Raw genomic sequence first — 57,671 nt, 5'->3', positions numbered from 1 at the left:
CATTTTGATTAAACAATTTAAACATAAGCTCTAACTTTTTCTCTTCATCCACCTCTAATAGTTCCGTAGAGCGTTTGATATATCGCTTTGCTGCATCTACACGTTCTTTTACGATTAACTCCGTTTCTCCGTAAATAAATAAGAAGGCTTCCCGATTGGTTCTGCCCCATTCTAAAAACTGCAGTTCTTTTAACTTTTGATTTAAAATTCGTTCATACAAAGGACTGGTACATTCTTTAATTTTCTTCTCAATATATCGCTGTTGTTCAGTTGTTTGACATGGGAAGTTTAAAAAAACGAGTTTTATGGACTGTTTGTATGCTTGATAAAAATACGCATGTGAGAAAATGACAAATGCTTGTTCATCGCTATTCTTAGAGAACATATCATCACCTTCCACTTGAAGAATTTCTAAAAACTCCTCATTTTTCAGTTCAAATATGCCATCCTCTGTCATGTCTACAATTTGCATAATATCCGCAATACTTTTCTTTACCTTTGGTGGTGCTTCTTTCTTTTTTCTAGATAAAAAACCTAACAGTTTTGGATTTTTCTTTTTCGAAGCGTCTTTCTTTGGCTTTTCTTTCTTCTTTTTTTCTACCTTTGGTTCTACTTTTGGTTCTACCTTTGGTTTTTCTTCTTTCTTTTTGTTGGGTACCACTCTCACAATTTCTTTTGGTTCAGAAATTGATTCTTTTACATTTTTTTCGTTAAATCGAAATGCATTTTTCTTTGGTCTCTCTAGTTGTTTTGGCTCTTCTTTCTCTACATCTTTTTCGCTGAATAACGCCATATGTGATCCCTCCCTTATTGATCGTTATCAATGGCGCAATATGCACCTTTCCTTCTTAGCAATGTAATAATCAATACTTCATACATTCGTTTTTGAGGATTCGTACTTGGTCGCCAAATCATGATAATTGCAATAGCTACCATGAAAAGAATAAATGGTAACTGAAAGGACTCATGTACGAAGTTCCTAAGAATCATTGTTACAACTAATAAACCAATTAATAAAAAGAAATCTATTAAATAAAGCACTTTATTAATCCGTAATTCTGTACTGATTTCCTTCGGAATCCGATAGCTTCTCATCGGGATTCCCTCCTTTTCGACAATAAAAAATAAGCGTACGATTACGCTTATTTTTTATCTGTATTGTTTTTATTTTTGTTCACAATATCTCTCCAACTTTTACTCGTGTTTTGCCCCATCTGATAAAAACGCTTTGTATTCTGTACCGTTTCCGAATTATGAATGCGTTCTTGCACTCCTCTTACCTTTTGTTTCACCGATGATGTCGTATGTTTAACTTTTTCGGTTGTATATTGTCCTAATGTCCGTGTTTCTTGACCTCTACTTGCTGCTACTTCTTTATCACTTTCATAAGGAATAATTGGACTACTATGTGTCACCGTTACGATGTCGGCTGATGCCGGGCTTCCTCCACTTGGTACTGATTTTGGTGTTTCTATTGGTGCCGGGCTTCCTCCACTTGGTACTGATCTTGGTGTTTCTATTGGTGCCGGGCTACTTCCGCTTGGTACTGATCTTGGTGTTTCTATTGGTGCCGGGCTTCCTCCACTTGGTACTGATCTTGGTGTTTCTATTGGTGCCGGGCTTCCTCCACTTGGTACTGATCTTGGTGTTTCTAYTGGTGCTGGGCTACTTCCACTTGGTACTGATCTTGGCGTTTCCACTGGTGCCGGGCTACTTCCGCTTGGTACTGATCTTGGTGTTTCCACTGGTGCTGGGCTACTTCCGCTTGATGCTGGTCTTGGTGTTTCTATTGGTGCTGGGCTTCCTCCACTTGGTACTGATCTTAGTGTTTCTACTGGTGCCGGGCTTCCTCCGCTTGATGCTGGTCTTGGTGTTTCTATTGGTGCCGGGCTTCCTCCGCTTGTTCCTTGTCTTACGCTTCCTGGTGTTTGACTTCCTTCACTTGTTCCTTGTCTTACTGTTCCTGGTGTTTGACCTCCTTTACTTGCTCCTTGTCTTACTGTTCCTGGTGTTTGACCTCCTTCACTCGCTCCTTGTCTTACTGTTCCCGGTGTTTGACTTCCTTCATTTGCTCCCCCTGGGTTTTCATACCCTCCTTTTTTCATGTCTTCTTGAATAGATGGCGTACCACCATTCTTTTTATCTTTTTCCTTATTTAAGTTACCTTTTTCTTTTTCATTCTTTGCTAAATCATTACCATTTGCTTTTTTCTGATCCGCTTTTTTCATTTGATCTTGCAAGGACTCTTTATTTTCAGACTCATTCCCTTTTTTCAAACCGCTTATAAGCCCTGCCACGCCACCTGTTGCCATTGCTGCCGCACTTGCTGTTTTAGCTGCTGCAACACCCGTTCCTTCTGCTGCACCTTTCGCTCCTTTTCCAATCATATTTCCGAGACTCTTCATAGGTTTTGAATTTGCAAGACTGCCAATTCCTTTGCCAAGTGCGAAACCACCTACTAACATACCCCAACTGCTCTTTAATCCAATATCTATACCGAATAACCTTTCTACGGCTGCTGGACCATCTAGAACAGCCATACTAAATGCGGCTAAAGCAATCAGATACGGTACACCATTTAATTTGTCATGAAGAAAAGCTGTTCCTATTAGGTATAGCTTCAAAGATAGGAATATCATAATCGTTGCTATAAATATATTGAGGATATTAGATAATACAGCTTTTAACTTTTGACCATTCGCAACATCGGCTGGTGCTAATATATTTGCTAACAAATAGTTAAAAGACAATTCATAAAATAATCTAGCTAATTTAATACTTACTAACAACAAAGTTAATCCTGTTATCAGTAAAGTAAAGAATATGTTCCAAAAATTCCAATGCCAGCGATAATACTTTTCTGGAAAGAAATCAAACCATCCATCTTTTAATTCGGCTAAAGATGCGACTCCTAACGCATCCATAACTCTTTTATTCTGCAAAATTTTCTGACCATCATCCGATAAATTTTTATCCTTTGTGAACGCAAAATCTTTATCTATTTTTTCAGTAATATCTATCTGTCTAATATTTTTTTCAGGAATATTGTTTTTCGGATTCATATCCTCTTTCTTTTTCCATCCATTTTGATCTATTACTGCAACATCCGTTATATTCTTCTTAATAATTTCATCACTTAAAGAACCCTTTTGTTCAGATTTTACAACCGCTATGGCATCATCGGTAAACTTATCAACCTTTGTCATACCAGTACTTAATAAACAAAGTACACTCAATGTTATGAAAATATTGATGATAATTTGAGAACGATTCATTTGTTTGTTCATAATAAACATGTAGCCAATATATAAAAACGAAATGGCTAAAAGAACAACAAACAATGGATATAACATATCAACAAAATTTTGTATTTCCGGTGAATTAAAGAATCCTTTAATCCCCAGTATGGCATCTGTCACACCTTCTAAAGCATCTACAACTAAAGATAAACCTACAATTAGGAACCATCCTAACCAACGCAATACATAGTTCACTATGTCTCCTACTTGAAGATAATCCGAAAACGATTCTAAAACCTTTAAAATCTCTTCATCTTTCACGATTTACCCTCCTCTCATTCTTGCTATTGTCCCAATACTTCTTTTGCTGTCCAATTCACCCTTTCATTCAGTCTGTCGATACGAATAATCAATTTTCCTTTTTGTTCCCGATCTACTGAAAGGAAAAGAACCGCATCTTCTAGACCAAGAATGACCTCATTTTCTTCTGTTACAAATGGCGAGTAACTATCTAAAATCAACTGCATTTTATCCGTGATTGTTGGTACATACATTCCCTCTTCCTCCTTTATGTTTGGAATCAAAAAAGCACTCAATTATTTGAGTGCTTTTCTAACTTGTCACTTGTTCTTTTTCTTCTAAATTACGCAAGATTCGATTTATCTTGTTTTCGACTGCTTGATAAACACTTTTGTCGATATGGTCATTGTGAGCTAACATTTGAAATTCACTGTAAAACTCGCCCATTTCTTGATTTTTAACTTCATCTAATGATTTGCCTAACTGCGCTAAAAAGAACTTATCGACCAGTTTTAAAACCGCTAAATCAGATTCGAAAAATTCGTTAACCGTTTTTTCTTTCCAATTTTCAATGGAGAGGGAATCAAACGGATTATCTTCCTGCTGAAATGCCTCTTCCGGAATCTCTTCATCAATTCCCATCATTGTTGGCTCTTCTACTGGCTGCGGTGTCTCTATTTGGGAAGAAACTTCTTGTTCTTGTACTTGTTCTGGTTCTGACGTTTTTTCCTCAATTTGTTCTGCTTTTCTCTCTCCTAGAAAATCTACAATAAGTGATTTTGGATTTACATCATCATGTAGAGAATCAATATCTATATCTAAAATAGATTTATCTGTATCGAACTCTACTCCTAAGTACTCCCATCTGTATTTTAGGGCTGTTTCCCCCGTATTATAAATCGGGCGAGGTCTGATCCGTTTTCTGTTATTATCCTGACGTTTTATGACACGAATAACGGCACTTTCTCCTTCTTTAAAATTCATAAGTTCATTTGCTGTTAACAGTGGTCGTTGATCTAGACTTTCCGTTTTATTTTTATCAGTAGAAAGACCTTTTCCGCTTCGGGAAGATAGATTAATCGTCTGATTCCCTAGTTTTTTAGACACTTTCTCGGCGGTTTCTTGATCGTTAGTTAGAATGTAAATTGTATTCCCACAGTTTCCATCAATCGTATCTGCATCCTCACCATACTTATTTTTCAATTGTGCATATGCCTGGATTACAAGGTTAAAGCGAACATTTCTACCAAGACAAACCGTGATAATATTTGCCATTCCTTCAATACTCGGCATATTTCCAAACTCATCTAAGCAAAAAATCACTTCACGGTGACATTTCCCTCCACGAGCGAGGGATGCACCCTTTGCCAATATAAAATAAAGCTGCCTTACAAAAATAGAAGCAATCACATGATTTGAAGAATCAAAGTCTGGTGTAATCATAAAAATAGCGACTGGTTTATCGAAATAGTCCACTGTTATTACTTGTATATCTTCATTTTCTTCTACTACTTTAAATTCTGTATCACCTGTCTTTTCATCTATTTTCAGAATAGAAATAGATGTTTTCTTTTTCTTATTTCCTTTTTCATTAAATTGAATGGTATCCCCAACTTTTATTACTTTCTTAAAATCTAATGCAAAACGTCCCGTAATATCTGATTTGGTAGACTCCTTTGAGCCATCCGGAAATACAATTTCTATTCGTTTTCTAGGTGTCACTTTTCCTTTTATTGTTTTTCCAAAACCTACACGTTTTAAATCCACACTATTTTTTGCGGTCATTTTAGCGATTTCATCAAATGTAAAAATAGATAACCCGTTCATTGTTTGTGTAAAAATACCACCTCTAGCTTGCCCTTTTGAGAAATTAGAAGTTGCATATTGCATTTTCGCAACACTGTCTGATGGTAAATTCTCAAAATATAAATCTAAAGCATTTTTCGGCGGTTCCTCTGGATCTATAATTATTTCTTTCGAACCAAGTTCCGATAGCATGTTAGCTACTGCATACATCGTTATTTTTTCTTCTGTTCCTTCTGCAATACATTTATCTGTTATGGCTAAAATCATGGCGTTACATAAGCTCATAGCGCAATCTTGCCAAAAAGGATCTTTAACACCTGGTTTATAATACAAAGTGTGTGAGAGTGTTTTACATAGTGCTTGCGCTGTTGAATAATCTCCATCTTTATAAGCATCTTTGACAAGCTGCAATAAGTTATAACTCATAGAATCAAGTGGAGTTAATAAATTCAAAACTTCAATGTGATACCCTCGTTCTTCCAGCGTTTCTTTTGATGCGCTGAACAATTCCCCCTTTGGATCGTTAAAAATTAAAGATGGCTTATGTTCCGCTCTAGAATAGACATCAATTGTAGGAAATACAAAGGTTTCTCCTTTACCAGAGCGTGTTGTACCAATGATTAAATTGTTTACCGGGCTATCATCAATAAATACCTTGTCACCTAATCGGGAGATAACAACACCACCGCCACCTTTAAATGTTTCCTCTCGATCTGGTACAGCTCGGTACTGCTTTTTCAGCTCTTCAACTGTTGTAAAACGACTAGATTCTTTCTCATGATTATTTAAGTTTTTAAAGGAAGATTTCAATTTGTACACTGTTCTTGCAATGGTTCCAATCACTACAAGGAAAACAAGCATGTAGTAAATCGGATGTTCTGCAATTGGCATCTGAAAAAGAAATCCTACCTCCATATGAAATGGTTTGGGATGTAATAAATCACTAAATGTTGTTTCTATCAGCTCTAAAGTTAAGTTTAATAAAAAATTAGCGATTAAAAACATTCCAACAAACAAAAAAGTACTCAATGGAATGAGTACTTCTTTTTCAGCTAATTTATATTTGATTGATATCTTTTCACTATACATATCAAAGCATCACCTCTGTTCAATCCAGCTTCAAATTAAAAAGGTACTCTTTTTATGAGTACCTTTTTGCAATATCAATTGCTTTTTCTTTATTTACTCGCTACCATCTTTTCATTTTGTTTCAAAACTGGCTTTTCTTGATTCGTTGGTTTTTCCGGCTCTGTCGGTTTCTCTGAATTTGTTGGTTTTTCCGGTTCTGTTGGCTTCTCTGGATTTGTTGGTTTTTCCGGCTCTGGTGGCTTTGGTTTTTCTGTCCCTGTATTTTCCGTATTGCCATTCTCACCCTCCGTTATAATTGGTGGGTTTACAATTGTATCTAGTTTCTTCTCTGGTGGAAGAATATCACCTATACTCGCTACTGAAGAATCAATATTTAGATCACCAAATGCAAAATGATCTCCATTCACGGTGACTTGTGGCTTATTATCTGTAATAGCTGCAATCACATTATCTTTTGTTGTATCTTGAAGTGTTTTATCTGTTGTTTCTTTATCAAAGAGTGCTAGAACACGAGAAGTGGTGTCATCCCCATTTTGAAGATTACTTACAATAGATTTTTCTTTAAAATTAATTTTTGATTTATCCAGCTCTTCGAGTACATAAGCAACTTCATTATCCTTACTTTGAATTGCATTCTCTGTAATTGCTTCAAAATCTTGTTTATTCAGATCTTCTTTCTTTTCCTCCGGCTTATTCTTATCTACTTTTTTTGTAATAGCTGATTTACTTTTTGATGATTCCTTACTTCCAAACCAACTGCAACCTGTCGTACTTAATATCAATGAACCACCAAGAAAAACAATTCCCATTTTTTTGTACAGATTCTCATAATTTAAAGGCATGTTATTCTCTCCCCCTTAGATGTTCTGTAGATCTTTATCAATTTTTTCAATCTTAATTTTCTTTTCCTCTTCACTTATCGTAGATTGTTGAATATCACGTTTCTCTAATTCTTTGACCTCTTTCATTACGTTTTTATTTCCTTGCGTTTTAGCGAAAGAATAGCAATCTTCATATTTTTTTAGATTTACAAAAGCTTCAACAATGAGTTTTTCACGTCTACCGTCCATATTGACTTTACCTTTAAGTTTGATTACCTCCTCATATTTCTTATTAAGTGCTGCCTTTTCAAAGTCGATTACATCATTTTTGACATCAATTTCATTGATTTTATTCATGTTGTCTATCCCAATAAAATAAACAACCACACTTTCTGCAAATTTCGGCTCATATTGTAATGCTTTATTTGCCTTTCCGTTTAATAAATAAGTAAATAAAACTGCCTTCTGACTATCTTTATCTAATTCTGTGTAATTGACCTTATCGAAGTATTTAACGGCTTCTCCATACTGCTGAATGGCTGCCTGTTGTAACCCTTTTACTACATATTGTTCCGAGCCAGCATTTGCACTCGAAACTGGTTCGGAAGAGAATAACTTAAAGGCAAATACAGCACCAGCTCCAATTAACACCACGCTTCCTATGACACTCGCAATAATCTTGAATCCTTTTCTATTTTCCTTTCCAGGCTTTACTAGTGTTTTTACTTCATGCGCTGGACTATAAGAGGGTTCTTCCTTCCTTTCTGATGATTCTTCTTGATATTCATATTCTTCATGAAAAGGAGAATCATTGATTTCTCTTTCTAATGTTTCTAACAGCTCCTTCTTTTGTTCCTCTTGTTCCGGATGTAATTGCATCACATTCATTTTTTTAGAAATGTGATCAAAAATGTGATTTGCATATCTCGAACCAAGTGATAATGTACCGTTATAAATTTCATTAGAATGACCATCTAACAAATCGAAATCAATATGTTCTTGTCGCCCAGCCTCTCTATAAACTCGTTCTAATCGTTTCGTTAAGATATAAGCTTCATGAAACGAATATTGCTTACCCGACTCAATTTCTGTTCCATTGCTACTCTTAAAAATGACAAACATGGCTTCTCCTTTCTTCCATTCACTTTAAATTCCATGAAAAAAGGCAACAAAAAAAGCCATACTGTTTGCATAGCCTCCTCATTGCCTTAATTATATTTTTTCACTATTTCATCCAAAGAAACGGGAATAAGATTTGACCAAATTTCACATTGCTATTTACGCTCTCTGCTAAGTATTGGCATCCCATTACAATAACGAGTCCGGCTGCCCCACCAAGAAACCACCAAATACATTTATGTCTTCCTCGTTCACCGCCCCAAATTAATAGATAAGCGCCCCAGCAAAATACAATCGCTGTACTAACCATTGCCCCTCTTTGCATCCATGCAATAAATGAATTCCCTGTATTAATTAGACCGTCCATCGCATCACCTAACACTAACATTTGAGATAATGTTTCCAACATTGACATATACATTCACTCCCTTTTCATTTTTAAGTGCTTATACGTTACTAAGCTGACTTGATTCATTCGCCTTGCTGTCTTCTTTCACTCCTGTAGTTGTTGCCTTATAAGCTTGTAAAGCTTTCATTACTAAATCTTGATTTTCTTCAATGTATTTCTGATGATGTAAATGAAGCCAATGGTTATAATCCTGACCATTGGCTCTTAATAGGTTTGCTACCATATCTTTTTCTTTTTTTAATTCCCTTTGTGTAATCGCCACTATATCACCACCTTTCAATGTTTATGTGATTACTTCTGATATTGCTCTTTGCAATTTTGGACAAAATAGGTAACTTCTTTTTCAAGTTCGGACTCTTTAAACTTAGAAAAATCAATATCTTTTTTCAGTTTTCCTTTTTCATAATAAGCGAGAGAATCCCTTCGTTGTGATAAGCCCCAATCATGAGGATTACTTGAACCTGGAATGTCCTCACGATTTTCATTCAACCCTCTTACTTGAATTTTTTCCTTTTCAGCTATATTCTTTACAAGAAAAATCCAATCATTACTATGTCTCATATTAGAATTCAACATAACAAAACCTGTGCCATCCTCACTCATGAACTTTTTCATTTCTAACGGACTAAGATCCATTACTTCCCCTTTTCCCGAACTAAAGACAAATGTTGAACCAATACCAATTGCAATTAACAGTCCAACAATAGCGGAAATGATCCACCCTTTACGACTCATGCATGTTCCTCCCTATGTCATATTTTTATAAGCGATTTTGAAGTGTGATGAGACACATTTTAACTTCAACATCTGTCTTTATTTTATAACATTTAAAGGAAAGTGGGATAGAAAATGGAAATATCATTTATGGCTGGAATGACGAACCCCGTATTGGCATGCGTATAGAGACTAATCCCGACCTAGTTTCTATATGCCCAATACCGCACTACGTATTTTGGCATGAACGTAGAACCTTATGTATCTACTGTTGTGATGTTCCTCGCTTCTTCAGAATGTCAAAATGGGATATTCCTCACGAATACTGACACAAACAGATCTTTGATACAATGCATTTCCCAGTGGTCACAGATGAGTTTTACGATCTTACTCACCCAACGATAAACGTATACCTAACCCTTCTAGTGACCTTTCGAAGGGAGGCACGCATATATATTGAAAGTCGTATACTATCCTTCTACATCATTACTGAAAGGAAAAGATACGCAATATATATCTAAATTTTCAAAGAGCAACTTACTTTGTGCTATGTTCTCAGCACACTTCAAAATCGCTTTTTTTATTTACACTTTTGTTTTACAGCTACTAATTCCGCATGTTTATTTTTTCGTTTAGCAATCAAGTTTTGATGTTCATCTCTAACTGAGCGCACTTGATAATAAATTTGAGCCACCTTCTCAATGCTTCCTGTGCTATTTTCAATTGCTATCGTGCCTTTCAGTTCGTATGTTTTTCCATCAAAAGTTTTAACACTATGAGCTTGTGATGCCGCAATATCATAAAATGTAAGTCTTTTTTCTTTTCCCATATGAACGCCTCCTATTTTTGATAAAGAAGGGAGAAAAACGCTTCTCCCTTGTCTAGTTTTCTAGCCATCTAGATAGGATGAAATAGTGAACGAGTGCTTCATATCATGCTAGGATTGTTGTGTTATACGAGGTTATGATGCGTTGCGCTGCTTCTTTTCCGTAAATGTGTTGTAATGCGGATTGAGATTCAACTACGATTGAATGCTGAATGTGGTATGTTGCGCTTTCTTTCAAAAACTGCTCCATATGAGGGATTGGGTACAAATCATATTGATGAAATACCAGGTGAATCGGTCTTATATTCTTGCATTCTGTTAGATATTGAAGAAAATTTGATAATGCTTCCCCTCTCTCTTGATACGTACTCGTTTCCGTTTCTACACTGATGTAGACAACGGATTTTTGTTTTAGATCCATTTGTAGTGTTTCATAACCAGTTAGTAAATCATGTTTGATGATTTGATATCCTTGTTTTCGTTTTTCTTGATGGGTATCTTCATAAAAGATGCCTTTCGGATCAAAAATGAAAATAAAATCATCTGTTGTTTTCTTCACATCTTCTATGACCGTTTTATAAGCTCCAAAACGAGCTTTTATGACACCCGCAACCTTTTCCCCTTCATTCAGTTCTTTCAACGCTCTAATCACCTTTGTATACTTCTTAGCTACGCCTAACATGTATTGCACTCCTTTCTATTTTATTTCCCTCTTCTGACTACTACTGAAACCAAAAATACTCTTTTTGCACCCCTTGCTTTTCACGTTGATGTTTTTCAAGAATGTATAGCAAAGTGATAGTTATCGCATCCCTTGTTTCTTTTGAATAAAGACCTAGCTCATGGAAGATATGATAAGCTGGATGCTCATTCTCGAGCAAATTTACTACCTCTACCAAGTTCGCTTCACTCTCATACATTTTTTCCGTGAACTCAATAACTTTTTTCACATCTAGGTAATATAGGTTTTTATGCCGTTGATCCAGATACAAAATACTTCCTGCCAATAATTTTGTAGCGGATTCTATCCAATAATCATGTTGCTTTAATGGTTTAATTACAGTTTGAGCGATTGAGATTGCTTGCATCAATTCTTCAGGTAACCAAGCACTCTTGCGCTGCATAACGTCTTCCCCAGGTTTCCCTAAATTTTTCATTTTACCGACGTAGATTTCTGGCATTTCATTTCATCTCCCTCTCGGTTTCTTATATCTTGCTCCCTATCCAAAAAACGACTGTCCAAATGGGAATTACGAGTATGCATGCATTTCGAAATCCAATAGCAAAGCCTAACGGATTTTCATCTACTTCATTAAAATGAGCTTCATATTCTTTCATATTATGATTGAGCTTTCTTACGGTTTCTTACTGCAAATACGGCTCCAATTAAGCCAAGTACGACACATGCCATTTTATATATGGATTTTCGGCTTTACCGCCTGTTGTCGGTAAATACGTTTCGATTTTCTTTGGTGTTTGTTCTAGTTGTGGTTTCTCTAGTTGTGGAATGACAGGTTTTTCGGTTACTTTTGGTTGTTCCGGTACCTGTGGTTGTGGTGCTTCTGGTTGCTCTGGTTTTTGTGGTTGTTCTGGCTGTTCTGGTTTTGGTGTCTCTGGTGTAGGTGGTGTCGGTTTCTTCTGATCCTTCACCGTGTGCTTAATAATTTGGCCATCCTCTTTAATTTCAAAATTGAATATTTCTTCATTCAGTAAATAGCCGTCTGGTGCGAATGTTTCTTTATACGTGTACTTTCCATATGGAAGCTTGAATTTTGCAATGCCGTTTTCATCCGTTTTTCCTTTTGCAACTTCTTTTCCTTGCTCGTTAAAGATAGTAAATTCAGCGTTCGGAAGCTTATTGTTGCCATCTGCAATATCTACCTTGCTAATCTCTAATTCTCCTGTGATGTGCTTATTTTTCGCTGTTAGCATGATTGTCTTTCCTTGTTCCGAGATACTAAAAGGAATAGATTCTTTCGTTAAAACATAGCCAGTTGGTGCTTGCTTCTCAACAAATGAGTATGCTCCAAATGGTAAGTCTTTCACTTCAATCAAACCGTTTTTATCACTTTTGTGTTCACTTATTTTCTTCCCTTTACTATCTTGAAGAACGAACACTGCACCATCTAATTTTTCATCTGGATTCTCTCCATCTACTTTTAGAAGTTGCATGTTTCCTTTTACTTCTTTATTTTCGACTGTGAAAGTTAGCGTTTTTCCTTGCTCTTTAATCTCGAATGGATATTTAGTTTGATTAAGGAGGTATCCTTCTACCCCTTTTGTCTCAACAAAATAATACTTTCCATATGGAAGATCCTTCACTTGTGCGATCCCTTGCTCGTTTGTAATTGTTTTTGTGACTTCTTTTCCCTCTGCTGTGAACACTGTAAACTCTACTTTTGAAAGAGTCTTTCCTCTGTCACTTAATTTCTTAATTTCGATACTCCCTTTTACTTTATTATTTTGTACTGTAACTCTTGCAATCTCACCTGTTTTAACTTCAATCTGTTGTGGCTGTTCGTTCATTACATAACCAGTAGGTGATTTCACCTCTTTAAAAGTATAAGTTCCGATTTCTAAACTAGAAAGGCTAGCAATTCCTTTTTCATTTGTAGTAATAGTACCAACCTTTTCATTCGTACTATTAAACACATCAAATACAGCACCTTGTAATATTTCTTTTTGTTCTCCTACTTTAATAACTTCTAATTGACCTACTGATTTCCAACTCACATTTAAATCCGTACTTCCTTTTTCTTCACTACGCTCTAATAGTACGGTAGCATCTTGAATTTTATCAGTTCCTTTGTAAGCAACTGCATGTAAATTGACTAGGTTAGAAGTGATTTTTAAAGAAAGGTTACCTGTATTGGAGGATTTCGGAACCAAAATACGAAATTTCTCTCCTAATTGGAATTGTTCTTTCATTTCTTCATTCTCAGCAACAATTTTTGTACCATTCGGTGCATTTTTAAGGTTTACAGTGAATACACCATTTTTAGCGTTACTTTCTACTTGGTACAAACTCGTTTCAAAGTACTCTCCATTAAGTTTTGCTTCTTGTTTATCAGTTGGAATTACATACATGTAAGTTTCTTGTATTGCGTTACTATGATTCACCGCATAAATAATTTCCTTAGCTGCTTTTTCAACATTAGCATTACGATGCTCAAGCTCCGAAATAGATAATTGTCCTAATGCATTCCAAACCGCTAATTGCGTTGCATAATGAGCTTCCTTCCAATTCGAAACACCTAATTCTTGTGGAGATTTCTGTGGGTATCCATTCATTAAAATTCTATATACCACATTATCTGTTCGCCCTACTTCTGGAAGATCCTCACCATTCGGTGAACGTAGTCCATATGCAGTACGCAATTTGCCCACTAGAATTTTTGAGGAGTTCCGTTCGAACATCTTTCCCATATTGATGGCTATAACTCCAATCCATTTTATATTGCTCACGCTGAATTACTTCAGCACTTACCTTAGTAAACGGAAATAGGAAGTTTATTGCTACAAGAAGCGTACTCATTGTGATGAGTAGCATTTGATACGAACGTTTCAACATGACTAACAGCTCCCTCATATGATATACAATTTTCAAAGATCATTAAAAACTAAATTTTCAGTTTTATTAACTTGAAAAATACTAATTAAGTTATCCTTTTTCTGTATTGTTCATTTACAATATAGATGTATAATTATTGTTTAACGAGTAAGTGAAATTTGTTTCATTCTAATCTTGCTCGATAGTACGTAGCAAAAAAAAGGTTTTCAATTGGTTCATTAAAAATATTGGCAAGAAGTTTTGCCCTATTTTCAATAACTCCTTTTGTACCAGTTTCAATGTGATACAGAGTTTTCACGGGTATTTCAGAAGCCTCCGACAGCTCTTGAATTGTTAACCCTTTTGATTCTCTAATATTGCGTATAACAGTCAATTTCTCACCCCCTTAACCACATTCTATTCTCCTTAAAGTAGAATGTCAATCCCTTCGGGAAGCTTTTTTATCCCAACGGTGAATCATTATCCCGAAGGTGAATAAATCGATTGGAGTGAAATAAATGATACAGAATTATTTCGGGGAAAATGTTAGAATTCTAAGAACACTTAAAGGATTAAATATGAAGGAACTTGGTGATGTTTTAGGAGTCGCTAGTAGTACTATTTCCAACTGGGAAAATAACAGGAAAGAGCCAAGTTTTGAAACGCTCCAAAAGATCTCCATTTATTTTAATGTAAGTACTGATCGACTCCTAAATCATAAAATTGGTGATAGTGAAGCTCTTACAACAGAAGATCGGAAAATAATTGTAGAACGTTTAGCCCAAGATTTGTACGAAAGTTATAAAAATGTTCCTGATAAAGATAAACCACTATTAGAAAATGAATTGATTGAGTATGCAAAATATTTAACGCATAGAATTGAGACTAAAAATAAACTAAAAGATAGCTGAAATCCATTATTCTTCTTGGAAGTTTCCAATTAACAGTAATAATTCACGATAAGTTTCTAAAATTTGATTGTCCTGGTCAATCATTTCATTAAACCATTCTTGATTAAGATTCATTTTGTAACCCTCCCGTATTCACGTGAATTTTTTATATTTTCATGTGTTAGTGGCACGAAATTTTTACGCTTTTAAATAATGAACCACCATTATAAAGTACGAAAGACGCTACTTTTTAGTAGCGTCTTTCTTGCTTAAACGGCTTAACCACCGCCGGGGTCGACCATTCTTTGCATAACATATTTATTTGTATCTTGCATTTTTGCATGTTGTGAACCTGTTGTTTCTAATTGAAAAAACGATGTCAATAGTATTACGGTATATAACGTAACCGCTAAAAATTTATTCACTTGACTTCACCTCTTCTTTTAATAGCTCTTTCTTGACGTATTGCGAATAAAATATATTGCCTGTTAATTCAAAAGATTCTAAGGATTCTTTTAATCCTATTATATCATTATTTATTTTCGAAAACGAATACTGTTGAAAAGCCGTGAATTTTTTGCCATCTTTTCTCAGTTCTTCATATAGCTTAATTCCTGTTTCCCTATCACCATGCATACATTCAAAAAAAGCTTTCTCAGATAAATGAATAAGATCAAATCTTATCTCATCCAAATTAACACCATTTTCTATGTATAAATGCGCTAGTGTAGTATGAAACGCTACATATTTTTGTGTTTTTTGTGGAACTTGAATACTTTCACAAAGAGAAATAGCTTTCTTAATATACTTCTCAGCTGTAGATGGGCATTCAAATGTGAAACTTTCTCCTAAACAACACCAAGCTGTAGCTCTAATAATAGAAATATCTAATTCAGAATCCAGAATTTCATAGCATGTATTGCGACATCTTTCTAAGTCATTTCTCATTAAGTATATATAAGCCAAACGCTCTTTATATTTCATTTCCAAGCATTGCTTAACGTACTCTTGTTTTACTTCTTTTAAAATAACATCTGTGCGATCAGCATAAGGGATAATAGCATTATAATTTTGCTTATCATACATAGCTTCCATATATAAAATGTTTAAGGCTGCTTGGCACACCGTATCTGAAGAGAAATCTTTATCATACATCTCATCCAATAGTTGCTGACCTCTTGCTATGTTTTGATTCCTTTTGTTCTGTATTTTATAAACCGCTAAGTACTTCTTTAATCCTTTTGTATCTGAATGTTTTTCTATAATATCTGCTATTAATTTATATTCTCCCATTGCTTGGCAATAGCATAATGCTTTTTGTACATTTAATGGTGTTTTACAATGAAGAATATATTCATGAATGATTTTTCCTTGCTCTTCCGAACTATCACAAATGGCTTGAACTAACTTTAAGAAAATCTCAAATTTAAACTCTTCTGTTTTACATTGAAGTCCGTTATCAATTGTTGTTTTACTTGTTCCAATTTCCTTTGCTAGTTGTCTACTACTTATTTTCTTTTCAGTTTTAATTTTCGACAATTTCCCCATTAAATTCTTCAATGTAAAGCCCCCTTCCAAGCACAAGACACATCACCCAATATAAATTATTAAAAAGACATTTTAATCTATAGTGTAGTATTTTGATATATTCTTGGAGGTTAATAATTAATTTTTATAATCGGGTAATCAAAACTTGTCATTATATTATATAACTTAATATTTTTCTCATAAATTTTATAATTAGAAATATTTTAACACGAAGGTCTTATAGTTATGTGTAAAGTGCCCATTATAAAAATTTTATATTTATTTATCAGAAAATTAAAAATTCAATAAGAAAATACAAACTTTTAAATTCAGCTATGCTTTTAGAGTGAATAAATCCACATGTTTTTTACAGATGGGATAACAAAGGCTACTTGAGGGGATTGATATTATTTTAATAACAATATAAGATAAAAAGAAAGATTGTATTTTGAAGAAAAAGTGTTTTTTTAAATATGTAGACAGAAAAAAACCCCACTATACTCAGTTTTAAATTGGTCTCTAGTTTGGCGACATGAACCAATTTAAAACTCCTAGAATAGCAAGGGTCTTATTTAACATTTTTAATGTTCACTTATGACGATAATTATAACATAAGGTGAATTTAATGTGAATAAGAACCTCTATTTTTCCATGTTTTTTCTGTATGTGTTTAGTGGGAGAAATAGGAGGTTTTTTTGTGATTTCACGAAACTTTTTGTTAAGTCGAGCAAAAGCGGAACTAAGTCCCCACATTCATCACTTATCTAAAACTCCTGGAGCTATCAATCAAGAAATCAAGAAAATAATTTCTTATATTGATAGTATTGTCCTAGAGTGTGAAGGTGCTACCACAAAAGATTATCTTACCAAAAGGAAATACGAAGCTTTAGAGACTGTTTTATCTTATTTAGTACAAGAAGGCTATAGTCAAGTTAGACAAGAACACATCAGCAAAAAATCTGGAATTTCAAAACCTATTATTAATTACGTTTTTAATTGGCTGCAAGATTTAGGAGTATGCCAACAAATAAAGGTAAGACGGCATGGAAAGATCGCCCCCTCTGTTTACATCTTAACAATACATAATAACTATTTAAAGATTGTTGAATATTTCAAGATAAAATGGGCTGTAGCAATTGATGTTTGTGCTACTTTTACTAGATTTTTAAAGAACAAAATTAGTAAAAAGTCTGATGTAACAGATCTTGAATTTATGCAAAAAAACAATTTTAAACCTTCACCTTCCTTAGATTTTTTCGGCATTGAAGAGCAATCAAAACCTGCTGTCCATCATGAGGAACAAGTAAAAAATAATAGATTACAAGACTTAAATGATTATTTGAGTGAAGATCAGAAAAGAGCGTATTACTACATTTTGAGTCAAGAGCTAACATACCTATCCGAAAATGATGCGTATACAATTGCTTTAAGATTGCCACCGGATATTGATCGCTACATAAGATGGGATTTTGAAGAATGTGTGCAATGGTTCCAGTTTAATAAAGCTGAAAACAGTAATCCTGCACATTTCATAAAAATGTTTAATCAAAAATCTAAACAGAAGCAAGAACGTAGAAAACGTAATGCACAAAATACAAGCTCACTCTTAGATACAACTAATAGTCATACATTTGTTTTCTATAATTTTTTAGAAGAACACGATTAAAATCAAAAAATTCAATTACAAATAGCCTTGCTGAAAAAAACATATACAGCAAGGCTATTTGTAATGTCTTCCTATAGTTCTTTATAACCCTATTGGTCTTCAATAAAATAATTCATAAATCATTTATATTTTCTAAGTACTATAATTTTTCTTTTTAATTCAACCATAAAATTTAAACCTTAAGAATCCAGTATATTCAATTATTATTTACTAAACTATTTACTTAGAAATTTACCAAGTAAAAATCTCCAATACCTTGATACAATAACCATTATGGCCCAAATATTAATTCTAATGTTTTTATTTATTTTAATTTCTAAAACAAGATTTATTAAATATAGTACTTTGCATCTATTTGTAATTTTTTAGGGAGGCTTAGCATATTTTCTAAAAGATCCCCTAATTTTTTATATAATTTGGCATAATTCATATTTTAAACAATCGATTAAAATATGATTCTATCAGTTATGTCAATACAGTGGCCTTTTGTTATTCATCAAAATTGATCAATAATATTGAATTAATTTTTTCTAAATTATCTATGTTCTTTAAAATCTTCGTACTCATTGATTTCACTCTTTAAAAGGTATAATAGCTTATTTCACGCACTGTCTTAACAACTGATTTCATTATACAAGCGTCTTCGTCCCCCTCTTCAACTATAGTACAATCTACATTTTGTTCTAACATCTATTTTATTACTCTTAACGACTCTTGAAATCCTTCACCCTAATTACTAGTAAAATTAATAAACGTCTAGATAAATCTATAGCCCCCCTTTTCATCTTCCTATACACATCTACATTTCATATCAAATTTATGATGTATATTATTCAGAAATCTGGTCCATACTAATATAAATGAAACTTCAAATTAAATTTTTTTAGCTATAATTATTTAATATTTAATTAATATATTTCATCTCCCAATATCCTCATTACTTTTACTTGTAAAAATAACCCTGTTCGAGATTCAAAACCCAACAAATAATATCAGCATCTTTTAAAGATTCAAACAACATCTATGCAAGATTCTATACAACGATAAAACGCTACTTTAACGCATAGCGTTCACATATAAAAAAAGCTTTTTAGGCATATGTACTATAAAAACCGTACTTAATTGCTAATTCTATTAATGAAAGCTTTGATTCTATTGCAAATATCTAGTAAAATTCTTATATCAGCAACAAACTTCTAATATTAATAGTTAGTTTTAAAATAGTTTCCTATGTACATTAATGTTGTATAAATACTTGTTCACTTCCAACAATGAACGCTATTAGAACGAATAGCGTTCATTGTTGGAAAAACATTAACGCTAGATGTATAGACTGACTTAATATATAAGTATGTATACAAACAAACTGATATGAGTACAAATGATTAGATGGCTGCCTATAAAAATTTCTACTCTTAAAGGAAAGATCTTTTCAAGAACGAATCAATATCTAACATACAAATAATGGAGGTGTGAAGTTTGGAATATGGATATTTTGCACAAGAAGTAGCAAAACAACTAGATATAAACACCAATACACTTCGCAGATGGTCAATTGAACTAGAAAAAATGGAATATATATTTGAAAGAAATGAGCGTAATCAACGAATTTACTATGAGAATGATATAGATATATTAAAGCAAATGAAAGAATACTTAAATCAAAACTGGAAACTAGAAGAAGCTGCAACAAGAAGCATGGAAAATACTGAAGAGAACGCTCAGAAAACGGATAGCGTTCATGAGGAAAATGAAGTTCAAGTAACGCTCAGAAAACGTTCAGAAACTGATATTTTGATGATTCAAGAAAAATTTTCTCACATGCTTGAGCAACAGGATAAAATTGTACAACAAAACCAAGATATCATTAAATTGTTATTACAGGAACGCTCAGAAAAAGAAGACAAAGATCTACAGATTCAGTTATTACAAGAAAAACTGGATAAAGCAATTGAACTATTAAATGAAGATCGCCAAGAACAGCAAGATAACACTAAAAAAACGTTCATTCAGCGTTTGTTTAATTTAAATTAAATCAGATATACGTTTTTTATCAAATATATCTAATTGAGCAAAAAAAAGCGGTAGCTACCGTTTTTTTTTTTGCTCATCCTTACAACACGAATATGTAGTTTTGTAAAAAAATTTCTATGATATGTTTTTTCTTGTTTAATTTCGAAGAGTGTAGTTTTTTACAACTTGTGTTACTAATCCTAACTAGAATAAACAGCCTGTGATACATGATGCTATTATAAGGGGGGATTAATTACATAAACTTTCTACTAAAAGCATCATGTCATTGATAAAGAATAGTTATAATTCAGTGGTATGCTCAAAAATAGAAAGCTTGTAAAAGCGATTAGTGACATGTCTTGGCCACAATTTTAAACAATGTTGAAATATAAAGTAAAGTGGTATAGTAAACAATGAGTTGTAATATCTAAAACATTTGCTTCTAGTCAATTATGTTCCAATTGCAACTATAAAAACATAGATGCTAAAAATCTAAACATTCGTGAGTAGGATTATCCTTATTGTGGCACACATCATGATAGAGATCGTAACACAGCACTCAATCTTAGAAATGAAGCTAACCGTAGGAACTATCGGGATAGCCTACTGAATTAGAAACCGTTTGGCTTCAGTACTTAGGTATCCATTACCTCAAGGATACTAAGTACTCAGTTGTCAAATATATTTTGCTTAACATATCTTATTGGTCCTTTCTTATGGATTCCAAAAACTCTCTATATCGCTAATAGAAACATGTTAATCCTTTTTCCTAAAATTAGTTAAGTGTTTACTTCGTCAATTTTTAGGGAAGATTGACAAATCCTCTAATTTCTTAACCACATAATAAACCTGTATAGGAAACTCCATGTTTTTTCTAGTCTTCTTTAATTCATTTTGCCAGACTAAATTTTTTCATATAAATGTCATCAATCACAACATTCATTATTATTAAATCCTATACGTTATAAACGCTATTATTAAAGGCCATATCTTTACTTCTAAAGTTACATTATATCCTTAAAGGAAAACTACTATATTTATGCACTGAATCTCTAATGAACGCATAGCGTTCATTATTTACAAAACGTTAAATTAACGTTTTGTAAGCGCTCATATCATTTTTTTATTGTTTTAAAATACTTGCCATCTAATATCCTTACAGATCGTTTCAAGTTCAAAACACTAAACACAGAAAATTTTCCATTCTTTAATTTGTTAGGCCGCTATCACATAACTCCTAGGCCTTTTAGACGATTCGTATCGCTCTTATAATTTAAAGCTTTGCTAATAAGATATGTACCACAGGAAGAACACGCCAATTAATGTCTATATTTCCGTAATCATACTTCGAACATAGTCAACTAACATCAACTATTTTTAATCTAGCAACTACTTTATTTCATACCACTTGCTTAAAATACTTTATGACATATATAGCATAGTCAGGATCGTTATTATAACGTTCATTGATTAGTACAACATAGAAACATACAGCTTTATTATGGACTATTAATTGATACACCCTATCAGATTTTATATATTGCTTTAGCATAAATTGTATCCTTTAAACAACTCAGGATATTGATATTAAAGAGGTAAACGCAAAAAAAACGGGTAGTGTTCACATAAAAAACACTCAATAACACTTAAGTTAAAGAAGATTTTAGCATAATCACAACTACTTATCTCTTTGTCCTGTTTTATGGATTCCAAAGATACTTCATATATCTCTATCCTACTTTAATAAATTTATCAGATTGTATTTGTTATATTAAGCTTAACATTAACTTAGGATAAATCTTAAGATTAGTAATAATAAAAAAGCACTGTACCATCGCAGCGTACATTATTACTAATTTATACGCGTTATCAACACTGTTAAATAAGACATATCTATCCTAAAGCAATATGATACGGATTCCTTGTGAACGCTATGCGTTCACAAGGAATCGTTAAATTAACGTTTCGTAAGCGTTCATTTTTTTATTCCTACAGTATTAAACATCTTGCGCCTCAAACAGCCTGTAAGGATGTTTGGAGACGCAAGATTACTAAATAAAAAGACACACCATTTCTTATTTGTTAGGTGGCTATTCTCGTAATTCATATACTTTATAAATAAAATACTTCGTTCTTATGATTTAAACTTGTGTTAATACCTTTATCCATAATGTGTGTTATAAGAATGAAACTCTCATGAACATCTATAACACGGCTAAAATTAGAGGATTTCTTGAAATAAGCCCTTGGAAGATTATGTTTTGCTTCTTGCAAGTTGATCCCTGTTTAAAGAATTTAATACGATATATTTTTACTTCATTTAGTTGAAATTGTTTTTATAACACTTAGTACTAGTTATAAAAACAATTTATTATATTATAAGAATACTAATTTATGTATAGATATATTTTATTTTTATCATTCAAATGGAACAAAACATCATATGAATTCTTATTTTATTTATTCATACGTCTGTTAGGTGTAACGCTCTTTAAATAACTCCTAACGTTGTAGTTAAAGGATTAGTCGGTAAAATAACGGATAGCGTTCACGTGAAAATAAACACTAAAATAACACTTTGATAACGTTTAGATTCTCCAAGAATCCCGATACCTTAAAATATTCACTTAACCTTTATAGATTATAGTTAGGATTAATAATTTAAATTTATAACGTCTTCGATTTGGTAACATCATTTAAAAGCATAGTTGCTTAAAAGTAGCATTCTCAAAATTATTGCATAAATTTTATCAATCTCTGATAAAGAACTATTTCCTCAAAAATGTGAACGTGTTAGGTGTATGCCAATTGACGTAAGTAAGCCAAAATGCTTGGCTTGTTATCATATAATTGTAGATATTGCTTTTTATGAATTCTTAAGATAGGATGTTGGTTGCAGAAAACTCATTGCAATTGTAAACTATCGTCCCATGCTTGACGAAATTATGAAAAACAGGATAAAACAGTAATCTCATATATTAAATAGATCGCAATATTGTTAAGAGGTCACAGTTTCACATAAATAGTATTCTCATATTAAATACATCCTATACAAAAAATTGTTAGTAGTGTTAAAAATATTTTCTGAGGGTTTCATGACCGTTTTTATAACGTTCATGAAACCCTCAATGTGTGATAGTAACTTTCGTTACACTCATAAATCCCATTATATAATTTTTCTATTTTTTTATAATTATATTGTAAAGCTTGAAATGAATTGATTTATTTTTTTAGTTAATCCTTGATTAATATATCTATTATGGAATATGCCATAAGAATGAAAAATTCATTCTTAAAACCTCTAAAATAAGTGCCTAAAGCATGCGATTAGATACAACTATAACTTTCTCCTCATTACATTTTGCCTTCGACTCCAACGTTATTGAAATTACATCTAAGATACATCAAAAAATTATTGCCTTCTTTATACTACATATGCCAGTTCAAAGTATCATTCGTTCTTCTGAAAAGAATACATTTTGTTTTTATTAGCTAGTTTCTACTGTTGGAACAAATTTAGCTTTTTTATAAATAAAAAGACTTCTTTAATTCCTAATCCCACATCATTCTCAACAGAAGTACCAATTTTCATTAATTCTTTTATGTATCATCTAACAGTCGTACTAATTCATAGGCTTTGCAAACAGCGTTCCACTATAGATTATAGATATTTTTGTTTGATCATCTATTATAACCATATTTCCGTTCGTTTGTTTCTTTTGTAGAATTTTATTTTGTTTGGACTAGAGTAATTCATTTCAAAAAACATATGCTTATATCCATCGTACTTCTCTCCGGACTAAGATTTCTATCTTGAATCTCCTTATATAAAAAAGAAGATCCTTTTAAATTACACTCATATTATCTCTTTACCGAAGCTTCTGCTCTATCCATCAAAAACATCGAATTAATTAATATGTAAATATACAACTAAAAATTGATTCAAGTAGGCCCCATTACAAAATAACAACGCCTAAATAACACTTCTAAAACGTTCATATAATAAAACTATTGTATTTAATGTAACTTAAGAAACTTAAATATATAATTTTGGTTAAAAAATTTGATGTCTTACCATAAAAATTTAGAGTTAATTTCAAAAATAAAACAAGAGCACTGAAGGTTATTCATTATCTATTTAAATATCTTACTTTTAAACTTTAAGCCAGCATTCCTGTGATTCTCCGTGAACGCATAGCGTTCACGGAGAATCACTTACTACATTCCTACTATAAACAGTAAAAGTATGCAAACCGATTAACACCCTATATATATATCCAATCCCAAATCATATTATATTAGTTGCTTCAGAAAGAAGTTTTATTTTTCAAAGTATGTTACCAATGGATCTCCTAAAAAACACCTTTTCAACATAGCTTTATATTGCCACTATGATCTAAGTATGTATGTAGAGACTACTTTGATATCTATGTGATTTTTTATATAGAAATACTTCAATTGAAATTCTTTACAGCCTATACAAACTACTTTTTTTATTATTGAGCTCGAAAAATAAATTTATAGGTTTTATCATTACGTAAATCATTTTCTCTTTAAAACCACCTTTAAATGTTGCTGTTACAATGTTTAACGCTTTAAAAACGCCTAGTGTTCATCTGCTAAGTTCGCCAGATAAACACCATAATAACGTTTGTTTAGCAAATATATATGAATCTGTAATTAATCCTGTTCAATTTTTATATTCAAATCAAATTTCATAGATTCTCTATTCTTTTAAAGGAGTGCTGCAGATTCAAATAGAACATATACAACAAAATACATATTGTAACTTGATATGTAGAGGGTTAATTTGCATACTACTTTTTTAGTCTTTTAGTTATAGTTATCATCAAAATAGCCAAAAACAAACTTATATAATAAAGATCTCAGTTTAAAACCGTCTTTCAATGCGTTACTACACCAAAAACATCTAATCTTCCAATCTCATTTCTTTTATCAGCTATTTGTTTATAAAAAACATTGAAATCGTTGTTATAAAGGGGTTTAACGCATTAATAACGCCTAGCGTTCACATAATATCAAACACCGAAATAACACCTTTATAACGTTTATTCGGCTAACCATTTTAACTATTCAAGTATGTATAAGTCATATTCGTAATTAATCTTATTTGCTTTCTAATTTTCTCCCTCCTGATTAAAATGTATACCTCATTCCACTAGATATCCCTTGGATTCCCAAAATATATCATCAATAGTCTATCCGTAAACCATAGAAACAACATGATATTTTAAAAGGCATCTTCGACAAACGTATTCCTCCCACCAACAACGCCTTTTATATTATATAGATATTTTATAGATATTTAAAAGATATCTAATACATAGCTAAAAATACAAAAGATCAGAAATATCTCGAAGTAACCCAACACATCTCAATTTATCATCTAATTTATATTTATTTTATATCTATTTTATATATTAATTATATTTTTTGTTCATAAACCTTATAAAACCCTTGTTGTTAAAGGTTTTATAGGTTATAATATATTTATTAGATATAAATTAGAAATAAATTTCATAGAGGTGATGTATAATGGCAAGTTTAAAAGGTAAAACTCTTCATATAGACATAGAAGGTGATATTGGGAACGATTCATTTAAAGGTTACATCAATGGTGAATACATAAAAATGAAAAATGTATATCAAAGTGTTTACTCAATGCCTAATGTTACAGAGACAAACATACAAAAAAACGTAGTTAATTTAGTAGATAATATGTTCGTGAATATTGCTAGTAAATCAATTCGAAGATCCGGGATGTATTTCATTGGAAATCGTGCGATGTTAACAGGTAAAAACCCTAAAAACATGAACATTAAAGTCGGTCAAAAATACAATGATGATTTACCACTAATTAATATGCTGGGATTAATCGCAAACAAATCAGTTCAACTTGAATGGGAACGAACAGAACAACTGCCACAATCAATCAATGTGACTGTTGACCTTATTTCAGCTATCCCAGCAAGCCAATGGACACCCGTAAACGCTAAACATTTAGAACAGCGTTTTACTAATTCAAATCATGTTGTAGTGGTTTATGTAGGAGAAGAGCAGGTAACGGTTAGCTTAACATTTAATAGTGCAAACATTACACAAGAGGGTGTTCCTCCGTTATTTGCAATTCTTGAAGGGGAAGAGGAGATGTTTACTGATTTCACTAAACTATATGCAAAAAAACTTGAAATCAAAAAAATTGACGGCGCCTTCTTTAAAAACAAAAAGATTTTACATTCTGATATTGGAGATGGAACAACTGAGTATATCTATACAGTTGGCGTGAACCCAGTAATTGATGCTTGTAGCGGTGAAAGACGTGGTGTCGGTCATGCTACAGAAGAAGCTGTAAAATTATTAAATCAAGAACGTGGCACAAACATTAAACGCCAACAATTCTCTCAAATTCTTCAAGATATAGATCATAAATACCATGAAGAGGCAACAACCCACTTTAATATTACAAAAGTGGAACAAGCTGAACTAATCCTAGAAGATACAGATGAAAAATATGTAAACAATACAGCCAGTGAAGCTGAAGTTTTATGTGTGTATGGTGGGGGAAGTATTACTTTTAAAGATGAATTATATAATCAATTATTAGAGTATTGTGAGCGAGTTGGAATGTACTTATTGTGGATTCCAGAGAAATACGCTGTAGATATGAATGCTAAGGGGATGCAAATTATCAAGAAAATTCTTTCTCGAAAAAAGGTGAAATAGTATGTCCGACAAAAAAAGAGAATCCTTCTTCTGGAACCTCAAGAAGATTGAGAATGAAGAATTCTTTAAATGGTTCGAGTCACAAAGCAATATAGCCGATTCTTTGTATAAACTTGTTTGCTATTTTATTGATAAACACGGATTACAAGACGTGGCTGATTATAAGATACAGCAACAAATGCAAAAAGAAATTTTACTTCAAGATAAAGACTTTTTAAATGATGTTAAGCGTATACTTTTAAATAATTCAAACCTTACTATTCAAAAAGAAAGCCAAGCAATTGAAGAAGAGGTAGCTGATTCAAATAGAATAATCTCATCTAATGAAAAGAATTCTACTTCTAAAGATACACATATAGAAAATGAATCAACAACTGAAAAAGCAGTACTAAAAGATGAATATGAAGATCTTGATACGGCCAATTTATTTGGTAACTAGCGTTATTACTCCATGATAAAAAAGAGTCCCTATTTTAGGGACTCTTTTTTATCATGGAGTTAAGCTTTTTCTACATCTTATCGATAATAATTTGTCTTTTATACCACTGATTTAATTTATCTTTAGCTGTGCCTGAAAGGCGTTTTGTTTTCTTATTATAAAACCTAGAAAGGGTAGGTTGTGATATACCTATTTCTTTTGAAAGTTCTCGCATTGTAATATTTTTATTCATATGGAAGAATGATATTTTTTCTCTAATTGAATTTTCATAATCATCAACATCTAAAGTGTTATTTTCTATTTTCACTGGAGAATCTTCTTGTATGATCTCTACTGTTTTTTTCTTCGCTATTTTTTCTATTGAATTCATTAATTCTTTCGGCGGTAAAATTATTATACCTAACTGAGCATAATAGTTCTTAAACCAATTCTTCTTTGTTAACATTTCCTCTTTTAAATCTTCACTGTACTCCCAATGTGATATTACCTTTTCCTTCTCTAAATCAATAAGAACATTTTCTAACTGTTCACGGATACGATTTGGCTTTTGATTTTGATTTATACCCATGACAGCCAGTAATCCCTTATCTCCTCCTATAGAGTAAGGCCTTTTTAAACTAGAGAACATTTGACGAATTCTCCACTGCCAAGTTAAATAACGAATCAACCTCTTATGATATTTATGTCTATAACTATTATATTCTAACGCTTTTTTTGATAAAAGTGCCGTTGTACTACTAGAACCATATAAATAACTTGATAAGAAGCTCCCTGGCTTAATCCTGCAAGATTCTATCCCCATATATTCGTTAGTGTTAGTATCTCTCCAGAGTACCACAGAATCTAATACAAAAAGCCTCTTAATAACTTCTCGCTTTACTTCATAATGTTTACCTGCTTCAGCTCGATCATTTAATACAACTACCTCATTATCATCATTTAAATAGATAAAAATACTTGCTAAGGCAGCAATACGTTTAGCAACCTTTATTTTATCTTCTGCTCGATAATATTCTGTGTTATTTGCCTTTGCCTTAGGTATGCTACACATTTCTAATACCTGATTATATGAAAAGTCTATGAATTCATCAGGAGACTTTGCCTCATTTAACCATTGGATAGTAATTGCATCTAGACAGTCAGCAGTTAAATCATCCATATTACTCATTACACCATCAACCAATGTATTCCAACGAGCGGCTTCTTCAATATTTATTAATCTTAAATCTTCATCTTTATGTGAAGAAAGTTGTGCAACTCCACTACTATCTTTCGTTTCAATTGGATAAGATTTCAACTTTGTATTTTCATCTTCTTCAAATTGATTCTTTGCTATACCATCTCTTAATTTATAATAAACCGCAGAATTATTTACTTCATAATAATTATCGTGCTCTAAACCTGTATTAGATTCCTTTGGTTCCTGCAAGGTTTCATTGTTAGCTCTTGAAAACTCTTGCTCCACAAATAATCCTATCGCCACATCAATTTCAATTTGGTAAGTTTCTATGTTAGTGAATATTTCCAAAGAGGAGATTCCCTTTTTTTGCTGCTGTTCAAGCCACTGTACAAGCATTGAAAATGATGGGGAAAAATAGTCCGAAGTTACGATCCTACTAGTATCTTCTTTAACTTCTAAGTAATAAGCATTCCATTTATACCACAATTGTTCATTATGTTTATAGATAGGTGCTGATATTACTAATGCATCTTTAAACAATTGTAGAACATTATCCATATACATCCTTCTCCTTATTTAATTTACAATTGAGAATGATTTAAACTTAAATCTATATAGCCTTATGATGTTCCTATTCATGAAAATAAAAAAGAATACAGTAAGTTCTATCCAACCATCCCTTAGTGATAATTTAGCACGTATGCTTATAACCACTTCTTTTACTGATTATACAAGACTGTATCCATTTGGAAAAGGTAAGACGTTATAAGAAACCTAATATTTTTCAAGGAATTAGCTGAAACATGAAATTCTTTTGCGATATCATGTCCCTTTTGATTAAACATGAAAAAGCAAGATTATTCATGTTTTAAAAGTTTCATTGCATATATGGTAATACTCCTTAAAGTTTGCATACAAAGTGAAAATTTATAGCGGTATCATGTCCCTTTTGACTAAAACATGAAAAAATCCAGTCTTAAATGTTCCATGAAATTAAACTATATATTTTTTCCGTAATCTTTTCTACCCTTGATATAAAAGGGTTTCTTCTATATTCAAGGTATGAAACAAGAAAATTTATAGCGGTATCATGTCCCTTTCGTGTTTAATAAATCTTCTTAAATCCCTTATATACCATGCATTTATACAACATCTCCTCAAATTTCAGGGAATTATAGAACATGAAAATTCATAGCGGTATCATGTCCCTTTCTATCTGAAAAGATGAATCACTCCTAGCGGTATCGCGTCCCTTTTATAGATAACAAATTTCATATAAACCCCTTTAACATCAATGTTTATTAACGATTTTCATGCGAATTGTAATAAATAGAAATATGAAAATCCACAGCCCTATCATGTCCCTTATGTTTTTACGAAAATAAGCTTCCAATCCCATTAGAACAACGTTTATTAGCAATTTACAACTCATTTTCTAGTTTATTCGGAACATGAAAATCCATAGTGATATCATGTCCATAAAAAAAATAGAACAAAACCTGAAACTCCTTGATATGAAAGGGATTAACGTACATTTCATTTTTTCATGTTTGCTCTTAAAGGGACCCATTTCATCAAATTTTGATTTGCTATAATTAAAATCGGGATATTTTATATTGTACGGATATGTATATTTTAATTTGTATAGGAGGTGAAAAAGATGAGCAAATCATTTGTTATTCGTAATCAACGTAGTCTAAATGGACAATCTACTAATGCGGTTATAGTTACATTAAAATCTTGGCAAGCACTTGTTGATGCATTGGAAGGAAAATACTATAGCTATAAAGATACATACCTTGAAGATATTATTAATCAAATGTCGTATGAAGAACGTATTGCGGATATCGATGGATTTGTTGCACAGGCAAAACCATCTTTTTCACGTCATACTATTTCAAAGACAATGGGAAGAAAACATAAATTGTACGGTATTACAAATGCAGATCTTGAAGTATTCCTTTATCTACATAAAAAATGCTATACGAATGGTATTATTCCAAACGTAACAGTACATATGCTTTGGGAAGACTATAAACAATACAAAGAAGAATTGGCATGTATACAGCATTCTCAATTCTATATTGCATTAAGAAAATTAAGCCTACATAACATTATTACGATTGAAAATGAATTAGATAGTCGATACACAATTAAAATAACTCATTTTATGAATGAAGAAACAGAAAAAGCAAATCCTTATGTTTACATTAGTCCTGTAGTCTTTACAAAGGCTTTCTTTGAACTTTCAATAGCATCTAAGAAGCTATTCTTAGATATTGCTATGCAACAGCATAGAGAAACTACATTAAAACGTTCTTTAGACAAACAGGATGAAAGAGGTAATAAGACTCACTTGGGTGGGATGTACCGCTTTCTACATAAGAAGTATCCACATCAAATTCGTGCAGTTATGAAAGAACTAACGACTGTATTGCCTTGTACAGGAACTCCACTATTCAAAATCTGTAAACTACAAAAAGGGGTTCAAAACAAGAAAAAATACACGACTTTATTTTTATCTATTCATTCAGACTTCTTATGTGGAAAAGAATCAGGCGAACTACAGTATCGTGATCCTTTTACTCCAAAGGTTACGTATGCCCGTAAAGCTCGATTTATTGAATCTACACTACAAGAAATGCATATTGGTGAATTTACACGAGACATGAATAAATTTATTCATGTACTTAAAAATACCTGTCATCGACAAATTCGTAGTGTAATACATAGTTTGCGTGACATGATTGATCGCACTGAAAAATATCCAAGTAAGTTAGTATATACACTGAAAAAATTATTGAATCAAACATCACAGTATCATATTCTTGATACCGCAGCTAAAGAAGGGGTTTATCCTCTTATTACACAGCACGTACCCGCAAAACAAAAAGAACAAGCTATATTTGATTTCGGATTGCATTTCTCTATGTACTCTCGCCGAAGCATCAAGAAGCTGTTCCGTAAAACATTTGAGTTATTAAAGAACAAATTTGCCGTACCTGTTACAGAGGAATCTTACCGTCGTAATTATCTAAGATATCAAGAAGAAACATTATTTAGAAAATACGCTTATGAACAAGGTGCAAATCTAAATGCTTATATGGCTTTAGAAATAGAAATGCGTGAACTTCTAAAAATAAAAGGACATAAGGAACGCTTTATTCCTAGCGATGTACGTGAATTGTTCATTGAAAAGATAGATAAATTACCAAAAGAAAAGCTAAGGGTAATTGAAGTACCTGATAGCATAAATTTAATTACCTTTATACGTGCCTTGGAAAAGCTGATACGTACTGGAATTCAAGTAACATCAACTGAACAGGTATTAAAAGTAATGGAAGAAATGTAATCATTTTCAGCTCTCTATATTTGAAAAAAAATCAAAGTAGAGGGCTATTCGTGTTGGCTCTATCATTCAAAATCTTTCTATTAGATACATTTATATACTTTTCTAAAAGATTCTATTGAAAATAGAGTCTTTTTTTATGCACTTCTATACAATAAAAGTTATTCATCCTTCTTAATTTCCACAATAGTAACTTGAAAAGGTATCCAATACCTATATAAATAGAGATTTTACTCTACATAAAATCATAAGAAAAATTAAATTTTTAGTAGATATGTTTATAAAAAGTATCATTTGTGAATAAAAATATCATACTATCGTTGCTATATAAGGGTTCTATAAGTAAATCTACTAAAATTCATCAAGTTTTATGTGATTAAATATGAATAACTGAATTAAGTGGATTAAATTATGATCATTGTGTATAGATTGTGTACAAATAACTACAAATTGGGGACAACTATCAAGAATATCTTCTTATTTACGGTTGAATAAATATACTTATCAGTGAATTATTTTTCTTCATTTTTTATGTAGGAATAGTGGTATTATTTTATGATTTTATGTAGAAAGGATGGTACAACAAAGTCTATTTTTACACTCCCATTACATACCATTTATGATTTTTTACAGTAGGGCATGTTAAAAACATTGTCATAGCAAGCTTTATTCTATATTTTATGAACCTATAAAAGTTTTATCTTTATATTTTTAATATATATAAGATATATATTTATATAAGATTTTAAGAAAAGGGGGAATATTTTAGAGAGGATGGGGACAAACAAAATATTTTTAAATAAAAAAATAATTTATATTATATATACTAATGTTTTCAAAATTTATTAATAAAAATTTCTAACTACTATACACATAAAATACTACTAGATAAATTACATATAAGTGTTAAGTGTCTTCTTTAGTAGAGTTATCACAACAAAGAGATTTACATACTATAACAAATTAATAGTCCTTTACAAGAAGATGAATTACTGTTGCTTTAGGAAATTAATAGTTATAAACTTATAGGCAAAGTCGAGATCCTAGCTATAAGTTTGTAAAAATAGAGTATAAATTTATTATACTTTATTAAATTTTTTATACATGAATAGGAGTGATATTTATGCAACTAAAAAATGTAACACCTATGGGATTAAATGATGAGGTATTCAAAACAATTATTAATAAAACTGAAAATACATTTCCATCATTTTTTTTCATTAATCCGTCAGGTAATGTTGTCATACCAAAATATTTGAACAAGGATATATGTATGTATGCAGTTTTCGGTGAAACAATGGTTATAATTGATAATGAAATTGAGATATTAAGGCATCAACAAATATTGTATTTTAATGCTGAGGTGTATATTGAATTGAGAAATAATACAACTGAGAATGTAATTGTATATATTGATGGTGTAAATAAGTAATTATTGATTAGAATTATTATAAATATTTGTGAAACACTTCACAAAAAATACACAATAAAAAATAGTCATTTCATGTATAGTAGGAGTAGTTGAAAATTTCATATTATTATTTGTGAAATACTTCACATGATTTAAGGCTTTACTTAATAGGCAAGATGAAAACAATAAGTTCCAACATTTTAAATCTATTTTTATAGTGATCTGGAGGCTTTAATATGACAAACAAGACAGATGAAAAAGAAGTACAAGCAATGGTCAACGTAGTAATTAAAGATGAAAATGATGTACAAGAAGTTGTTAATACTTTAGTTGAAAATGGAAAAGAAGCACTAAAAGCACTAGAATCTTATACGCAAGAGCAAGTAGATCATATTGTTCATGAAATGGCACTATCTGGATTAGATCAACATATGCCATTAGCAAAGATGGCGGTTGAGGAAACTGGTCGAGGTGTGTATGAGGATAAATGTACAAAGAACATATTTGCGACTGAATATATTTGGCATAGCATAAAAAAAGATAAGACTGTAGGAATTATTCATGAAGATCCACATGAAGAAGTCATCGAAATTGCCGAACCAGTAGGTGTAGTTGCTGGTGTGACACCAGTAACGAATCCTACTTCAACAACTATGTTTAAAGCAATTATTGCAATGAAAACACGAAATCCAATTATTTTCGCTTTTCATCCATCTGCTCAGCAATGCTCTGTTGCAGCGGCTAAAATTTTAAGAGATGCTGCAATTAGGGCAGGGGCACCGGAGAATTGCATTCAATGGATCGAAAAACCTTCTGTTGAGGCAACAAAAAGATTAATGAACCATGAGGGGGTTGCACTTGTTCTTGCAACCGGGGGTGCTGGAATGGTGAAATCAGCATATTCTACAGGGAAACCGGCCTTAGGAGTAGGACCTGGGAATGTACCTTGTTATTTAGAGAAATCAGCACATGTAAAACGAGCTGTAAATGATTTAATTTTATCAAAAACATTTGATAATGGTATGATTTGTGCTTCTGAGCAAGCAATCATTGTAGATAAAGAAATCTATAATGGTGTAAAAAAAGAAATGCAAGACAACAACTGTTATTTTGTTACAGAAGAAGAGAGAATAAAATTAGAGAAGCTTGTTATTAATGAAAATACATGTGCAGTAAATAGTGATATCGTTGGGAAATCAGCACATTATATTGCATCATTAGTAAGCATTAAGGTACCAGAAGATACAAAAATACTTGTAGCTGAAATTAAGGGAGTGGGTGCAGAATATCCACTATCACGTGAAAAATTGAGCCCAGTATTAGCTTGTATCAAAGCAAATTCACAAGAAGAAGGATTTAAATATTGTGAAGAAATGTTAAATTTAGGTGGCTTAGGGCATTCAGCGGTTATTCATTCTACAAATAAAGAAGTACAAAAACAATTTGGTTTAAGAATGAAAGCTTGTCGCCTTATTGTAAATTCACCATCAGCACAAGGTGGGATTGGTGATATATATAACGCATTTATTCCATCTTTAACATTAGGTTGTGGATCATACGGTAAAAATTCTGTTTCTCAAAACGTAACAGCTACACATTTAATAAATGTAAAGCGTTTGGCGAATAGAAAAAATAATATGCAATGGTTCAAATTACCACCTAAGGTTTTTTTTGAAAAACATGCGACACAATATTTAGCTAAGATGCCAAACATTTCACGAGCATTCATTGTAACGGATCCAGGAATGGTAGAACTGGGATATGTGGACACAGTTACACATTACTTACAACAGCATTTAAATGATGTAAAAGTAGGTGTTTTCTCAGAGGTAGAACCAGATCCATCAGATGAAACAGTATTCAAGGGTGCTGAGATGATGAGAAGCTTCAAACCTGATGTAATTATTGCATTGGGCGGAGGTTCAGCAATGGATGCAGCAAAAGGAATGTGGCTATTTTATGAATATCCAGAAACAAAATTCTTTGGAATCAAACAAAAGTTTTTAGATATTAGAAAACGTACATGTAAATTTCCAACACTAGGGCAAAAAGCACAATTTGTTGCGATTCCAACAACATCAGGAACAGGGTCAGAAGTGACACCATTCGCGGTTATTACAGATAAAAAAAATAATATAAAATATCCACTTGCTGATTATGAATTAACACCAGATGTAGCGATTATTGATCCACAGTTTGTAATGACAGTGCCACCTCATGTAACAGCAGACACTGGAATGGATGTATTAACACATGCAATTGAAGCATACGTGTCTATTATGGCAAATGACTATACAGATGGATTGGCCTTAAAAGCCATTGATCTAGTATTTAAATATTTACCGAGAGCATATAAAAATGGAAATGATGAAGAAGCACGTGAGAAAATGCATAATGCTTCTGCAATTGCAGGTATGGCTTTTGCAAATGCATTTCTTGGTATTAATCATAGTTTGGCACATAAGCTTGGACCAGAATTTCACATTCCACATGGACGCGCTAACGCAATCTTAATGCCGCATGTAATTCGCTATAATGCTATTAAGCCGAGAAAACATGCATTGTTCCCAAAATATGAGCATTTTGTGGCAGATGAACGTTATGCATATATTGCAAGAACATTGGGGCTGCCAGCAAGTACAGTAGAAGAAGGGGTAGAATCTCTGGTACAAGCAATTAGCAGCCTTGGAAAAGAATTGAATATTAATATGAGTATTGCAGGACAAGGAGTAAAACAAGAAGCATTTGAAAATGTTGTGGATGTCTTATCGGAAAGAGCATTTGAAGATCAATGTACACCAGCAAATCCGAAACTTCCATTGATTTCAGAATTAAAAGAAGTATATAAACAAGCATATAAAGGTCTGTAATAAGTTAAATAGGTATAACTTTTTAAATTCATAGATTTTGTATTTGATATTTGTAAATAAATTGTATATGGGTGTTAAGGGGAAATATATATTATAAACAGCTGTATTTTAAATAGAGCATCTAACAAAAATGCTGCCTAGATGACCTGTATGTAGGTAAGATGAGAGTGTACAAAAACTATGTCTAATTATAAGAAGTTAAATCAAGTAATTGAAAAAAAAGAGGAATTAATATCGCTTGTTAAGCAGTATGGATTCACTCATGAAAAGGTAATTTGTTATAGTAGAGAATTAGATTTATTATTATATAATTTGATGAAATCTAATAGAAATAATAAGTAAATCTAATTTATATAAAAAAGATATAAAATATAAATTTTTAAGATGTTTTTAAAATAAAAAGCGCTCTCCTGCTTATAGGTGAGTGCTTTTTCATCTATTTTGGTGAGGATTTTTTAATTGCTAAAAACTTATGCGTGATAAATCTCACAACATAAATGCACATATAATTTTACAATATAGTATGTAAGTTGATGGGAGGCTTTTTTTTGATAAATCGTGATTATAATGAAAACCCATTTATTGTAATATGGGAGTTAACAAGAGCATGTGAATTAAAATGTCTACATTGTCGTGCTGAAGCTCAGCATTATCGCAATCCTTTTGAGTTAACATTAGAAGAAGGAAAAAAACTAATTGATGATATATATGAAATGGATAATCCGATGCTGGTTTTTACTGGTGGGGATCCATTAATGCGTTCGGATATATATGATATTGCTGAATACGCGGTGAAGAAAGGTATTCGGGTTTCCATGACACCCAGTGCTACTCCAAAAGTTACTAAAGAAGCGATTAAAAAAGCAAAAGATGTTGGGATTGCTAGATGGGCATTTAGTATAGATGGACCAACAGCTGAAGTACACGATCATTTTAGAGGAACAGAGGGGTCATTTAAATTAACAATGGATGCAATTCATCATTTAAATGAATTAAAAATCCCTATTCAAGTCAATACAGTTGTTTCTAATTATAATTTGAGTGTACTTAAAGATATGGCAAATTTAGTAGAAGAATTAGGTTGTGTGTTGTGGAGTGTATTTTTCTTAGTCCCAACAGGACGTGGTAAAGAGAAAGATATGATTTCACCAATTCAACATGAAAGAGTGTTCCGCTGGCTATACCAGCTAAGCAGAACTGTTTCTTTTGATATAAAAACTACTGCTGCTCAGCACTATAGACGCGTTGTTCTTCAAGAAAAAATGAAGGGAATTAAAAAAATAGATCAAATTATTCAATATAGAGATGTACTGATGGAAGGGATCATGGACGGAATTAATGGATTTGGACGCGCTCCAAAAGGAGTAAATGATGGAAATGGAGTTGTATTTATTTCTCATATTGGAGATGTATACCCAAGTGGGCTATTACCTATTAAAACCGGGAATATTAAATCAACACCGATAGCTGAAATTTATCGAAACTCGCCTGTTTTTCAAAGTCTTCGTAATCCAGACAATTATAAAGGAAAATGCGGTGTTTGTGAGTTTCGATATGTTTGTGGGGGATCTCGTTCTAGGGCATTTGCGATGACGGGGGATTACATGGAAAGCGAACCTTTTTGTGTATATGTTCCAAAAGCATTGCAAAAAAAATGTTAGAATTGAGCATGTCCTTTTTTATAATTTTTTTTATTGTATATTTCCAATATTTATGAGCAGATACTTTCTGCTCATAAATATTGGATTAGTGATGACTAATAATCGAAAAAGAGCAAGGAAATTATATTTATTTTAGGCGTATAATACGTTGATTTGAGCTTCCGCGAAATGGAAGAGTCAAATCTCTTTTTTTGATTTCAAATCTTCCATCAACTAAAACATCTCCATAATGTAACAGCTCAATCATATCTTTATTTTGTGAATTTTGTATCTCTTCTAGTGTATAGCCAGTGTAAATCCAAAGATTTTTGTTTAAACTTTTTACAGCTTTTGCAACTTCTTTGACCTCGATAGCTTGAAAAAATGGGTCACCACCTGAAAATGTTACATCAGTTAGAGGGTTTTTGGAAATTTCTTTTATAATTTCTTTCACACTCATCTCGGTACCATTATAAAGATTCCATGATTTTGGGTTATGGCAACCTAAACAATGATGCGGACAACCTGCAAAAAACACAACTGTCCGTAACCCTTCACCATCTACTACACTATCATGAATAATATTCATTACCTTCATTTATGTTTCACACGATCTGCTTCTTCACTACGCTTTGCATTGTTCCATTTTGACATGTCCCCCACAAGATATCCAGTAATACGGCGAATTCTTTCAATATGATGATCTTCTATATTTCCACAGCTAGGGCACTCATTTTCAATAACTCCATTATAGTTACAACATTTACAACGATCCACAGGATGATTAATTGAACCATATCCTACTTCATACTGTGCCATTGCTTGAACAATCTGTTTTAAAGCCAGTTGATTATGTACTGCTGCTCCATCTAGTTCAATATACGTAATATGCCCACCGTTGCAAAGAGCATGAAACGGTCCTTCTAAACGTATTTTATTAATTGCTTGAATAGGATAATAAACTGGAATATGAAATGAATTTGTATAGTAGTCATGATCGGTTACACCTGTAATAGTTCCAAATTCAGCACGATCCTTTTTGATAAACTTCCCTGATAGTCCCTCGGCAGGAGTTGCAATTAAGGTGAAATTCAAGCAATGCTCTTCTGTTGCTTGGTCCATCTTTTTTCTCATAAAGGTAACAATTTCTTTTCCAAGTCGCCATGAATCAGTATCTTCCCCATGGTGTTTTCCTGTTAGGGCAACCAGGCATTCCGCAAGTCCAATAAAACCAAGGCTCAATGTTCCTTGCTTTAAAATCTCAGTAACTGAATCTTCTGGTTGAAGTTTTTCTCCATTTCGCCAAATCCCTTGTGAATATAGGAATTGAAAATCTCTTGCTTTTTTTGTACATTGATATGAATATCTTTCTAGCAATTGACGAATGCCAAGTTTGATATAATAATTTAACGATTTGAAAAATCCCTCTTTTGAATCATTGACTAAAGCCAGTTTTACTAGATTAATAGATGTAAATGATAAATTTCCTCTGCCAATTGCTGTCTCCTCACCATGAATATTAGACATCACACGAGTACGACACCCCATATAACATACTTCACTTTCTGGGTGCCCATTATAATACGCTGCATTAAATGGCGCATCTAAAAATGAAAAGTTAGGGAACAATCGCTTCGCTGTTGTTTCTAGTGCAAGTTCAAATAAATCATAATTTGGATCTTTTTCTTCAAAATTTACGCCTTTTTTTAACTTGAAAATTTGAATGGGAAAAATAGGCGTTTCGCTTTTTCCTAATCCCGCTTGTGTTGCCTGTAGTAATTGTTTAATTAATAGCCTTCCTTCCCTTGATGTGTCCGTTCCATAATTAATTGAAATAAATGGAACTTGTCCACCACCACGGCTATGCATACTATTGGAATTATGAATGAATGCTTCACATGCTTGATATGTATCGTTTTCTGTTTCTTTCCATGCAAACACTTCGATTTGTTCCTTTGTTAACGGATAGTCTATTAACTTTTTCTTATTTTTTTCAAATGTTTTTCTCACATAGGGTGCTAAATCTATATCAAACATGGCAAGAGATTGCCCACCATGCTGCATATTTTGATTAGCTTGAAGAATAATAGACGAGAGTGCTAATGCACTTTTAATATCTTGTGGTTGTCTCATATGGCCATGTCCAGTGTGGAACCCTTTTTTCAGCAATTGTGCTAAAGGGATTTGTGAGCATGTGGTTGTTCCTGTTGCATAAAAATCTAAATCGTGTGGATATAAAATGTTTTGATTAATAGCTTCTTTTACTTGTTTAGAAAGCAAATGTTCTCTTACATAAAGTTTTGCGCTCTCTGATGCAAACGTTCCCATCATTCCCATTGGAGATCGACCATCAACATTTGCATTTTCTTGCATTAAGTCTTGATCGTTACTTTTTATAATTTTATCAAAAGTTGTCCATAAAGTATTCTTTTGCTGTTTTACATTGTCTGAGGTGTTCATCAAACCCACTCCTATTCAATATATAGTGATTAACTTTGATAAATGATACTATATATAGTCTATTTCTGCAATGGTACTAATAAATGAAGTATGTGATTTTTTCTTTTTAGAAGAGACTAAATTTAGAAGTTTATCGTAATATTTTGCTCATAAAAAAATGAAAAGATATAGAATGATTCAATTATTTATAAATAAAAATTCTTTTATTTTAGGTTCAAAGAGTGAGGGTATCAACAGAGAGTAAAAACACACTGAAAAATGTTTTATTTTTATAAAATAAAAGTTATAAAAATAGAATGCAGTGATTTCACTCACAGTATTTTTTAGAAACATAGTTTATCTTATAAGAGAAGAGTGAGTATGAGAAATTCATCATATTTTACTATTTGGGATGAGCATTCCCTAAATTGGTGGAGTATGATTACCAGTGGGGGGGATTCTCTCACTGGTAAAGTTTTTTATCTATAAATTTAATGATATATATGCTACTTATTATCATTCTTACGTAACATTTTGATAAAAAATTAAATGTGAGGTGTGGAAGAATGAAATTAATTATTCCAAAGCAGCATGGAGCCTGGGGAATGCTGCTTATTCCATTTGTTTTAGGTATTTTAACTGGTAAATGGACATGGTATCATATACCTCTTTTTTTAGCGTGGTTTTTTGTGTATTTAGCTACATATCCCTTATTAATGTATGTAAAACAGCCGCGAAAGAAGTATTATTTATATTATTTTTTTCTTTACTTTGGTGAGGCTTGTATATGTACAGCTATTGCTCTTAGTTATGAATGGCGTATAGTTTACTTTTCTATTATTATGCTCCCGTTTTTTTGTATAAACATTTATTTTTCTAGCAAAAAAAATGAACGAGCCTTATTAAATGATGTATGTGCAATTCTTTTGTTTTGTATAGGGGGCATTATAAGTTATTACTTCACAATGAAAACAGTCGATAAAAATATATTGATAATAGCGACTATAACATTTTTATATTTTATAGGAAGTACGTTTTATGTAAAAACAATGATACGTGAAAAAAAGAATCCAACGTATCGCATTCTGTCATGGTGGTACCATTTATCACTTGTAATTGTTACGCTTATTTTATCACCAACGATTACCATTATTTTCATCCCAAGTTTGATACGGTCTATAGTACTGTATGGAAGGAATATTTCAATCTTAAAGGTGGGGATTTTAGAGAGTATAAATGCTATTTACGTTTTTATTACAACAATAATAGTATTTAAATATTTTGTCTCGTAAAGACTAATAATGATTCATATTATTTATGTTATATTCATATATTAATTAGTTTGGATTAATTGTTGTATTAATGTTTTCTCCAATCCTGGATGTAGAAAGGAATGTATAAATAATGACTTTTTACCAAAAATTAATGCCGTATTATGATGAAATTTTTCCGAAAAATGAAAAACAATTGAATTTTATTGCTTCATATTTACAAGAGGGGGACTCCGTAATTGATGTAGGTGCGGCAACAGGGAATGTGGCTAATGCATTAGTTGAAAAAGGAATGATTGTAACTGCGATGGAACCAGAGAAGAAAATGGCTGATAAAATTTCTGAGAAGGCTATAACCCATAAGGGAAGACTTTTTGTAAATACACTTAGAATGCAGCAAATAGACGATGTACCTGGGATATTTGATGGTATTTATTGTATTGGAAATACGTTGGTTCATTTGGACAATGTACAGGAAATTACTGATTTCATTCAACGTTCTTTTAAAAAACTTAAGAAAAATGGAAAGTTCATAGTTCAAATTGTAAACTATGAAAAAGTATTAAATCAAAAAAAATTCATATTTCCAGTAATTAAGAAAGAACATTTCTCATTCAAACGAGATTATGCAATAGAGAGAAACAAGGTGCTATTTACTGTAACATTAAATACAAGTGGTGAAGAATTCTCAAATAGTATAGAGTTATATCCAATTACAAAAAAAAAATTACTTCCCATATTAATAGATTGTGGATTTGAGTCAGTAGAAACTTACGCTAATTTTGATAAAAAAATATATTCACTTGATGGTCCGGCATTAGTAATTGTAGCAACAAAATAAATTAAAAAAACACCTGAGTAGAAAACTGTTACTCAGGTGTTTTTTTATTAATTTTTTAAAATGTGATTCTAGTCCTCTTTTAATTATAAAAAAGTTTATATAATTCAGTGGTAAATCGAATCTGATTGAGGAGGAATTGAGTTATATGGGCAAAGAAATTAAGTTAACTAAAGATATATATTGGGTAGGAAAAGTTGATAATAGAGAAGTTCCATTTCATCGTTTAATCTTAGCAAAAGGAACAACTTATAACGCGTACTTGCTAAAAACGGAAAAACCAACAGTGATTGATACAGTTGATATAGAGTTTGGAAGAGAATTTGTAGAATCATTAAGTAAATTAATTGATCCACAAGAAATTCAGTATATTGTAGTGAATCATACAGAACCCGACCATTCAGGGGGATTGGCAGCATTAGCATCAAGAGCTACTAATGCAACGATTGTATGTACAGAAATTGCAGTACCAGAAATACAAGAGATGTATAAACTGCATAATCGAAAGTTTTTAATAGTAAAAGATGGTGATACATTAGACATTGGTGGAAAAACATTGAAATTTAAAGAAACGCCATATCTTCATACTGAAGAAACAATGATTACCTACTGTGTAGAGGATAAAATTTTATTTCCTTGTGATATTTTTAGTACTCATATAGCAAATGACGAGATTTTCAGTGATAAAGCGAATGTAGATATTACGGAAGATTTTATTGGCTATTATAATGCCATTATCCATCCACATAGAAGATATGTAAGAACATTAATAGAAGCTCTAAAAGATTTGGATGTACAAATGATTGCACCATCACATGGCTACATTTTACGTCAGGATATACAGAAGTATATTAAATTATATGCGGATATGAGTAGAGATACGAATCAAGATAAAAAAGTAACAATTGTATATACAACAATTAAAAATAATACAAAAAAAGTAGCAAATATTATTAAAGAAACTTTAGAAGCAGATAATATTCATGTAACAGTATTTAACGCTGATAAATCAAAAAAATTAGAGGTTTTAAAGAGTATCCAAGAAGCAGATGCAGTCTTCATAGGATCTTCAACTAGATATGCAGATATGATTGGTAATTTAGAAGACATTTTAAAAGAAATGACAGAAATGAACCTAGAAGGGAAAATTGCAGCTTCATTCGGTTCATATGGTTGGAGTGGAGAGGCAATTGAGGTGATACAAGATTACCTCAATGAAACAAATATGAATGTACAAAGCACATCAAAAGTTATCAAATCTACAGGTATGACTCATGTTGAATTTCCTATTCGGATTAGATTCTCTCCAAGAGATGAGGGAAAAGTAAAGAAAATCCAACATGCAACAACATTTGTTACAGATTTATTATTGAGTTCTATTTAATAGAAAAATGGAGGTGAAAACATGGAAAAGAATTTTGTTATTATTGGGAGTGGTGTAGCTGCTGTAAATGCCGCTAAAACTATTAGAGAGTATGATAAAGGATCAAATATATTTATTTTTGGTGAAGAGCCATTACTACCTTATAAAAGAATTAAATTATCAAAGGATCTGTATTCAGATTTACACAGTGAAAAAGTGTTAATTAAAAAGAAAAAGTGGTATCAAGATAATCACATATCATTTTTTATAAATACAAAGGTGGTAAAAATTAATACAGATGAGCAATTTATTGTTACATCCAATGAAGCGGTATTTTCTTATCATAAACTATTAATTTGTACAGGAGCGAATAATAGAAGATTAGAGATAAATGGAATTAATAAAAAAAATATTTTTACTATTAGGGACATGAAAGAAGCAGATGAGCTTAAAGGTCATTTAGAAGACAAAGAAAGTGTTGTGACCATTGGTGGGGGTGTACAAGGGTTAGAAACAGCATGGTCTATTCTGAAAGCTGGTAAAAAGGTATCCATTGTAGAAGTAGCTCCTTTATTAATGAGAAGACAATTAGATACAAAATCTTCGCTTCTCTTGAAACGAAAAATTGAAAAGGAAGGAGTAAAGGTGTATTTAAATACTTCTATTGATTCTATTCTCGGGAAAGAATCTGTAACTGGCATAAAGATGAACGACAATTCTCAAATTAATTGTGATAGTATTGTTTACTCAATTGGCGTTACTCCGAACACTAAACTTGTACATGATACTGCTATTAAATTAAATAGAGGTATTGTTGTAGATGAGAAGATGAGAACAAATATAGACTCCGTATACGCTGCGGGAGATGTTGCAGAAGTAAATAATGAAATTGAAGGCTTATGGGGGACTGCCTTGGAACAAGGAAGAGTAGCAGGTAGTAATATGGTCTCTAAAACTGCCATTTATAAAAAAGAAATTCCAACCACTATTTTTAACGCATTCAATGTATCTTTATTTTCAATTGGAGTTGTTAATAAAGAGCAATGTGATACAACAATTGTTGAAGAAGACGGTAAGGAGAAGTATACAAGGTTATTTATTAAGGATAATAAAATAGTCGGTGTGATTTCATTAGAAGGAGTTGCTGCATCTATTCCTTACAAATCTGCGATTGAAAAGCATGTGTCGTTAGAAGGAATAGATTTATTAAATACAAACATAAGTGAAATAATGAGCAAGTTAAAAGAAAAAATATAAAGCTGTACAAAAAGGAGAGGAAATCATGAAAAAATACATTTGTTTACCATGTGGATATATTTATAACCCAGAGGTAGGGGATCCAGATGAGGATATAGAACCAGGAACAAGTTTCGAAGATTTACCAGAGGACTGGGTTTGTCCTGTGTGCGGAGAAGATAAAAATCATTTTGCACCACTAGATGAATAAGAAGGAAAAAACAATGAGAATACTGCACAGTATTCTCATTGTTTTTTATATTTTCAAATGTGATTCTGGTCACAGAAATATTCCTTAAAAAATTCTATAATAATTATGTAGCAGATACTTATACCGATTCAGCAATTCTCGGTACACTCTATATGGCCCTGGCGCCACCCTTTCTCCTCAGGGCCATATTTTGATATGGGTCACTGCAATATTTGATAAAAATGTCTATAATAACCTTGGATATCAGTATATTTTTAATTTTATAGTTAAAGTAAGGTGAGAAAATATGGACGATAATCATAAAAAATCAAGAGAGCTTTGCCCAAGAAAAGTACTAATTTTTAAGACCCTTTCTGAAGAGGAAATTAGTAATATAGCTTCAATGACAAAACATAGGAAGTTTAAAAAGGGTCAGCCATTAATTCTTGAGGGAGATAAATCAGATACATTATTTATTATTAATAGTGGACAAGTAAAGCTCTGTACATTAACTCTTCAAGGGAAAGAGCAAATATTGCATATACTAACAAGTGGTGAATCCTTTTGTGAATTAAATATATTTAATTATGATGAAAAAAGTAATTTTAGTGCGTATGCTATAGAAGATACTCATATCTGTATGCTAAAAAAAGAAAATATGGATTATATAATGGAACGAAATCCAAGTATTGCATTAAAGTTGTTAAAAGTTGTCACAAAACGTTTAGCTAAGATAGAGAATTTAGTGCAAAATTTAGCGACAAACAATCCTGAAGTTAGAATTGCTCATATACTATTGGAGTTTTGTGATAAATATGGCAAAAGTACTGAGGATGGAATACTTATTAACTTGCCATTGACACGAGAGGAATTGGCAAATTATGCGGGGGTAACAAGAGAGACTATTAGTCGTAAATTGAATAAGTTTGAAAGTTTAGGACTCATGGCCTCTGTTGGAAATAAGAAAATAATAATAAAAAATCAGTTAGCTATTAGAAGACTTATCAGTTTCTGACAAAAGCCCCTTTTCTCAGAATATAAAAGAGGGGTTATTACAAATTAGCAAGTATTTTAACGAATTTCCCGAAAGAATTCTCCTTCCTCAAGCGTGTGAAGGGCGTAGCCCAACGGTAGGTTGGAGATGAATTTCGGTTTGGCGTAGCCAAAAAGTTTTCCTTTTTATTTTGCCTCTGATATAATCAGTCTTATAAATCATAAAGGCTGGTATATAAATGAAATTAGATAGTAATAACCATTCAGTATTCTTGTTGTATTATCACCTTGTGTTGGTTGTGAAATACAGAAGAAATGTGTTTGATGATGATATGTCAGACTATGCAAAAGATATGTTTGTTCGACTATCTGAAAACTATCACATCACATTAGTTGAATGGAATCATGATGTAGACCATGTTCATATTTTGTTAAAGGCACACCCTAATACAGAAATGACAAAATTCATCAATGCTTATAAAAGTGCAAGTTCTCGACTTATTAAAAGAGACTTTCCACAAGTGAAAAAGAAACTTTGGAAAGAGATGTTTTGGTCAAGAAGCTTTTGCTTACTAACTACTGGTGGTTCGCCAATAGACGTAGTAAAAACATATATTGAAAATCAAAGTGAAAAATGAGGTGAAATGATATGACAAAGCAGAATAAAGCATATAAATTCCGTTTGTATCCAACAGGAGACCAAGCACATCTTATACGTAAAACCTTCGGTTGTGTACGTTTCGTGTATAACAGAATGTTAGCCGAACGGAAAGAAGCGTATGAAAAACATAAAGATGATAAGGATCAACTAAAGAAACAAAAGCTTCCCACTCCTGCAAAATACAAAGCAGAATTTGAGTGGTTAAAAGAAGTTGATTCATTAGCTTTGGCAAATGCTCAACTAAACTTGCAAACTGCCTATAAAAATTTCTTTTGTGGTCAAAATGACTTCCCAACATTCAAAAGCAAAAAAGACAGAAAGTCTTATACAACGAATGTAGTGAACGGAAATATTATGTTGCTTAACGGTCATATCAAATTGCCAAAACTGAAAATGGTACGTATCAAACAGCATAGAGAAATACCACAAGGCCATATAATCAAGTCATGTACGATTTCTATGACACCTACTGGTAAATACTATGTGTCCATTTTGACTGAATACGAAAAGGAGATCGTACAAAAAGAAGTAGAAACAGTTGTTGGATTAGACTTTGCGATGGATCAATTATACGTCAGTTCTGAGGATGAGAGAGCCAATTATCCTAAGTTCTATCGTGAAATATTAGACCGATTAGCAAAGGCTCAACGAGTATTATCAAGACGTACAAAAGGTTCAGGGCGTTGGAATAAACAACGTATCCGTGTAGCTAAGCTGCATGAAAAAGTAGCAAACCAACGTAAGAACTTCCTTCATCATAAGTCTAAAGAGTTAGCTACTCATTTTGATGTTGTAGCTATTGAAGATCTAAATATGAAGGGAATATCGCAAGCACTTCATTTTGGAAAAAGCGTCGCTGATAATGCTTGGGGTATGTTCACTTCTTTCTTAGCTTATAAACTAAATGAACAAGGCAAACAGCTTGTGAAAATAGACAAATGGTTTCCTTCGACAAAAACATGTAGCAGTTGTGGAAATGTGAAAAATATGTCATTGTCTGAGCGAGTCTATTCTTGTATATGCGGTGTAAATCTCGATAGAGATTATAACGCCGCTATCAATATCAAAAATGAAGCAATACGCCTATTAGCGTTAGCATAGATAGCAATAAAATAACCCTTGGAACAAGGGAGTTAGCTTGGCTGTCTTAGGACGAATTCGTTAGCTACCAAAAGTAACGACTAACCGAGAAGCCCTCACTTCAAACAGTCCGTTAGGACGTTAAGTGGCGGGTAGTTCACTTGTATAAATTCTTAAAATTATGATATATGAGGAAATCACAAAAAAGGGAATATGTGTTACCAATCTGTTTAATTGATAAGGTATGGATTTTTTGAGCCGCAAAATATCACATGCCTTATAATCAAAATTAAAAAATAAATTTCAAATTATTTTATCTTATATTTTTGATTTATGTGAGGGACACACCTTAGGTACCACTCCAATGGTATAGGTGTGTCCTTTAATTTTATATAATTAAATAATGTTAGTGATTCTCGTGTAAACTAGGGATTATTATATAATAATTATATAATGAGAAATTAGTAATTTAAAGTTTATCTCAAATCTTATAGCTCTGTGTTGTTTTAAGGAATGATAGTTAGGGCTTGTCTGCCTAATTGAACCCATGCTTCTTCAAAATCCTTCTTATCAATTCTTTTATTTTTTTCCGTATCTAATGGATCATTAATGTATACATATTGATCGGTGTATCCAGTTAGTAAAACACTATGTTGACGGTATGTAACCTGTCTCTCACCCATATTTGTTTTCCAAGTACGAAATTCATAATCAGGTAGTTTGCGAAAGCTCGCGTTTGTTAAAATCCAAACAGGGTGTTCTTTATCAATTGCTTTATATAAATCCTCAGGATTACTTCCGGTTAAGTCTATAATACAATTCTCTGATATGTATAATTTGGCTAACTCTAAAATCGGCTTAATATGCACACCTAAACCAGGCATATCTATGTCATACATATCTCCAACAAATCCTTCGTCCATATTTCCCATAAATCCATTGTTTTGAAAAGGTACATATTTAATATTTTCAGCTAACTCTAATTTATCAACGGATAGACCCTTAAAATTTAAAAGCATTGCTAAACTTGTAACTTCACATCCACGTTCTAATTCTGGATTTTGTAAAATCAAAGGGACTTCTAAAGGATTATTCTCTTTAGAAGATAGTTTTTTTTCATCAATTTTAACAAGTTTATCCATCTCATATGTTGTATTTTTAACGCTATTATTTTCACCTTTATGGACTAGAATTATTATACATAATACCGTGCATAAAATAATTAATAGATAAATATTTTTGTGTCGTTGCATTTTAGTATGTCTCCTTAATTAAATTAATACTTTAATTTAATACGTAACGTGGTTGCAAATGTGTCAATATTACAGTGTTCTCTTTAACACGTTTTCAAAGGTTTAAAACTCTTCTTAAACAATTATTAAGAAGAGTTTTTTAGATAAAAGTTATAAAGAATTATTTTTAATTAACTAAGAAATTATGCAAAAAGAGTATTTGTCTGTACATTTGTTATATGCTCGGCTAATACAGTAGCTTGTGCGTGGAGGGGGGCTGGAAATCCTAATGTAATACCATTGTGTTCAGTGCATTCACCAATTGCATAAATTAATTTATCATTTGTTTGCATATACTTATTAACAACTATGCCACGTTTAACATATAAGCCAGCTTTTTTTGCTAAATGTGTATTAGGTCGCCTACCAATAGGTATTACAATTAAATCGTATTTTTTAATAGTGCCATCTTCGAATTGGATCCCCTCTGCATAGTCTGTACCTAGGATTTTAACCGTGTTTTTTTCCATGAGAAATTGAATCCCTTTTGCTTTTAGCTTGTTACATAGTAATGAACAAGCCAAGATATCTTGTTTTGCCATTAAGTGTGAACTGAAATGAACTACGTGGACGTCTATTCCAAAATCAAATAATTTTTGTGCAATTTTTAGACCGAGCATGCCATTACCAATAATAATAGCTTTTTTTGCATGCTTCTTAATATTTAATAGAAATTGGATTTCTTCAGTTGTTCTAAGTTTATTTACTCCAAATAATTGCAGTCCTTTAACGGGAAAAATAAAAGCAGTAGATCCTGTTGCAATGATGAGTTTATCGTAGAAAACAATACGGCGTTTATCTGTAACAATGACCTCGTCCTCACGATCAATTTCTATTACCTTTTCGTTTGTAAAAAGCTTAATATTATGTTGTTTGTACCAATTATATTGCTTTTGTATTCTATTTTTAATATCTAATTGTAATGAAATAGTGTTTATTTGATTGTAGAGAGGATAGAGTTCATCACTGAAAATAGAAATGCTATACATATTAGGATTTTGTATTAAAATCTCTTCAATACAGCGTAAACTAGATATACTATTACCGATTATTACTAAGCGTTTTCGTTTTCTCATATCAATTTCTCCTTTCGATTGTGAAGTATTGAGCAAAGATGTTCGTTCATATTATAACAATTTTAAAAAGCAGATTGCTTGATATATAGTTTATTTTAAAATATGTCACAAATTATCTTTATTCGGGTAATGAGATACAAAGATGATCCCATTAAACTCATAGGTTAGAGGAAATTTTAAAAATGTTACTAAGATATTTCAGATGGAAAATGTTGAATATGTTTGCTGCTAGTAGTATTTCTTCAATTTTTAAAGAATAACGCATACAAACACACTGTAACCTTATAATTAAAGTTTTTTTATGTATAAATGCGAATAATTTCCTGATAGGTCACTATACAAGTAAGTGAAAATTAAGATGGAGTGCTTTTCCTAAACATGATAAATTAAAACTTTTTATACCAGATTAATTATTCTTTTATTCTATATTGACTAGGTATATTCGTGTATTATGCACCTTCTAGGATTTAGTGAATATAGCAGATTGCACATCATTTGAATCATTTTGTAAAGTGAGTATGTTTATTTTGTGAAATATTGAACAAAATCTTGAAAGTGAATATTGAAACATGTAGTTTATTCTTAGGATTATTTATAATAACCATGAACTAAAGGAGTGTGTAATTTTATGTTAGAACAAGGGATAGCTGATGCTATAAAACTTGCACAAAAGAAGAAACAAATATTAGATATAAACCCAATACAATATTTTGTTCGTGCATTACTAGCCGGCATCTATATTGGATTTATTATAGTATTATGTTTTAAATTAGGGGATTTTTTTCACGTTGTAAATTCACCTGCAACTTATTTAAGTGCTTCTTTATTTTTTGGAATTGCACTTATATTAATAATATATGGTGGAGCGGAATTATTTACTGGGAATACAATGTATTTTACAATTTCGACCTTACGAAAAAAAACAACGGTCTTAGATACTTGTCGTAACTGGGGTGCTTGTTTTTTAGGTAATCTGGTAGGTGCAATATTTTTTGCGTTATTATTTTATGGTACTGGTATTTTTGATCAAATTGAATATGAACATTTGATAAGTAATGTTGTTGAAGTAAAAATGAATACACCGACAATACAGCTATTTTTCAAAGCTATTTTATGTAATTGGCTTGTTTGTCTAGCATGCTTCCTTCCTTCTCAAGTAAAAGGGGATACAGCAAAAATAATTGTTATGATGTTATTGGTTTTTACATTCTTTTTATCTGGATATGAACATAGCATTGCAAATTTATCGCTATTTGCAATCTCCCTGGTATCGCCACATCCCAATACTATTTCTTTTAGTGGGGTTATTTATAATTTAATTCCAGTTACAATTGGAAATATTATTGGTGGATCTGTATTTGTTGGCATGGTATATCATTATATAACCCAAAACAACCCTACAGCTGAACAGAAGGGCGATTTAGTTGAATCTCAATGTGAGGAAAACATCCCATTACAAACACAAATAAAAATTTAAGCTACTAATATAATCATTTTCGTATAAAAATAACATAATTATTTTGAATGTTATTTTTATATCAGTTGGCCTAATTAGCCGGAAATACCGTTTTAATAATTCTTTTAAATATATTTTTTTCTTTTATAAAATATATTATTTGTTTTTGTTAGACATATAAGGGAAGGGAAATATACAAAAAACATTCACAACTTATGTGACCTAAATTTGTTAATATAAAATGCAAGATCACATGTCGAATTTATTACAGAAAACTCTAAAAAATCAGTGGGAGGTTTACTAGAAAATGAATTTTGAAAAAGTTTGTTTGGTATAGAAGTGCTTTTAGGGGGTTATTGCTAAAATAGGTGAAATAACCTTCGATATACAAAATAAAAATTTGCAGTAATTAGATTTGAATGAAGATAATATAAGCATGAATGTCATTATGAAAAGTGATAATCCGTTAGTGAATCTTAATAAAAATGTAAGCGTTAACAATTTTATTTAACTAGATGTATAAACTAGATTTTTCACAGAATATCAAAGAATCTTTGAAATGTAGATAAAGAAAAATTATCTTATCTAGTGAAGCTATACATAATATTTTTTTGAGTTAAATAAGAAATAATGTTGGAGCAATATTTGCTGGAAATACATATAAAAAGGAATTTAAGTTTAACTATGTGGTATTGAACATTAATGTATTTCGAGTTCATTATTTGTTTATTCAAAATCAATTAAATCTCTTTTTATTAGAATAACAACAATGCACAAAAACATAACATAAATAGTGAGGGATCTATAAATGAATAAAAATATTAATCGTGTAGTTTTAATTGGTACAGGGGCCGTAGGATGTAGTTATGCATATTGTATGATTAATCAGGGCCTGGCAGAAGAATTCGTTCTTGTGGATGTAAATGAAGCAAGAGCAGAAGGAGAAGCAATGGATTTAAGTCATGCAATTCCTTTTTCACCATCACCAACAAAAGTATGGAAGGGTAGCTGTGACGACTGTAAAGATGCGCAAATAGTTGTAATTACAGCTGGATTACCACAGAGATCAGGTGAAACACGTTTAGACTTAGTTGAAAAAAACACTAAGATTTTTAAAGAAATTATACGTAATGTTATGTCAAGCGGATTCGATGGCATTTTCTTAATTGCAACAAATCCAGTGGACATCTTAACATATGTAACTTGGAAAGAATCTGGGTTGCCGAAAGAACGCGTAATTGGTTCAGGTACAACACTTGATTCTGCACGTTTCCGTTACATGTTAGGAGAATATTTTGAGATCGATCCTCACAATGTTCATGCTTATATAATTGGTGAACATGGTGATACGGAGCTTCCGGTTTGGAGTCATGTGTCAGTTGGCGTTCAAAAGCTGCAAACCATTTTAGAAAATAAAAGTCAGTATAATCAAAGTGACTTAGACGAAATTTTTGTTCGTTCACGTGATGCGGCCTATCATATAATTGAACGTAAGGGAGCGACCTGTTATGGAATTGGAATGTCTTTATTACGTATAACAAAGGCAATTTTACATCATGAAAATAGTGTGTTAACAGTATCTGCATACCTTGAAAATGAATATGGTCATAATGATGTATATATAGGAGTTCCTGCTGTTATTAATCGCGAAGGTATTCGAGAAATTATAGAAATTGAGTTAAATGCGGAAGAAAAGTTTAACTTTAATCATTCGGTACATACATTAAAAGATACCATGTCACCAATACTATAAGATGAATTTATCGTATAACGTTATGTTGAATATATAAATACTTAGCAACAGTTTAAAGGTACCTAATCTAATATACTCAGAAAGCAAATAGTATAGAAAAAATGTTTGTTTAAATAGAAATTAAGTACTTTCATCTTGTAAAGAATCATTTTATAAACATTTTTAAGAAATTAAGATTCTGTACGACATTAGTTCATAATATATCAAGATTGAACGTTTTTAGAAGCGACATAACTATTTATAGCCAAATATGTTATGAATTTCACAAATGATTGATACCTTTTTTGTATACTTTCTACTTAGTCACTAATTGCAGATAAATTTGATTAAATAAAAAGCACTTTTTTTAAAATTCAAGGAAGTGCTTTTTATTTGTTAATCAACTACATACATTTATATGAGAAGAGCGGTTCCTTTGTGCATCTGGCTATCGTTTAATTACATCCTTAAAGGATATTTATATAACAATGAACATACGTAAGAGATGTGATAATTAAGGAGATAATGGAACATACAAAGTTGACAATACACCTTAGGGAAAAGGAGGGAACGAGATGAGAAATTTTTTTGAAGAAAAATATACAAATTTAGAATTTAAGAGAGAACTAATAAATACTATAAGTAAAATCAGTGAATATAAGGGAGCGATAGCGGCATATCAAACTCAAAAACCAGAGATATTTAATCTTTTGGAAAAGAGTATATCACTGCAATATATTAAAACTTTTCCTAATATATATGAAAAGTTTACATTCTCAAATAAACAGTTAAAAAAATTAGTTGATCATCATGCTAGCCCTCAAACATTAGAAGAGGACGCTTTATTTTGTTATTGCAAAACATTAGAACTTGTGCAAAAAGAAAGCCACAAATTACCTATTAAACCGCAAACAATTCAAGAATTGCACTTCCAATTAATGAATTATTCAACTTCTGAAAGTGGTAATTGGAGAAAAAGCGAACTTGTACTATCTTCTATTCCAAAGTTAAAAGATCAATTTAAATTACGTACAGTTGTTTTATATGATATGGTTCCGCAATATTTGTATCATCTATGCGAACAGTATAATGCATTAAGGGCTAAAGGGAATTTTCATCCGCTCCTACTAATTCCTCAATTTATCTTAAATTTCCTATGTATTTATCCATTTAATAAAGGGAATGGCAAGTTAGCAAAAATATTAATTCAATGGTTATTAATTGAAAGTGGATTTACATTTGTAAAATATACATGTATAGATAAATATTTCAAAGAATATGAATCAGATTATTATGATGCTCTGTATAAATCTGCAGCTCACTGGTATCAAGGCGATCATAATGTAGTTTTCTGGATGAAAATTTTTTTAGATATTGTTTTAGTTGCATATAAAGAATTAAATTATGTAATAAAAAATTGTATTAGCACTCATACTAAAAGAAAAAGAATTGAAAAATACATAGACAGACAGGATAATCCTTTTACTAAAGAAAATATTCGAAACATGTATCCAGACATAAGTGAAAGTACTATAAATAAAACATTACACGCTTTAAATTCACAGGGATACATTAAATTAGTTTCTAAAGGTAGAAATGCAACATGGATAAAGCGTAAATTAACTTAGGGTAAAGAACTAGAACACTGGCAAATAATAAACAAGGAGAACCCTAAAAGGGTTCTCCTTGTTTATTATTTGTTAGACTAATGTATCTTTTAGAAGGATAAAGAAGTAAAATAGACTATTTATTAATTGCAATCTAATCATAAAGTTTTGTATCACATCTTTAAGAAAGGCTGGTCTACTCGTTATGATTTTCTAAACCAAATTGTCCCTTTTTACGCATAGTGTAATAAATAGGGAGGCCGAGTGCAGTTAGACCTATTCCACATAAAGCTAGCAGAGGTTGAGTGAATAAGGTATTAATAACAATGAACAATCCGCCAATAATAGCAACTAATGGTATAAAAGGATACAATGGAACTTTATAAGGTCGCACAAGTTCGGGTTCCTTTTTTCGTAAGATGAATACAGCAAGGAATGTCATTGTGTAGAATATCCATATTACAAATACCAACATATCAGTAAGAGTATTGAATCCGCCGACGGCCATCATAATAATTGAAATAAATAGCATAAATAGACCAGAATTATAAGGGACCCGACTATTTTTAGATAATGTAGCAAACCATTTACTAAATGGTAGTTTGTTCTCAATAGCCATGGCATAAGGAATTCGCATTCCTGTCATAATATAACCATTAATTGTTCCAAATACGGAAATTAAAATGCCAATGGTAACTAGTTTTCCTCCCATAGCTCCAAATAGAATTGTAGCTACTTGAGAAGCGGGTGTATCAGTACCTGCGAGCGATGTTGCAGACATGACCATTAGAAACGCGACATTAATTAGTAAATAAACAACCATTACTGTTGATAATCCTAATACGATTGCTTTAGGCAAGTCTTTTTTAGGGTTTTTCATTTCTCCAGCAATATTCCCTACATGAATCCATCCATCATAGGCGAACATTGTTGCGAGTAAACCAGATCCAAGGGCAGATATCATAGATTTGTTCGGCCCTGCCTCAATTGGAAAAAGCTGAAAAGTAACGTCACTTTTGTGTAGTAATCCAAAAATAATAATCAATGCTAATGGAACCAATTTGCATATAGTCGAAGCCATTTGGATTCCACCAGCTGCTTTAGCTCCTAAAAAGTTCATAAGAGTTACAAATGTTGCTGTGATAATTGCAATTGCGATAATTAGCATTTTGTGTTCATTAACATTTAGGCCAAATAAACTAACCGTTTGTGTCCCGAAAATAATAGCAAGAGCTGCAATATTTGCAGGGAAGTATATGACAGTTTGTGCCCAGCCAAGCAAGAAAGCAGTTAAGTTTCCATAAGTCCTCTTTAAATATGCCATCATTCCCCCCGTTTCAGGAATAGCGGCAGATAGTTCAGCAGCAGTTAGTCCTGCGCAAACGGTCAAGATACCACCAATTACCCATGCAAGTAATCCTAGGCTAGCTGTTCCTGTTACTCCATATAATGCAGTGGGCTTGAAAAATACTCCGGCGCCGATAACGGTACCAATAACTGTGGTTAATGCTGCAAAGAAACCAATATCCTTTTTTAGTTGTTGTTGTGACAAAATAATCACTCCCAATTAGAAAAATATATAAATTCTCTTATGAATTCTTTATCCTGTTTGTTAAATTATTTGATAGTATATCCTGTATCCATACAAATAGCCGCCCCTCATCCTTACCAGCTAGAGAATTTGAATACATTTCAGATACTAAATAAAAAAGAAATTAAACGTATAAGTAAAGAAAGTTTAATTTCGCCTCAAATCATGTGAAAATTTTCACATGATTTGAGGCGAGTAAAATTCCATGAATTATACATTAAAAGAAATTCTTTAATTTAACCCGAAACATGAAGTTAAAAACGAGATTTCTTTTATATGAATAATAAGAATAAATGGGGTATTTTAATATTGTGATATAGTAAAATGAAGAATCGAAATTCAAAAGAGAAGATATATTCTTGTGAAGAATATCACAAAGTATTGAGGGATTCAATCATATTTTCGATATAAAATATAGAAAATCAACTAAATAAAACATTTTGTGAAATGTTTCACAAAATTGTTGACCTCTTATTTTTACTAATGGTATCTTGTAGGTGCAATCCAATGTTATAAATTAAATTATATTTGAAAAATATTGTAAGGATGAATATTTAGAATCTTATATTTATCTGACAATAATTAATTTAATTTATAACTCACTCTAAAAAAGGATGTGTAGATATGAAAATTGGTGTAGTGAAAGAGATAAAAAAAGGGGAAGCTCGTGTAGGGATGACTCCAGAAAATGTTCAAAAATTAGTTTCAGCTGGAAATGAAGTTTTAGTACAAAAAGATGCTGGATTAGGTTCTGGTTATACAAATGATGAATATATAAATGCAGGAGCAAGCATAGTAAATCAAGGCCAGGCATGGGATGTTGATATGGTAGTAAAGGTAAAAGAACCACTACCTGCAGAATACCATTACTTTAAAAAGGATCTAATCGTTTGGGGCTTTTTACATCTGGCTGCGTCGAAAGAGTGTGTAGAAGCAATGAGAAATGCTGGTACTACTGCGATTGCTGGTGAAACTATTAGTGAGGATGGAAATTTAGCATTATTAAAACCTATGAGTGCAATTGCTGGAAGACGTGCGGTATTTATGGGAGCTTATTATTTAGAAAAACAACATCAAGGAGAGGGGATTTTATTATCAGGTATTGAGGGAATCCCAGCCGGAAAAGTTGTAATCCTAGGTGGAGGGAATGCTGCAACTAATGCCTGTGATATGGCAATTGGAATTGGATGTAGTGTTACAATCCTAGAGGTTAATCAAGAAAGAATTGCATATTTAAGAAAGCA

Annotated in this window: 43 protein-coding genes and 3 pseudogenes (1 of these 46 only partly in view); 24 read left to right on the top strand and 22 right to left on the bottom strand. The window is 31.9% G+C overall.

Annotated features, from left to right (window positions below; genetic code table 11):
* The 15 genes and pseudogenes from ASE54_RS15550 to ASE54_RS15480 form a co-directional block, all read right to left on the bottom strand.
* On the bottom strand, window positions 1–793 hold the 5' portion of the coding sequence (locus ASE54_RS15550) for a hypothetical protein (RefSeq protein WP_001173334.1). The gene continues 29 nt to the left of window position 1, outside the view; the window shows 793 of its 822 coding nt (coding positions 1–793); it begins with the start codon at window positions 791–793; its stop codon lies off the left edge, out of view.
* A 14-nt stretch (window positions 794–807) separates the two neighbouring features.
* Complete coding sequence (locus ASE54_RS15545; protein WP_001258281.1) at window positions 808–1,095, bottom strand: DUF5592 family protein; 288 nt, start codon at window positions 1,093–1,095, stop codon at window positions 808–810.
* A 47-nt stretch (window positions 1,096–1,142) separates the two neighbouring features.
* Window positions 1,143–3,560: a pLS20_p028 family conjugation system transmembrane protein gene (locus tag ASE54_RS15540; protein WP_057272988.1), complete on the bottom strand. Its 2,418-nt coding sequence runs from the start codon at window positions 3,558–3,560 to the stop codon at window positions 1,143–1,145.
* Window positions 3,561–3,583: 23 nt separating this feature from the next.
* Window positions 3,584–3,793, bottom strand: a complete 210-nt coding sequence (locus tag ASE54_RS15535) for a hypothetical protein (RefSeq protein ID WP_000289453.1) — start codon at window positions 3,791–3,793, stop codon at window positions 3,584–3,586.
* Between the two features lie 58 nt (window positions 3,794–3,851).
* Window positions 3,852–6,434, bottom strand: coding sequence for a type IV secretory system conjugative DNA transfer family protein (locus ASE54_RS15530; protein WP_000286731.1), 2,583 nt, complete (start codon window positions 6,432–6,434; stop codon window positions 3,852–3,854).
* 89 nt (window positions 6,435–6,523) lie between these two features.
* Entirely contained in the window at window positions 6,524–7,276 is a 753-nt protein-coding gene (locus ASE54_RS15525) for a hypothetical protein (RefSeq protein ID WP_001130592.1), read from the bottom strand.
* Between the two features lie 15 nt (window positions 7,277–7,291).
* Window positions 7,292–8,377 (bottom strand): hypothetical protein, encoded by a 1,086-nt coding sequence (locus tag ASE54_RS15520; RefSeq protein WP_000497579.1) that lies wholly within the window; start codon window positions 8,375–8,377, stop codon window positions 7,292–7,294.
* Window positions 8,378–8,480: 103 nt separating this feature from the next.
* A complete protein-coding gene (locus ASE54_RS15515) occupies window positions 8,481–8,789 on the bottom strand; it encodes a hypothetical protein (RefSeq protein WP_000062188.1) in 309 nt (102 codons plus the stop codon).
* A 31-nt stretch (window positions 8,790–8,820) separates the two neighbouring features.
* Window positions 8,821–9,045, bottom strand: a complete 225-nt coding sequence (locus tag ASE54_RS15510) for a hypothetical protein (protein WP_001018803.1) — start codon at window positions 9,043–9,045, stop codon at window positions 8,821–8,823.
* Between the two features lie 29 nt (window positions 9,046–9,074).
* On the bottom strand, window positions 9,075–9,518 hold the full coding sequence (locus ASE54_RS15505) for a hypothetical protein (protein ID WP_000087501.1): 444 nt from the start codon (window positions 9,516–9,518) through the stop codon (window positions 9,075–9,077).
* A gap of 559 nt (window positions 9,519–10,077) precedes the next feature.
* Window positions 10,078–10,326 (bottom strand): hypothetical protein, encoded by a 249-nt coding sequence (locus tag ASE54_RS15500; protein WP_000514061.1) that lies wholly within the window; start codon window positions 10,324–10,326, stop codon window positions 10,078–10,080.
* A 103-nt stretch (window positions 10,327–10,429) separates the two neighbouring features.
* Window positions 10,430–11,005, bottom strand: coding sequence for a hypothetical protein (locus ASE54_RS15495; protein ID WP_000901829.1), 576 nt, complete (start codon window positions 11,003–11,005; stop codon window positions 10,430–10,432).
* 40 nt (window positions 11,006–11,045) lie between these two features.
* The gene (locus ASE54_RS15490) at window positions 11,046–11,504 is read right to left on the bottom strand and encodes a hypothetical protein (protein ID WP_001114219.1); all 459 of its coding nucleotides are present in this window, start codon (window positions 11,502–11,504) and stop codon (window positions 11,046–11,048) included.
* A gap of 158 nt (window positions 11,505–11,662) precedes the next feature.
* A pseudogene (locus tag ASE54_RS15485) lies at window positions 11,663–13,894 on the bottom strand (SpaA isopeptide-forming pilin-related protein).
* Between the two features lie 163 nt (window positions 13,895–14,057).
* The gene (locus tag ASE54_RS15480) at window positions 14,058–14,267 is read right to left on the bottom strand and encodes a helix-turn-helix transcriptional regulator (protein WP_000216139.1); all 210 of its coding nucleotides are present in this window, start codon (window positions 14,265–14,267) and stop codon (window positions 14,058–14,060) included.
* 124 nt (window positions 14,268–14,391) lie between these two features.
* Here ASE54_RS15480 and ASE54_RS15475 point away from each other — a divergent pair, with 124 nt between their 5' ends.
* Complete coding sequence (locus tag ASE54_RS15475; RefSeq protein WP_000615757.1) at window positions 14,392–14,784, top strand: helix-turn-helix domain-containing protein; 393 nt, start codon at window positions 14,392–14,394, stop codon at window positions 14,782–14,784.
* A gap of 396 nt (window positions 14,785–15,180) precedes the next feature.
* Here ASE54_RS15475 and ASE54_RS15470 read toward each other — a convergent pair whose 3' ends face one another.
* Window positions 15,181–16,311, bottom strand: coding sequence for an AimR family lysis-lysogeny pheromone receptor (locus ASE54_RS15470; protein WP_003310553.1), 1,131 nt, complete (start codon window positions 16,309–16,311; stop codon window positions 15,181–15,183).
* Between the two features lie 676 nt (window positions 16,312–16,987).
* Between ASE54_RS15470 and ASE54_RS15465 the strand changes: the two genes are divergently transcribed.
* The 5 genes and pseudogenes from ASE54_RS15465 to ASE54_RS15450 all read left to right on the top strand — a co-directional run bounded on the left by ASE54_RS15465 (window position 16,988) and on the right by ASE54_RS15450 (window position 27,152).
* Entirely contained in the window at window positions 16,988–17,956 is a 969-nt protein-coding gene (locus ASE54_RS15465; protein WP_000625617.1) for a hypothetical protein, read from the top strand.
* 1,479 nt (window positions 17,957–19,435) lie between these two features.
* Window positions 19,436–19,990, top strand: coding sequence for a MerR family transcriptional regulator (locus tag ASE54_RS15460; RefSeq protein WP_000455689.1), 555 nt, complete (start codon window positions 19,436–19,438; stop codon window positions 19,988–19,990).
* Window positions 19,991–20,192: 202 nt separating this feature from the next.
* Window positions 20,193–20,584, top strand: a pseudogene (locus ASE54_RS36980) (zinc ribbon domain-containing protein); the annotation flags it as partial.
* Between the two features lie 4,941 nt (window positions 20,585–25,525).
* Window positions 25,526–26,713 carry a ParM/StbA family protein gene (locus ASE54_RS15455; protein ID WP_000157617.1) on the top strand — a complete coding sequence of 396 codons (1,188 nt, stop codon included), beginning with the start codon at window positions 25,526–25,528 and terminating at the stop codon, window positions 26,711–26,713.
* Window position 26,714: 1 nt separating this feature from the next.
* The gene (locus tag ASE54_RS15450) at window positions 26,715–27,152 is read left to right on the top strand and encodes a hypothetical protein (protein ID WP_001280891.1); all 438 of its coding nucleotides are present in this window, start codon (window positions 26,715–26,717) and stop codon (window positions 27,150–27,152) included.
* Window positions 27,153–27,222: 70 nt separating this feature from the next.
* Here ASE54_RS15450 and ASE54_RS15445 read toward each other — a convergent pair whose 3' ends face one another.
* On the bottom strand, window positions 27,223–28,890 hold the full coding sequence (locus tag ASE54_RS15445) for a helix-turn-helix transcriptional regulator (protein WP_000370966.1): 1,668 nt from the start codon (window positions 28,888–28,890) through the stop codon (window positions 27,223–27,225).
* 79 nt (window positions 28,891–28,969) lie between these two features.
* Between ASE54_RS15445 and ASE54_RS37385 the strand changes: the two genes are divergently transcribed.
* The 6 genes from ASE54_RS37385 to ASE54_RS15425 all read left to right on the top strand — a co-directional run bounded on the left by ASE54_RS37385 (window position 28,970) and on the right by ASE54_RS15425 (window position 37,623).
* Window positions 28,970–29,101 (top strand): hypothetical protein, encoded by a 132-nt coding sequence (locus ASE54_RS37385; RefSeq protein WP_003310549.1) that lies wholly within the window; start codon window positions 28,970–28,972, stop codon window positions 29,099–29,101.
* Window positions 29,102–29,992: 891 nt separating this feature from the next.
* On the top strand, window positions 29,993–31,684 hold the full coding sequence (locus ASE54_RS15440) for a hypothetical protein (protein WP_000045391.1): 1,692 nt from the start codon (window positions 29,993–29,995) through the stop codon (window positions 31,682–31,684).
* A gap of 1,120 nt (window positions 31,685–32,804) precedes the next feature.
* Window positions 32,805–33,113 (top strand): hypothetical protein, encoded by a 309-nt coding sequence (locus ASE54_RS15435; RefSeq protein WP_001176240.1) that lies wholly within the window; start codon window positions 32,805–32,807, stop codon window positions 33,111–33,113.
* Window positions 33,114–33,364: 251 nt separating this feature from the next.
* Window positions 33,365–35,962, top strand: a complete 2,598-nt coding sequence (adhE, locus tag ASE54_RS15430) for a bifunctional acetaldehyde-CoA/alcohol dehydrogenase (protein ID WP_043320332.1) — start codon at window positions 33,365–33,367, stop codon at window positions 35,960–35,962.
* A gap of 180 nt (window positions 35,963–36,142) precedes the next feature.
* Window positions 36,143–36,304 carry an aspartyl-phosphate phosphatase Spo0E family protein gene (locus tag ASE54_RS34400; protein ID WP_003261537.1) on the top strand — a complete coding sequence of 54 codons (162 nt, stop codon included), beginning with the start codon at window positions 36,143–36,145 and terminating at the stop codon, window positions 36,302–36,304.
* A 206-nt stretch (window positions 36,305–36,510) separates the two neighbouring features.
* A complete protein-coding gene (locus ASE54_RS15425) occupies window positions 36,511–37,623 on the top strand; it encodes a TIGR04053 family radical SAM/SPASM domain-containing protein (RefSeq protein WP_000610348.1) in 1,113 nt (370 codons plus the stop codon).
* Between the two features lie 127 nt (window positions 37,624–37,750).
* Here ASE54_RS15425 and nrdG read toward each other — a convergent pair whose 3' ends face one another.
* Window positions 37,751–38,200, bottom strand: coding sequence for an anaerobic ribonucleoside-triphosphate reductase activating protein (gene nrdG / locus ASE54_RS15420; protein ID WP_000867049.1), 450 nt, complete (start codon window positions 38,198–38,200; stop codon window positions 37,751–37,753).
* Window positions 38,197–40,062 (bottom strand): anaerobic ribonucleoside triphosphate reductase, encoded by a 1,866-nt coding sequence (locus ASE54_RS15415; RefSeq protein ID WP_001097636.1) that lies wholly within the window; start codon window positions 40,060–40,062, stop codon window positions 38,197–38,199. Before ASE54_RS15415 ends, nrdG begins: the two co-directional genes overlap by 4 nt.
* Before the next feature lie 545 nt (window positions 40,063–40,607).
* Here ASE54_RS15415 and ASE54_RS15410 point away from each other — a divergent pair.
* The 8 genes from ASE54_RS15410 (at window position 40,608) to ASE54_RS15375 (ending at window position 47,694) form a co-directional block, all read left to right on the top strand.
* A complete protein-coding gene (locus tag ASE54_RS15410) occupies window positions 40,608–41,333 on the top strand; it encodes a YwiC-like family protein (RefSeq protein WP_000766864.1) in 726 nt (241 codons plus the stop codon).
* 112 nt (window positions 41,334–41,445) lie between these two features.
* Complete coding sequence (locus ASE54_RS15405; protein WP_000145192.1) at window positions 41,446–42,153, top strand: methyltransferase domain-containing protein; 708 nt, start codon at window positions 41,446–41,448, stop codon at window positions 42,151–42,153.
* 145 nt (window positions 42,154–42,298) lie between these two features.
* The gene (locus ASE54_RS15400; protein ID WP_000513992.1) at window positions 42,299–43,534 is read left to right on the top strand and encodes an FprA family A-type flavoprotein; all 1,236 of its coding nucleotides are present in this window, start codon (window positions 42,299–42,301) and stop codon (window positions 43,532–43,534) included.
* Window positions 43,535–43,555: 21 nt separating this feature from the next.
* The gene (locus ASE54_RS15395; protein WP_003257130.1) at window positions 43,556–44,770 is read left to right on the top strand and encodes an FAD-dependent oxidoreductase; all 1,215 of its coding nucleotides are present in this window, start codon (window positions 43,556–43,558) and stop codon (window positions 44,768–44,770) included.
* A gap of 25 nt (window positions 44,771–44,795) precedes the next feature.
* Window positions 44,796–44,960, top strand: coding sequence for a rubredoxin (gene rd, locus ASE54_RS15390; protein WP_000759867.1), 165 nt, complete (start codon window positions 44,796–44,798; stop codon window positions 44,958–44,960).
* Between the two features lie 286 nt (window positions 44,961–45,246).
* Window positions 45,247–45,954 (top strand): Crp/Fnr family transcriptional regulator, encoded by a 708-nt coding sequence (locus ASE54_RS15385; RefSeq protein ID WP_000342564.1) that lies wholly within the window; start codon window positions 45,247–45,249, stop codon window positions 45,952–45,954.
* Between the two features lie 217 nt (window positions 45,955–46,171).
* A complete protein-coding gene (gene tnpA, locus ASE54_RS15380) occupies window positions 46,172–46,570 on the top strand; it encodes an IS200/IS605 family transposase (RefSeq protein ID WP_000762743.1) in 399 nt (132 codons plus the stop codon).
* 11 nt (window positions 46,571–46,581) lie between these two features.
* On the top strand, window positions 46,582–47,694 hold the full coding sequence (locus tag ASE54_RS15375; RefSeq protein WP_000166246.1) for an RNA-guided endonuclease TnpB family protein: 1,113 nt from the start codon (window positions 46,582–46,584) through the stop codon (window positions 47,692–47,694).
* Window positions 47,695–48,179: 485 nt separating this feature from the next.
* Here the strand turns inward: ASE54_RS15375 and ASE54_RS15370 are convergent, their stop codons facing one another.
* Both ASE54_RS15370 and ASE54_RS15365 read right to left on the bottom strand, forming a co-directional pair.
* On the bottom strand, window positions 48,180–48,926 hold the full coding sequence (locus tag ASE54_RS15370) for a C39 family peptidase (RefSeq protein WP_001188811.1): 747 nt from the start codon (window positions 48,924–48,926) through the stop codon (window positions 48,180–48,182).
* A 182-nt stretch (window positions 48,927–49,108) separates the two neighbouring features.
* A complete protein-coding gene (locus ASE54_RS15365; RefSeq protein ID WP_001231608.1) occupies window positions 49,109–50,041 on the bottom strand; it encodes an FAD-dependent oxidoreductase in 933 nt (310 codons plus the stop codon).
* A 628-nt stretch (window positions 50,042–50,669) separates the two neighbouring features.
* Between ASE54_RS15365 and ASE54_RS15360 the strand changes: the two genes are divergently transcribed.
* The 3 genes from ASE54_RS15360 (at window position 50,670) to ASE54_RS15350 (ending at window position 54,857) form a co-directional block, all read left to right on the top strand.
* Window positions 50,670–51,518, top strand: coding sequence for a formate/nitrite transporter family protein (locus ASE54_RS15360; RefSeq protein ID WP_000893014.1), 849 nt, complete (start codon window positions 50,670–50,672; stop codon window positions 51,516–51,518).
* Window positions 51,519–52,305: 787 nt separating this feature from the next.
* The gene (locus tag ASE54_RS15355; protein WP_001038827.1) at window positions 52,306–53,250 is read left to right on the top strand and encodes an L-lactate dehydrogenase; all 945 of its coding nucleotides are present in this window, start codon (window positions 52,306–52,308) and stop codon (window positions 53,248–53,250) included.
* Between the two features lie 554 nt (window positions 53,251–53,804).
* On the top strand, window positions 53,805–54,857 hold the full coding sequence (locus ASE54_RS15350) for a Fic family protein (RefSeq protein WP_001243463.1): 1,053 nt from the start codon (window positions 53,805–53,807) through the stop codon (window positions 54,855–54,857).
* A 175-nt stretch (window positions 54,858–55,032) separates the two neighbouring features.
* On the opposite strand, the gene ASE54_RS15345 is transcribed toward ASE54_RS15350, so the two are convergent.
* Window positions 55,033–56,388, bottom strand: coding sequence for an amino acid permease (locus tag ASE54_RS15345; RefSeq protein ID WP_000082758.1), 1,356 nt, complete (start codon window positions 56,386–56,388; stop codon window positions 55,033–55,035).
* Window positions 56,389–57,051: 663 nt separating this feature from the next.
* Between ASE54_RS15345 and ASE54_RS36975 the strand changes: the two are divergent.
* A pseudogene (locus ASE54_RS36975) lies at window positions 57,052–57,671 on the top strand (alanine dehydrogenase); the annotation flags it as partial.

Origin of the sequence: Bacillus sp. Root131, assembly GCF_001429475.1 — a bacterium.
Lineage (GTDB): Bacteria > Bacillota > Bacilli > Bacillales > Bacillaceae_G > Bacillus_A > Bacillus_A thuringiensis_S.
This window is presented reverse-complemented; position numbering and strand designations above follow the sequence as displayed.

Bases quoted from the DNA above. Each gene is read 5' to 3' on its own strand.
- ASE54_RS37385 (WP_003310549.1), top strand. From the start codon at position 28,970: ATGAAAATAAAAAAGAATACAGTAAGTTCTATCCAACCATCCCTTAGT.
- ASE54_RS15375 (WP_000166246.1), top strand. From the start codon at position 46,582: ATGACAAAGCAGAATAAAGCATATAAATTCCGTTTGTATCCAACAGGA.
- adhE (WP_043320332.1), top strand. From the start codon at position 33,365: ATGGTCAACGTAGTAATTAAAGATGAAAATGATGTACAAGAAGTTGTT.
- ASE54_RS34400 (WP_003261537.1), top strand. From the start codon at position 36,143: ATGTCTAATTATAAGAAGTTAAATCAAGTAATTGAAAAAAAAGAGGAA.
- ASE54_RS15515 (WP_000062188.1), bottom strand. From the start codon at position 8,789: ATGTCAATGTTGGAAACATTATCTCAAATGTTAGTGTTAGGTGATGCG.
- ASE54_RS15535 (WP_000289453.1), bottom strand. From the start codon at position 3,793: ATGTATGTACCAACAATCACGGATAAAATGCAGTTGATTTTAGATAGT.
- ASE54_RS15490 (WP_001114219.1), bottom strand. From the start codon at position 11,504: ATGCCAGAAATCTACGTCGGTAAAATGAAAAATTTAGGGAAACCTGGG.
- ASE54_RS15520 (WP_000497579.1), bottom strand. From the start codon at position 8,377: ATGTTTGTCATTTTTAAGAGTAGCAATGGAACAGAAATTGAGTCGGGT.
- ASE54_RS15525 (WP_001130592.1), bottom strand. From the start codon at position 7,276: ATGCCTTTAAATTATGAGAATCTGTACAAAAAAATGGGAATTGTTTTT.
- ASE54_RS15370 (WP_001188811.1), bottom strand. From the start codon at position 48,926: ATGCAACGACACAAAAATATTTATCTATTAATTATTTTATGCACGGTA.
- ASE54_RS15475 (WP_000615757.1), top strand. From the start codon at position 14,392: ATGATACAGAATTATTTCGGGGAAAATGTTAGAATTCTAAGAACACTT.
- ASE54_RS15545 (WP_001258281.1), bottom strand. From the start codon at position 1,095: ATGAGAAGCTATCGGATTCCGAAGGAAATCAGTACAGAATTACGGATT.
- ASE54_RS15355 (WP_001038827.1), top strand. From the start codon at position 52,306: ATGAATAAAAATATTAATCGTGTAGTTTTAATTGGTACAGGGGCCGTA.
- ASE54_RS15505 (WP_000087501.1), bottom strand. From the start codon at position 9,518: ATGAGTCGTAAAGGGTGGATCATTTCCGCTATTGTTGGACTGTTAATT.
- nrdG (WP_000867049.1), bottom strand. From the start codon at position 38,200: ATGAAGGTAATGAATATTATTCATGATAGTGTAGTAGATGGTGAAGGG.
- ASE54_RS15365 (WP_001231608.1), bottom strand. From the start codon at position 50,041: ATGAGAAAACGAAAACGCTTAGTAATAATCGGTAATAGTATATCTAGT.
- ASE54_RS15350 (WP_001243463.1), top strand. From the start codon at position 53,805: ATGAGAAATTTTTTTGAAGAAAAATATACAAATTTAGAATTTAAGAGA.
- ASE54_RS15360 (WP_000893014.1), top strand. From the start codon at position 50,670: ATGTTAGAACAAGGGATAGCTGATGCTATAAAACTTGCACAAAAGAAG.
- ASE54_RS15455 (WP_000157617.1), top strand. From the start codon at position 25,526: ATGGCAAGTTTAAAAGGTAAAACTCTTCATATAGACATAGAAGGTGAT.
- ASE54_RS15440 (WP_000045391.1), top strand. From the start codon at position 29,993: ATGAGCAAATCATTTGTTATTCGTAATCAACGTAGTCTAAATGGACAA.
- ASE54_RS15385 (WP_000342564.1), top strand. From the start codon at position 45,247: ATGGACGATAATCATAAAAAATCAAGAGAGCTTTGCCCAAGAAAAGTA.
- ASE54_RS15530 (WP_000286731.1), bottom strand. From the start codon at position 6,434: ATGTATAGTGAAAAGATATCAATCAAATATAAATTAGCTGAAAAAGAA.
- ASE54_RS15445 (WP_000370966.1), bottom strand. From the start codon at position 28,890: ATGGATAATGTTCTACAATTGTTTAAAGATGCATTAGTAATATCAGCA.
- ASE54_RS15395 (WP_003257130.1), top strand. From the start codon at position 43,556: ATGGAAAAGAATTTTGTTATTATTGGGAGTGGTGTAGCTGCTGTAAAT.
- ASE54_RS15410 (WP_000766864.1), top strand. From the start codon at position 40,608: ATGAAATTAATTATTCCAAAGCAGCATGGAGCCTGGGGAATGCTGCTT.
- ASE54_RS15450 (WP_001280891.1), top strand. From the start codon at position 26,715: ATGTCCGACAAAAAAAGAGAATCCTTCTTCTGGAACCTCAAGAAGATT.
- ASE54_RS15405 (WP_000145192.1), top strand. From the start codon at position 41,446: ATGACTTTTTACCAAAAATTAATGCCGTATTATGATGAAATTTTTCCG.
- ASE54_RS15495 (WP_000901829.1), bottom strand. From the start codon at position 11,005: ATGTTAGGCGTAGCTAAGAAGTATACAAAGGTGATTAGAGCGTTGAAA.
- ASE54_RS15470 (WP_003310553.1), bottom strand. From the start codon at position 16,311: ATGGGGAAATTGTCGAAAATTAAAACTGAAAAGAAAATAAGTAGTAGA.
- ASE54_RS15400 (WP_000513992.1), top strand. From the start codon at position 42,299: ATGGGCAAAGAAATTAAGTTAACTAAAGATATATATTGGGTAGGAAAA.
- ASE54_RS15500 (WP_000514061.1), bottom strand. From the start codon at position 10,326: ATGGGAAAAGAAAAAAGACTTACATTTTATGATATTGCGGCATCACAA.
- tnpA (WP_000762743.1), top strand. From the start codon at position 46,172: ATGAAATTAGATAGTAATAACCATTCAGTATTCTTGTTGTATTATCAC.
- rd (WP_000759867.1), top strand. From the start codon at position 44,796: ATGAAAAAATACATTTGTTTACCATGTGGATATATTTATAACCCAGAG.
- ASE54_RS15415 (WP_001097636.1), bottom strand. From the start codon at position 40,062: ATGAACACCTCAGACAATGTAAAACAGCAAAAGAATACTTTATGGACA.
- ASE54_RS15435 (WP_001176240.1), top strand. From the start codon at position 32,805: ATGCAACTAAAAAATGTAACACCTATGGGATTAAATGATGAGGTATTC.